Annotated in this window: 36 protein-coding genes (1 of these 36 only partly in view); 16 read left to right on the forward strand and 20 right to left on the reverse strand. The window is 71.0% G+C overall.

What is annotated here, in order from left to right:
- The 4 genes from ACFY1H_RS19040 to ACFY1H_RS19055 all read right to left on the reverse strand — a co-directional run.
- Positions 1-34, reverse strand: partial view of an amino acid permease gene (locus ACFY1H_RS19040; RefSeq protein ID WP_366587235.1) — the start only. The gene continues 1388 nt to the left of window position 1, outside the view; only the first 34 of its 1422 coding nucleotides appear in the window; it begins with the start codon at positions 32-34; the stop codon falls past the left edge of the window.
- Positions 35-184: 150 nt separating this feature from the next.
- Positions 185-1531 carry a HAMP domain-containing sensor histidine kinase gene (locus ACFY1H_RS19045; RefSeq protein WP_366587238.1) on the reverse strand — a complete coding sequence of 449 codons (1347 nt, stop codon included), beginning with the start codon at positions 1529-1531 and terminating at the stop codon, positions 185-187.
- 2 nt (positions 1532-1533) lie between these two features.
- Positions 1534-2217: a response regulator transcription factor gene (locus tag ACFY1H_RS19050; protein WP_366587240.1), complete on the reverse strand. Its 684-nt coding sequence runs from the start codon at positions 2215-2217 to the stop codon at positions 1534-1536.
- Positions 2218-2296: 79 nt separating this feature from the next.
- Entirely contained in the window at positions 2297-3334 is a 1038-nt protein-coding gene (locus tag ACFY1H_RS19055) for a LacI family DNA-binding transcriptional regulator (protein ID WP_366587242.1), read from the reverse strand.
- A 37-nt stretch (positions 3335-3371) separates the two neighbouring features.
- Between ACFY1H_RS19055 and pip the strand changes: the two genes are divergently transcribed.
- The 4 genes from pip to ACFY1H_RS19075 all read left to right on the forward strand — a co-directional run bounded on the left by pip (position 3372) and on the right by ACFY1H_RS19075 (position 9199).
- Complete coding sequence (gene pip / locus ACFY1H_RS19060) at positions 3372-4778, forward strand: prolyl aminopeptidase (protein ID WP_386947850.1); 1407 nt, start codon at positions 3372-3374, stop codon at positions 4776-4778.
- 54 nt (positions 4779-4832) lie between these two features.
- Complete coding sequence (locus ACFY1H_RS19065) at positions 4833-5627, forward strand: lysophospholipid acyltransferase family protein (RefSeq protein ID WP_386947852.1); 795 nt, start codon at positions 4833-4835, stop codon at positions 5625-5627.
- Between the two features lie 52 nt (positions 5628-5679).
- A complete protein-coding gene (gene lpdA, locus ACFY1H_RS19070) occupies positions 5680-7065 on the forward strand; it encodes a dihydrolipoyl dehydrogenase (RefSeq protein WP_386947854.1) in 1386 nt (461 codons plus the stop codon).
- A gap of 241 nt (positions 7066-7306) precedes the next feature.
- Positions 7307-9199: a S8 family serine peptidase gene (locus tag ACFY1H_RS19075; RefSeq protein WP_366587250.1), complete on the forward strand. Its 1893-nt coding sequence runs from the start codon at positions 7307-7309 to the stop codon at positions 9197-9199.
- Positions 9200-9238: 39 nt separating this feature from the next.
- On the opposite strand, the gene ACFY1H_RS19080 is transcribed toward ACFY1H_RS19075, so the two are convergent.
- Positions 9239-9871 carry a class I SAM-dependent methyltransferase gene (locus ACFY1H_RS19080; protein WP_366587252.1) on the reverse strand — a complete coding sequence of 211 codons (633 nt, stop codon included), beginning with the start codon at positions 9869-9871 and terminating at the stop codon, positions 9239-9241.
- Between the two features lie 103 nt (positions 9872-9974).
- Here ACFY1H_RS19080 and ACFY1H_RS19085 point away from each other — a divergent pair, with 103 nt between their 5' ends.
- Complete coding sequence (locus tag ACFY1H_RS19085) at positions 9975-10712, forward strand: SDR family oxidoreductase (protein ID WP_366587254.1); 738 nt, start codon at positions 9975-9977, stop codon at positions 10710-10712.
- A gap of 189 nt (positions 10713-10901) precedes the next feature.
- The gene (locus ACFY1H_RS19090; RefSeq protein ID WP_366587256.1) at positions 10902-11615 is read left to right on the forward strand and encodes an NPP1 family protein; all 714 of its coding nucleotides are present in this window, start codon (positions 10902-10904) and stop codon (positions 11613-11615) included.
- Positions 11616-11693: 78 nt separating this feature from the next.
- On the opposite strand, the gene ACFY1H_RS19095 is transcribed toward ACFY1H_RS19090, so the two are convergent.
- A complete protein-coding gene (locus ACFY1H_RS19095; protein ID WP_366587258.1) occupies positions 11694-13151 on the reverse strand; it encodes an ABC transporter substrate-binding protein in 1458 nt (485 codons plus the stop codon).
- A 133-nt stretch (positions 13152-13284) separates the two neighbouring features.
- On the opposite strand from ACFY1H_RS19095, the gene ACFY1H_RS19100 reads away from it, so the two are divergent.
- Positions 13285-14586 (forward strand): LVIVD repeat-containing protein, encoded by a 1302-nt coding sequence (locus ACFY1H_RS19100; RefSeq protein ID WP_386947950.1) that lies wholly within the window; start codon positions 13285-13287, stop codon positions 14584-14586.
- Positions 14587-14635: 49 nt separating this feature from the next.
- Entirely contained in the window at positions 14636-15208 is a 573-nt protein-coding gene (locus ACFY1H_RS19105) for a chloramphenicol phosphotransferase CPT family protein (RefSeq protein WP_386947858.1), read from the forward strand.
- Positions 15209-15277: 69 nt separating this feature from the next.
- Here the strand turns inward: ACFY1H_RS19105 and ACFY1H_RS19110 are convergent, their stop codons facing one another.
- The 8 genes from ACFY1H_RS19110 to ACFY1H_RS19145 form a co-directional block, all read right to left on the reverse strand.
- Positions 15278-15580, reverse strand: a complete 303-nt coding sequence (locus ACFY1H_RS19110; protein WP_386947860.1) for a hypothetical protein — start codon at positions 15578-15580, stop codon at positions 15278-15280.
- 36 nt (positions 15581-15616) lie between these two features.
- Positions 15617-16186, reverse strand: a complete 570-nt coding sequence (locus ACFY1H_RS19115) for a dihydrofolate reductase family protein (RefSeq protein ID WP_386947862.1) — start codon at positions 16184-16186, stop codon at positions 15617-15619.
- A gap of 296 nt (positions 16187-16482) precedes the next feature.
- Positions 16483-18072, reverse strand: coding sequence for a glycoside hydrolase family 13 protein (locus tag ACFY1H_RS19120; protein ID WP_386947864.1), 1590 nt, complete (start codon positions 18070-18072; stop codon positions 16483-16485).
- Positions 18073-18107: 35 nt separating this feature from the next.
- Entirely contained in the window at positions 18108-19025 is a 918-nt protein-coding gene (locus ACFY1H_RS19125) for a carbohydrate ABC transporter permease (protein ID WP_366587268.1), read from the reverse strand.
- Between the two features lie 9 nt (positions 19026-19034).
- Positions 19035-20003, reverse strand: a complete 969-nt coding sequence (locus tag ACFY1H_RS19130) for a sugar ABC transporter permease (protein ID WP_366587270.1) — start codon at positions 20001-20003, stop codon at positions 19035-19037.
- On the reverse strand, positions 19981-21372 hold the full coding sequence (locus ACFY1H_RS19135) for an ABC transporter substrate-binding protein (RefSeq protein WP_386947866.1): 1392 nt from the start codon (positions 21370-21372) through the stop codon (positions 19981-19983). The genes ACFY1H_RS19130 and ACFY1H_RS19135 overlap by 23 nt, the downstream gene beginning before the upstream one ends.
- Before the next feature lie 116 nt (positions 21373-21488).
- Positions 21489-22496 carry a LacI family DNA-binding transcriptional regulator gene (locus ACFY1H_RS19140; RefSeq protein WP_366587275.1) on the reverse strand — a complete coding sequence of 336 codons (1008 nt, stop codon included), beginning with the start codon at positions 22494-22496 and terminating at the stop codon, positions 21489-21491.
- A 68-nt stretch (positions 22497-22564) separates the two neighbouring features.
- Positions 22565-23299, reverse strand: coding sequence for an IclR family transcriptional regulator C-terminal domain-containing protein (locus ACFY1H_RS19145; RefSeq protein ID WP_366587311.1), 735 nt, complete (start codon positions 23297-23299; stop codon positions 22565-22567).
- A gap of 160 nt (positions 23300-23459) precedes the next feature.
- Between ACFY1H_RS19145 and ACFY1H_RS19150 the strand changes: the two genes are divergently transcribed.
- The 6 genes from ACFY1H_RS19150 to ACFY1H_RS19175 are packed head-to-tail and all read left to right on the forward strand — an operon-like array spanning position 23460 to position 29257.
- On the forward strand, positions 23460-24782 hold the full coding sequence (locus ACFY1H_RS19150; protein WP_386947868.1) for an aromatic ring-hydroxylating dioxygenase subunit alpha: 1323 nt from the start codon (positions 23460-23462) through the stop codon (positions 24780-24782).
- Positions 24782-25246, forward strand: coding sequence for an aromatic-ring-hydroxylating dioxygenase subunit beta (locus ACFY1H_RS19155; protein WP_366587279.1), 465 nt, complete (start codon positions 24782-24784; stop codon positions 25244-25246). The genes ACFY1H_RS19150 and ACFY1H_RS19155 overlap by 1 nt, the downstream gene beginning before the upstream one ends.
- The gene (locus ACFY1H_RS19160; RefSeq protein ID WP_386947870.1) at positions 25243-26205 is read left to right on the forward strand and encodes a PdxA family protein; all 963 of its coding nucleotides are present in this window, start codon (positions 25243-25245) and stop codon (positions 26203-26205) included. The genes ACFY1H_RS19155 and ACFY1H_RS19160 overlap by 4 nt, the downstream gene beginning before the upstream one ends.
- Positions 26202-27200, forward strand: coding sequence for a 2Fe-2S iron-sulfur cluster-binding protein (locus tag ACFY1H_RS19165; RefSeq protein ID WP_386947873.1), 999 nt, complete (start codon positions 26202-26204; stop codon positions 27198-27200). Before ACFY1H_RS19160 ends, ACFY1H_RS19165 begins: the two co-directional genes overlap by 4 nt.
- Positions 27201-27242: 42 nt before the next feature.
- On the forward strand, positions 27243-27923 hold the full coding sequence (locus ACFY1H_RS19170; protein ID WP_386947876.1) for an alpha/beta fold hydrolase: 681 nt from the start codon (positions 27243-27245) through the stop codon (positions 27921-27923).
- Positions 27920-29257, forward strand: coding sequence for an MFS transporter (locus tag ACFY1H_RS19175; protein WP_386947879.1), 1338 nt, complete (start codon positions 27920-27922; stop codon positions 29255-29257). Before ACFY1H_RS19170 ends, ACFY1H_RS19175 begins: the two co-directional genes overlap by 4 nt.
- A 53-nt stretch (positions 29258-29310) precedes the next feature.
- Here the strand turns inward: ACFY1H_RS19175 and ACFY1H_RS19180 are convergent, their stop codons facing one another.
- The gene (locus ACFY1H_RS19180; RefSeq protein WP_366587290.1) at positions 29311-31512 is read right to left on the reverse strand and encodes a discoidin domain-containing protein; all 2202 of its coding nucleotides are present in this window, start codon (positions 31510-31512) and stop codon (positions 29311-29313) included.
- A 32-nt stretch (positions 31513-31544) separates the two neighbouring features.
- Complete coding sequence (locus tag ACFY1H_RS19185; protein ID WP_386947881.1) at positions 31545-33872, reverse strand: discoidin domain-containing protein; 2328 nt, start codon at positions 33870-33872, stop codon at positions 31545-31547.
- A 237-nt stretch (positions 33873-34109) separates the two neighbouring features.
- On the opposite strand from ACFY1H_RS19185, the gene ACFY1H_RS19190 reads away from it, so the two are divergent.
- Positions 34110-35078, forward strand: coding sequence for an alpha/beta hydrolase (locus ACFY1H_RS19190; protein WP_386947884.1), 969 nt, complete (start codon positions 34110-34112; stop codon positions 35076-35078).
- Between the two features lie 3 nt (positions 35079-35081).
- Here ACFY1H_RS19190 and ACFY1H_RS19195 read toward each other — a convergent pair whose 3' ends face one another.
- Both ACFY1H_RS19195 and ACFY1H_RS19200 read right to left on the reverse strand, forming a co-directional pair.
- Complete coding sequence (locus ACFY1H_RS19195) at positions 35082-35609, reverse strand: DUF4232 domain-containing protein (protein WP_386947887.1); 528 nt, start codon at positions 35607-35609, stop codon at positions 35082-35084.
- Positions 35610-35840: 231 nt separating this feature from the next.
- On the reverse strand, positions 35841-38438 hold the full coding sequence (locus ACFY1H_RS19200) for a bifunctional FO biosynthesis protein CofGH (RefSeq protein ID WP_386947890.1): 2598 nt from the start codon (positions 38436-38438) through the stop codon (positions 35841-35843).
- A gap of 153 nt (positions 38439-38591) precedes the next feature.
- Between ACFY1H_RS19200 and ACFY1H_RS19205 the strand changes: the two genes are divergently transcribed.
- Positions 38592-40196 carry a transposase gene (locus ACFY1H_RS19205; RefSeq protein WP_366587303.1) on the forward strand — a complete coding sequence of 535 codons (1605 nt, stop codon included), beginning with the start codon at positions 38592-38594 and terminating at the stop codon, positions 40194-40196.
- Here the strand turns inward: ACFY1H_RS19205 and ACFY1H_RS19210 are convergent.
- A complete protein-coding gene (locus tag ACFY1H_RS19210; protein ID WP_386947894.1) occupies positions 40193-40948 on the reverse strand; it encodes an SDR family oxidoreductase in 756 nt (251 codons plus the stop codon). The two genes, ACFY1H_RS19205 and ACFY1H_RS19210, sit on opposite strands and share 4 nt — an antisense overlap.
- Before the next feature lie 8 nt (positions 40949-40956).
- Positions 40957-41787 carry an alpha/beta fold hydrolase gene (locus ACFY1H_RS19215; protein WP_386947897.1) on the reverse strand — a complete coding sequence of 277 codons (831 nt, stop codon included), beginning with the start codon at positions 41785-41787 and terminating at the stop codon, positions 40957-40959.
- Positions 41788-42224: the final 437 nt, after the last annotated feature.

Consider the following 42224-nt stretch of genomic DNA (forward strand, 5'->3'; position numbering starts at 1 on the left):
TGCCGAGCCGTACGCGGGTCGGGGTGGACGTCACCTGGCTACTCCTCGTCGTCGAGGCTGCGATGAAGATCGGGCGCGAGCCACGGTATCGAGCGAAGTGTGCCCCGAAAACTGGAAAACGTTGCGCGTTCGGATGAGATCTGGGTGTTTCATTGCACTTTCACGGTCGGAAACGGTGATCTGTTCACTCCGCGACGGCGGGCGACGCTTCGGCCGGCCGGGCCGGTTCAGCGGGCTCGACCGGGGTGGCGGGCCGCGCCGGGTCGTCACTCGCGGGCAGCAGCAGCGTGAACGTCGGCGGGTGCGGGCACGAGAGCCGCAGCCGCCCGCCGTCGGCCTCGGCCAGGCTGCGGGCCAGCCGCAGCCCGATGCCGTGTCCGGGCGGAGCGGTGCGGGCCAGGGCGAACGGATCGGTGTCGCCGAGGTCCGGGCCGTCGTCGGCCACGTCGATCGCGAGCGCGCCACCCGCGTCGCGCGCGACGACGGTGACCGGCCCGCGGCCGTGGGTAGTCGCGTTGTCCAGCAGCACGGCGAGCACCTGCCGCACGGCCGCCGCCGAAGCCCGGACGGTGGGCGGGTCCTGGACTTCGACGCGAAGCCCGCGGCCGTTGAGCAGCGGAGCGCCGGCGTCGCGCAGCTCGGCGAGTATCCCCGCGAGGTCGAGCTCCGCGCGTGGTGCGCGGCGTTCGCGGGACAACGCGAGCAGGTCGTCGATGGTGCGCTCGAGCCGGTCGGCCGAGTCGATACCGGCGCGGATCGCCTCGTACGGGTCGAGCCCGGGCGTCTCCAGCGCGGCCTCCAGCTGCAACCGCAGGCCGGCCAGCGGCGTGCGCAGCTGGTGCGACGCCTCGGCCGAGAACGCGCGTTCGCGATCGAGCGTCTCGCCGATGCGCTCCGCGGTCACGTCCAGTGCCGTGCCGACCCGGTCGATCTCGGTGATGCCGGCGCGCGGGCTGCGAGCCGTGAAGTCGCCGTCGCCGAGCCGGGCCGCGGCCGACGACAGCTCCTCCAGCGGGCTCGACAGCCGGGCCGCGATGCGCCGCGCGATGAGCCAGCTCGCGGCGACGGCCGCGACGCCGAACCCGACCATCCCGAGCCAGGTCAGGCCGACGCGGCGCAGGAGCACGTCGTGCGGCATCGCGGCGCGGACCACCCCCGCGAGCCGCGCGCCGTCCATCACCGGCACCGCCAGCACGTCCTCGCCGTCGACCGGTCCGGACGCCACGTCGACGTCCGCGGCGGACACCTGGCTCACCACCGCGTCGGCGGTGTCCGGGCCCGTGCCGGAGACGAGCCGTCCCTGCGGGTCGTAGATCCCGACGGTCGCGCTGCCCTGCACCGGCTGGCGGGGCACACGCCCGGCGGCGAGCGCGTCGGACACCTCCAAGGCCGTGCCGTCGGCGGCGCGTTCGAGCTCGGAGCCGGTGTTCTCCCGGAAGTACCACAGCGCCGCGACGGCCAGCGGCAGCCCGAACAGCACGGTGGCCACCACGGCGGCGAGCACCGTGAGCGTGACGATCCGGCGGCGCACGCTCAGGCCTCTTCCAGGCGGTAGCCGTGCCCGCGCAGGGTGGCGATCCGGGGCACGTCCGCCGGCTCGGGCGCGGCGTCGGCGAGCTTGCGCCGCAACGCGGCGATGTGGACGTCGAGCGTTTTGGTGGAGCCGTGCGTGTTCGCGTCCCAGACGTCGGCCATCAGCCGCTCCCGGCTCACCGCCACGCCGGGTTGTTCGGCGAGGCGGGCCAGCAGGTCGAACTCCCGCGCCCGGAGGTCGACCTCCTGCCCGCCGACGATCGCCCGGCGGCTCGCCGGGTCGACCACGAGCGAGCCGACGGTGACGACCGGCACGGCGGGGTTCGCGGGCGCGCCGCGGCGCAGGTGCGCGCGCACGCGGGCCAGCAGCTCGCCGAGGCGGATGGGTTTGGTGAGGTAGTCGTCGGCACCCGCGTCGAGGCCCACGACCACGTCCATCTCGTCGGCCCGCGCGGTGAGGATCACGACCACGGCGCCCGGCATGCTCGTGCGCAGGCGGCGGCACACGTCGACGCCGTCGAGGTCGGGCAGGCCCAGGTCGAGCAGCACCAGCTCGGCGCCGGCCTCGTTCAGGGCGCTGCGGCCGTCGCGGCACCAGCGCACTTCGTGACCGTGGCGCGCGAGCGACGACTCCAGGACGCCGCCGATCGTCAGGTCGTCCTCCACCACCAGCACCTTGGCCACGGGAGCAGCCTAACCAACACCCCGGCCGGACCGGGCCGGAAAACCCGCGGCGGCGCTTTTCGTCTACATAGGACGGTGCTCAGCGCCGCGGGCGCGCGGTGCTCTCGCGCAGCACGACCTCGGCGTTGACGCGGACCGTGCGGGCCCGCGTGCCCGACCCCTTGAGCGCCAGGTCCATCGCGCGTTCGCCCAGCTGTTCCAGGGGAAGCGCGACCGTGGTCAGCGCCGGAGTGAGATCCCGGACCACGGGGATGTTGTCGAAGCCGGCCACGGAGATCTCGCCCGGCACGGCGACGCCGGCCTCGCGCAACGCGGCCAGCGCACCGATCGCCATCAGGTCTGTGACCGCGAACACGCACGTCGGGCGCTTCCGCTTCGGGCGCTCCAGAAGCCGCTTCGCCGCGTCGTAGCCGCCGTCGCGGGTGAACTCGGTCTCGAGGACGTCTTCGTCGGACAGCGGCAGGCCGTGGGCGGCGAGCTCCTCGGCGAACCCGTCGAGCCGGTCGCACACCGTGGTGAGCCGCATCGGACCGGCCAGCACGGCGAAGCGCTTGTGCCCCAGCCCGACCAGCGCCTTCGCGAGGGCGGCCGCGCCGCCGCGGTTGTCGGGCTGCACGGTGTCCACTTTGAGCCCGCGGTGGCGGCTGACGGCCGCGACCTGGCCGCCGCCGCGGCGGTACGGGTCGAGCTCCGCGGCCATCGCGCGTTCCCAGGAGCGGTCCTCGAACGCCGACCCGATCAGCACGATCGCCGACGCCCGCTGCGCCCGCAGCGCCGAGACGTACGCCACTTCGCGGTCGGGGTCGCGGAAGGTGTCGGCGAGCATCACGAGCAGGCCGTTGCCGTTGGCCACCTTCATGACCCCGCCGGCGACCGCGGAGAAGTACGGATCGGACACATCGTGACAGATCACCCCGACCGTCCGATGTGTCCCTCCGGCGAGTGCCTGCGCGTGTGCGTTCGGTGCGTACGCGAGCTCAGCCGCGGCCGACATCACGCGGTCGCGCAGGTCCGTGCGGACGGACGCGGTGCCGTTGAGCACCCGCGAAGCCGTGGCGAGTGACACGTCGGCGCTTTGTGCCACGTCCGCCAGCGTCACGTGCGGCCCGGACTTCATCGCTCCTCCATGGTGGTTCCTCGGGCATAGTGGCCCCATGCTCGGTCTGTACCCGGAAATCGAACCCTACGACCACGGGATGCTGCCGGTGGGCGATGGCAACGTAATCTACTGGGAGGAGTGCGGGAACCCCGCGGGCAAGCCGGTCGCGTTCCTGCACGGCGGTCCCGGTGGCGGCGCGTCGGCGCGGCACCGGCGGCTGTTCGACCCCGAGCGGTACCGGATCCTGCTCTTCGACCAGCGCGGTTGCGGCCGCAGCACACCCCACGGCAGCACGGCCGAGGCGGACCTGTCGGTGAACACCACCTGGCACCTGGTCGCCGACATGGAGCTCCTGCGCGAGGATCGCGGCATCGACCGGTGGCAGCTGTTCGGGGGCTCTTGGGGCAGCGTGCTTGCCCTCGCGTACGCGGAGCAGTACCCGCACCGGGTCAGCGAGCTCGTGTTGCGCGGGGTGGCGACACTGCGGGTGAAAGAGATCCAGTGGCTTTTCGGCGGCGGCGCCGCGTGCTTGTTCCCCGAGGCGTGGTCGCGCTTCCTCGCGCCCGTGCCGTACGCGCGCCGCAGCGACAACCTGCTCGAGGTCTACCACGAGCTGCTGCACCACCCGGACCCCGAAGTCCACGGACCGGCGGCGGTCGCGTGGAGCCGGTGGGAGGGCGAGACGGTGAAGTTCACGCCGCAGGAGGAAGTGGTTTCGGCGTTCACCGAACCGGAGTTCGCGCTCGCCATCGCGCGCATCGAGAACCACTACTTCCGCCACGGCGGCTGGCTGGCCGAGGACCAGCTCATCCGCGAGGCCGGGAAGCTCGCGGGCATCCCGTGCGTTCTCGTCCAGGGAAGGTACGACGTGGTCACTCCCGCCACCACGGCGTGGGAGCTGGCGCAGGTACTGCCAGGTGCGGAGCTGAAGATGATCGCCGACGCCGGGCACGCCTTCGACGAACCCCGGACCCTGCACGAGCTGATCAGCACGACGGACCGGTTCGCGGCAGGCTGGGCCGAGCACGAGATCGACGAGCCGAGAGGAATCACACGGATGCTTTACGGTGACGAGCACGTCCGCCGCTACGAGGAGACCGACGGCGAGGTCGGCCACGAGTGGCAGCCCGGTGTGCCGACCCTGGTCCTGACGACCAAGGGCCGCAAATCCGGTGAGGACCGCAAGTTCGCGCTCATCTACCAGGAGGTGGACGGCAACCCCGTCATCGTCGCCTCCAAGGGCGGCGCGCCGGCGCACCCGGGCTGGTACCTCAACCTGCAGGCCAACCCGGAGGCTCGCGTCCAGGTGCTGGCCGACAAGTTCACCGCTCGCGCCCGCACGGTCTCCGGCGAGGAACGCACCCGGCTGTGGGACAAGCTCGCCTCGGTGTGGCCGGACTACAACGAATACGCGAAGAAGACCGACCGCGAGATCCCCGTGGTGGTCCTCGAGCGGGTGTGATCCGCGCCGCGTCCGGGACCCGGGGTCACCGAGCCGGGTGGTCTTCGGCTACGAATGACGCTCATGGCCCTGCGAAACCGGTCGCGCGACCGCTGGATCCCGCTCGAACACGAGGGGGAGCTGCTCACCTTCCGTCAGATGGAGGCCTACGGCCGGCGCTTCGCCCGCGCCGGCCGCGGGGCCTGGTACAGCTTCGCGATCGAGGTGGTCTGGCAGTTCCTGGTGCTGTTCAGCCGCTTCCGGGTGCGCGGCGCGCGCCACATCCCGGCTTCGGGCGGGGTGCTCGTGGCGTCGAACCACCTGTCGTTCGCCGACCCGACCACGCTCACGGCGTTCTGCCTCGCCGCCGGCCGGGTGCCGCGGTACCTGGCCAAGTCGAGCCTGTGGGACCTGCCGGTGGTCGGGTCGGTGATGCGGTCCGGGCAGCACATCCCGGTGTACCGAGGCGCGCCGACGGCCGCGGGGGCCTACCGCGACGCAGTGAAGGCGGTGGAAGCCGGCGAGTGCGTGACGATCTTCCCGGAGGCCACGTTCTCGGCCGACCCGGACGGCTGGCCGATGAAGGGCAAGACGGGCGTCGCGCGGATCGCGCTGGAGACCGGCGTGCCGGTGGTGCCTGTCGCGAACTGGGGCACGCACCACCTGCTGCCCGCCGGAGCCTGGTTCCCGCACGGGATCCCGCGCAAGACCGTCGAGCTCGTGGCGGGCCCGCCGGTGGACCTTTCGGATCTTCGGAACGGCGAGCCGACCCGTGAGGTGCTCGAAGAGGCGACCGCCCGGATCATGCGCGCGGTGACGGATCTGCTGGCCGGGATCCGCGGTGAAGAGCCGCCCGGCGACGGTGCGTGAGGCGAGCACCGTCACCCCGCCCCGCCAGCCGGTTCGGGGTAATTTGGACGGTATGAGTGCACACTATGACGTCGTGGTCCTGGGGGCCGGGGTCGGCGGCTACGTGGCCGCCATTCGCGCCACACAGCTCGGTCTGAGCGCGGCGGTCGTCGAAGAGAAGTACTGGGGCGGGGTGTGCCTCAACGTCGGCTGCATCCCGTCGAAGGCGCTGCTGCGCAACGCCGAGCTGGCGCACACGGTGAAGGAAGAAGCCGCCACCTACGGCATCTCCTCCGACGGCGAGATCCGCTTCGACTACTCGGCCGCCTACGAGCGCAGCCGCAAGGTCGCGGACGGCCGCGTCAAGGGCGTGCACTTCCTGATGAAGAAGAACAAGATCACGGAGTACGACGGCCACGGCACGTTCGTCGACGACCACACCCTCGAGGTCAACGGCGAGCGGATCACGTTCGACAACTGCATCATCGCGACCGGCGCCACGGCGCGCCTGCTGCCCGGTACCTCCCGCAGCGACCGCGTGGTCACCTACGAACAGCAGATCCTCGAGAGCGAGGTGCCCGAGAGCATCGTGATCGCGGGTGCCGGCGCGATCGGTGTGGAGTTCGCGTACGTGCTGCGCAACTACGGCGTGGACGTGACCATCGTCGAGTTCCTCGACCGGATGGTGCCGCTGGAGGACGCCGAGGTGTCGGCGGAGCTGGCCAAGCGCTACCGCAAGCTCGGCATCAAGGTGCTCACCGGCACGAAGGTCGAAGCCATCGACGATTCGGGCGCGAAGGTTCGCGTCACGGTGTCGAAGGACGGCAAGCAGGACGTGCTGGAGGCCGACAAGGTCCTGCAGGCCATCGGCTTCGCGCCCAACGTGAAGGGCTACGGCCTGGAGAACACCGGCGTCGAGCTGACCGAGCGCGGCGCCATCGCGGTGGACGGCCGCGGCCGCACCAACGTGCCGCACCTGTTCGCCATCGGCGACGTGACGGCGAAGCTGATGCTGGCGCACGCGTCGGAGTCCATGGGCATCGTGGCGGCCGAGACGATCGCCGGCGCGGAGACCATGGAGCTCGACTTCGTCATGATCCCGCGCGCGACCTACTGCCAGCCGCAGATCGCCAGCTTCGGCTGGACCGAGGCCCAGGCCCGCGAAAAGGGCTACGACGTGCAGGTCGCCAAGTTCCCCTTCACGGCCAACGGCAAGGCCCAGGGCCTCGGCGACGCCGGCGGCTTCGTCAAGATCCTCAGCGACGCCAAGTACGGCGAGCTGCTCGGCGCGCACCTCATCGGCCCGGACGTGACCGAGCTGCTGCCCGAGCTCACGCTGGCCCAGCAGTGGGACCTGACCGTGCACGAGGTCGCCCGCAACGTCCACGCCCACCCGACCCTGGGCGAGGCCGTGAAGGAAGCCATCCACGGGCTGGCCGGGCACATGATCAACTTCTGAGTTCTTCCCGCCACGGCGCCGGATCGTCCACTGCGGACGGTCCGGCGCCGTCGTCCGTGGGTTCATCACCCGTTCGCCCGGAGTCGGTCCACGAGCGGGGGACAGGCCGCTACGCTGACCGCCGGGTCCACGGAGTGGACACACCGGACGTTTCAAACTTTTGTCGGTGTACTGTGCGGTGGTGACTCCCTAGATTCGTCTGACTACCGCCGGTGGAGCGGGCGAGGCAGGGAGAGAGTCGATGCGGGGATTCAGCCGGGCCGCCACTCGGTCGGTGCCGTTGGCGGTGGGGGTGGTGCTGCTGGGCGCCGGTGTGGCGAGCGCGCAGCCGTCCGCGGCCGACGTGGTCGCGCAGCGCACCGAGGCCGGCATCAGCGCGTTGCAGGGCATCAAGAAGTCGCTGACGCCCGCGGAGCGCAAGCAGGACAGCCGGCTGGTGATCGAGAAGCGCCTGCGGGCCGACCACGCGCTCGCGGCGCTGCTGCCCGACTACCGCACGGGCTTGCCCGTGGCGAACAGCGGCGCGGTCTCCGTCGACATCACCGGCGCCGCCGGGACCGCCGTGGCCCAGGCCGTGCGCGCGGCCGGGGGAACCGTCCGCTACGCCTCGCCGGACGGCGCGGTGCGCGCGGACCTGCCGCTCGCCGCCGTGGACAAGATCGCAGCGCGCGGGGACGTGGCCGCCGTCGCGCCGGCCGCGCAGGCGATGACGTGGCGTGAGCAGGACCCGCGCCGGGAGCTCGTGGCGCGAGCCGTGACGCAGGTGTCCGAAGGGGACAAGGCCCACGGCGCCGACACCGCCCGCGCCCAGTACGGCGTGACCGGCTCCGGCATCAAGGTCTGCGTGCTGTCCGACGGTGTCAACTCGCTGTCGAAGTCGCAGGCCGCGGGCGAGCTGCCGGCCGTCGACGTGCTGGCGGGCCAGGCCGGCAGCGGCGACGAGGGCACGGCGATGCTGGAGATCGTCCACGACCTCGCGCCCGGCGCCACGCTCGGTTTCGCCACGGCGTTCACCAGCGAAGCGAGCTTCGCCGCCAACATCCGCGCCCTGCGCACCACCGGCCACTGCACGGTGATCGTCGACGACGTCGCCTACTTCGACGAGTCGCCGTTCCAGGACACGCAGGTCGCGCAGGCGGTCAACGACGTCACCGCCGCGGGCGCGCTGTACTTCTCGTCCGCAGGCAACTCCGGCAACCTCACCGACGGCACCAGCGGCTACTACGAGGGCGACTTCCGCGCCTCGGCCACCACGCTGCCGGGCATCAGCGGCACACCGCACGACTTCGACCCGGGCTCCGCGGTGCAGACCTCCGACCCGCTGTCGGCGGGTTCGCTCGGCAAGCCCGTCACGCTGTTCTGGTCGGACCCGTGGGGCCGGTCGGGCAATGACTACGACCTGTTCATCCTCAACGCGTCCGGCAGCGTCGTGGCTTCCAGCGACAATCCGCAGACCGGCTCGCAGAACCCGTACGAGATCGCCTCGGTGCCGACCACGGGCTCGGGCTACCGCGTGGCCGTGGTCAAGTACAGCGGCGCCGACCGGTTCCTCGCGCTCAACGTGATCCGTGGCCGGTTCGTGGGCTCCGGTTCGCTCAAGGCGTTCAGCACGGCGGGCGTCACCTCGGGCCACTCGGCCGCGGCCGCGGCGTTCAGCGTGGCGGCGGCCCCGGCGGCGACGGCGTTCGGCCGTCCACTCGAGACCGGTGACCCGGCGAACCCGGCCGGCCCGTACCCGGGCCGGTTCACCGCGGCGAGCAAGTGGGAACGCTTCACCTCCGACGGGCAGCGCCACCTGTTCTTCAACCCCGACGGCACCGAGCTCACCCCGGGCAACGTCTCCTCGACGGGCGGCGCCACGCGGGCCAAGCCGGACATCACCGCGGCCGACGGCGTCGCCACCTCCGTGGCCGGCTTCCAGCCGTTCTACGGCACGTCCGCGGCCGCCCCGCACGCGGCGGCGATCGCGGCGCTGCTGCTGTCGGGCAAGCCCACCGCGACGCCCGCGGAGATCCGCTCGGCCCTGGTGGCGAGCGCGATCGACCTGGGCGCGCCCGGGTACGACCCGGTGACGGGCGCCGGCGTGATCATGGCGGGCCCGGCGCTGGCGGCGCTGGGCGTGCCGCAGAGCTAGTGCGGTTGCGGCGGCCCCGGGCAGCTCGGGGCCGCCGCCTCACCTGCTCGTGACCAGCAGGTGGAAGGCGCGGGTGCCCTCGCCGACGCGTTCGTGGCGGTCGAGGTTCAGCCCCGCCTCGCCCAGCGCCGTCTCGACGTCGGCCACCGGGCGCAGCCGGAAGCCGTGTTCGGTGAACGGCATGGCTTTCATGGCCTCGGGATCGCCGATGCCGAGCACGAAGCGGCCACCCGGCGTGAGCACGCGGGCGACCTCGGCGAACGCCAGGTCGAGGTCGTCGACGAAGTACACCGTGTCGAGCGTGATCGCGGCGTCCATCGACGCGTCTTCCAGCGGCAGCGCGGTTATCGTGCCGCGGTGCAGGCGCAACCGGCCGGCGGCGATGTTGGCGGGGAACGCGGCGCGGGCCTTGGCGATCATCGTGTCGGAGATGTCGACGCCGTGCACCGTCCCGCCCGCCGCGGCGCGCAGCAGCAGGTCGAGGCCCAGGCCACCGCCGAAGCCGATGTCGAGCGCCGTCTCCCCGGGCTTCAGGTCGAGTGCTTCGACGGCCGCCGTCATGTTGCCGCGATTGGTGCGGTTCAGCAGCCGCCCGACGGCCCGGCCGGGCAGCCCGCTGGGGTGGCCGAGCTGCCGCGCCAGCCCGGCGAGCAGAGTGTCTCGTGGTCCCATTTCCGCAAGTCTGCCCTCGTGACGGCCGCGAGTCCACGACGTGGATTGTGGTGGCCCGGATGGTGTGGCAGCGTGCTGGGCTGCGAGGACGAGGAGGGGTGCGATGGCGGACAGGACCGCGGTGGTCACCGGAGCGGGTTCGGGCATCGGCCGACGGGTCGCGCGTGCGTTGCTGGGCGCCGGTTATCAGGTCGCGCTGGCCGGGCGCCGGGCCGAGGCGCTTTCGGAGACGGCGGACGGCGCTCCGGGTGCGCTGGTCGTGCCCACGGACGTCGCTTCGCCCGAGTCCGTGGCGGCCTTGTTCGAGGCGGTGCGCGAGCGGTGGGGCCGGCTCGACCTGCTGGTGAACAACGCCGGGGTGTCGGCGGGCGGAACCGTCGCGGACCTGTCGGTGGAGCGCTGGCGCCGGGTCGTCGACACGAACCTGACGGGGATGTTCCTGTGCGCGCAGCAGGCCGTGCTCCTGATGAAGGACCAGGAACCCCTGGGCGGGCGGATCATCAACAACGGCTCGATCTCCGCGCACGCGCCGCGGCCCGCGAGCGTCGCCTACACCGCCACGAAGCACGCCATCACGGGGCTGACCAAGTCGATCTCCCTCGACGGTCGCGCCTGGAACGTCGCGTGTGGACAGATCGACATCGGCAACGCCGCCACGGAGATGACCGAGCGCATGTCCGCCGGCATCCCGCAGGCCGACGGCCGCGTGCTCGCCGAGCCCACCTTCGACGCCGGCCACGTGGCCGACGCGGTGCTGTACATGGCGGGGCTGCCGCTGGACGCGAATGTCCAGTTCCTGACCATCACGGCCACGACCATGCCGTTCATCGGGAGGGGCTGACCCGTCCGTACCGCCGGATTTACCCGTTCGGGCAAAGATCTTCGAGTGGTCTGATCCACGCTGCGGTGCCCGGGTCCCGGGACCACGCTGGGCGTGCGATCACGAGAAGGGACCCGCTCGATGAAGCACCGCACGTTGCGTAGGTCGGCCGTCGTACCGCCGGCGATCGCGACGGTCACATTCGGTTCGGTGGCTTTCGGTTCGGCGACCGCGTGGGCCGATCCGCCGGCGGCGCTGCCGGCCGGCGCGCCCGCCGCCGACGCCAAGTGGCAGCCGGCGCTCGACTTCGACAAGGACGGCTGTTACAACACCCCCGCCATCGGCCCCGACGGCACCCTCAACCCGGGCCTCGACCTCGGTGGCGCGGTGAACGGCAACTGCCACGACAAGTCCGATCTGGCCAACACCAACGTCTACTCCCGGTCGAAGTGCAACAACGGCTGGTGCGCCTACCTCTACGGCTACTACTTCGAGAAGGACCAGGTCTCCGACGGCCCCGTTTCGGCCGGCCACAAGCACGACTGGGAGCACATCGTCGTGTGGGTGCAGGACGACCAGGCGAAGTACATTTCCGTTTCCCAGCACCAGGGTTACGAGACGAAGCCCGCGTCGGCGGTCCCGTTCCAGGACACCCACCCGAAGGCCGTGTACCACAAGGACGGCGTCTCGACCCACGACTTCCGCTTCCCCAAGGACGGCAACGGCGACGAACCACCCGAGAACGACGAGGGCGTGTGGCAGGTCAAGGGCCTCGTGGGCTGGGACAACTACCCCGCAGGCATCCGCGACAAACTCACCTCCGCCGACTTCGGCGACGCCACCTTCAAACTGACCGACGACCGCTTCAACGGCACGCTGGCCACGGCGAAGCCCGCGGAGGTCGGTCTGGACCCGAACGCGTGAGCAGGAGATGACCTTGTCGCGGCGGAAGTCGTCGAACAGCCGGTAGAACATCCGCTCGCGCGGTACGCGAAGCCGTGATCAGACGGAAAGCGCCGCCAGGTCGATACCCGAGAACGCCGCCGCAACCACCCCGTGCAGGCGGGGCGACCACACAGCGTGCCCGTGCCCCGTCCACAGGGGCGCCACCGGGAGGTCGCGCAGGAGCTGGTTCTCGGCGACCCGGTACAGCTGCCCGGCTTCCGCCGTGGTGGCCGCGGATTCCGCCGCCGTGAGGTCCTGGGCGAAGCCGGGGTCCGAGTAGCCCGAGGCGGAGGCCAGGGTCGTCAGCAGGTCCGCGGGGCTGGCGGAGGCGAGGTTCAAGCCCACAGTAGACGGACCGTCCACGCGACCGTTCGGGCGCTGGGCCGCGGTCACCGGAACCCCCAGTGCCGTGGCCACGCCGGTGGCGAGGGGGCGCGTCCACTGGCCCGCGCCGGGGTCGAAGTAGACCGTGGTGGGGCCGGTGAAGCCGGACTGGGCCAGCAGTGACTTGGCGGCGGCGGCGTCGAACGAGCAGGGGCGGCAGGTGCCGGTGCGTTCGCCGGGGGCGTCGGCGGGGGGCAGGAGGGCGTGGGCCGGGTCGACCTGGTGGGCGAGGGGGCCGGCTTCCAGTGCCGAGCGGTCGACGGCGAGGGCGAAGGCGTGGCGGACGGCCGCGTCGGCGAAGCGGGGGTCGGCCGTGGGGAAGACGAGGTAGCCGGCCTCGGGCAGGGGCCAGGTGGTGTGTCGGTCGGCGAAGTCGGTGTGCATGGCTTCGTGGCGTTCGCCCGGGACGGAGGTGACGAGGTCGAGCGAGCCGTCGCGCACGGCGTCGTACTGCTCCACCGGGTCGCCTACGCGCAGGTCGACCTCGGTGGCCTTGCCCTCGGCCGGGGTGACGCGCAGGAGCGTGCCGCCGGTGCCGGGGGCCCAGCCGTCGGCGAGGCGGAAGGGGCCGTCGCCGACGGGGTGGCGGGCGAAGCCGTTCCAGTCGTGCGAAGCGAGCACGGACGCGGGCATCGGCACGAGCCCCGGCGCCGAGAGCCACGCCGGCACCTGGCTGCTCGGGCGGTCGAGCACGAGCCGGATCGTCGTGGCGTCGGGAGCGGTGATCTGCTTGGCCCGCAACGACTTCGTCAGCACCGGCGTGACCGCCCAGTTCTCGCCGGCGATCGCGTGCCAAGTGTCTACATAGGATTGAGCGGTCACCGGGGTGCCGTCGTGGAACCTCAGGTCCGGGCGCAGCTTCACGGTCCACGTCACGTGGTCGGTGCTCGTGATCGACGTGGCGGCGCGCGGGGTGAGCTGGCCCGTGGCCGGGTCGTAGTCGGCGAGCGGCGTCCACAGCGCGCCCGTGACGAAGCGCCCGGCCTGGTCGTCGACGTCGGCGGGCAGCAGCGTGCCCGGCTCCTGCAGCCCGACCGTGACGACGCCCGGGCGGGCCGGCTCGTCGGACGAACAGCCGGCGAGCGCGGACAACGCCACCACCGCGGCGGCGAGCAGGGCAGGCAGGCGCATGCTGTCTTAATACCAGTTGGAAAGGGACGAAAGGCGGTTGTGTCCGGTTGGTCACCGTCTTAGAGTGCAACGGTCACGCTGGGCGTTCTGGGAGGTTCGTGTGCGCCGCTGGTGGGTTCGATCTTGCTTGGCCCTGACCACTGTCGCCGCGACGCTCATCGCGACCGAGCTGCCCGCCGCCGCGTGCGGCGAGGACGACAAACCCGCGGTGCAGGCCAAACACACCGCCGGCGACCCAGGTGCGATCAAGGGCGTGCGCGCCGTCGGCAACGTGCCCGACGCGGCGGGCGCGATCTCCGCCAACTTCCTCCAGTACGGCCACCGCGACGTGATGGTGGTGTCCGGCGAGTTCGGCCTCAAGGTCTACGACCTCACGCGCGACCCCGCCGCACCGAAGGGGATCGGGCAGCTCAGCCTGCCCGGCCTGTGGGAGACCGAGGACACCGAGGTCGACGCGCAGCGCAAGCTGGTGTTCCTCTCGCGCGATCCGCGTGCGTTCGAGGGCAACACGCACACCGGCGAGTCCGGCATCTACGTCGTCGACGTCTCACGCCCGGAGAAGCCCGCGATCCTGAGCTACGTGCGCGTGCCCGCCGGCCACACCACCAGCTGCGTCGACGGCTGCCGCTACCTGTGGACCGGCGGCCCCGCGAAGGCCGACGACCAGCCGGCCGACTGGGGCGGGCGCCCGATCTGGGTCACCGACGTGCGCAACCCGCGCCACCCGGTCGTCCACCCCGACCCGATCGAGCTCGCCCGCAACGACGGCCAGACCGACTACGTGCACGACGTCCAGGTCGACTCCGCGGGCGTCGCGTGGGTCTCGGGCCGCGGCGGCGTCCGCGGCTATTGGACCAGCGGCCTGCACCGCGACCCCGTGCGCGGCGGCGTGCACCGCGCCACCGCGCTGGAGCCGATCCCGTACGCCGGCGGCGGCGTCGACGAGACCGCCGCGCCGTCGAAGTTCCTGCACAACAGCTTCCACCCGGTCGGCCCTCGCGACGCCGGCGCCTGGCGCGGCCACGACCTCGTGTACGCCACCGAGGAGAACTTCCTCGACGGTTGCGCGGGCGACGGCGTGCTCACCATCTCGTCCCTGGCCGGTTCGTACCACGGCGAAGGCTGGCGCTCGACCCCCGCGGATCCCTTCCGCCTGCAGAGCATCGGCACCTGGAGCGTCGCGGGCCAGGAAGGCAGCGACCCCGCCTCCGACGACTGCTCCGCCCACTACTTCGACCTGCGCGACCACGTGCTCGTCCAGTCCTTCTACTCCCAGGGCACGCGCTTCCTCGACGTCAGCGACCCCACCAACCCCCGCCAGATCGCCTACTTCCGCCCCGCGGACGCCAGCTCGTGGGCGCCGTACTGGCACGACGGCTATGTGTACGTGGCGGACAACGTGCGTGGGGTGGACGTCCTGAAGCTGACTGCCTGAGGCCCGATCGGCCGGGATATCGATCGGCGCCGGCGGTTACAGTCCGATCATGGAGCCAGTGGCGCGCGGCCGGGTCATTCTCCTCAACGGCCCTTCGAGCTCGGGGAAGTCGAGCATCGGGCAGGCGCTGCTGGCGATCCTGCCCGAGCCCTGGTTCCACGTCCCCGTCGACGGGATCAACGCGATGCGGTCGACGCGCTACACCCGTGAGCTCGACGAAGCCGGAGTCCAGGAGATGCTGCGACGGACCCGGCGCGGCTACCACCGCGCCGTCGCGGCCCTCACCTCTACGGGGAACGACGTGGTGATGGACTACCTGCTCAGCGAGCCGTGGCGTCTCGACGACCTCCTCGTCGTCCTCGACGGCTACGACGTCACCCTGGTGGACGTCCACTGCGCGCCGGAGGAGCTCGCCCGGCGGGAGCGCTCGCGCGGCGACCGGCCGCACGGTCTCGCCGCCTCGCAGACGCTGATCTACTCCCACGGCGACCACGATTTCGTCGTGGACACCACCCACCGCACCGCGGCCGACTGCGCCCGCGAGATCGCCGACCGCCGCGATGCGGTCGGGCGGCCGAAGGCGTTCGAGCGCCTCCGCGCCGCCCGCGCACGACCAAGCTGACCGCCTGAGGCCCGGCCCCGGGGCCGCCCGAACGCTTTCGAGCGGCCCCGCACCCGCGCGGTCCGAGGTTCAGCGCACCTGGTCCGCCGGCACCGTGAACCGCCCCCGGCCGTCGTTGTCCTCGACCGTGTAGCTCAGCTCGACGACCGCCACCTCGCGACCGTCGGGATCCCGTTCGCGCCGCAGCACTTCGCAGTCGAGGTCGAACGGCGTGGGCAGCGGAGTGCTCGCATCCCAGTTCTCCGCGGTCAGGATGGGCACCTTCTCCGTGATCAGGACGACGGTGCCGTCCGCCTCGGCGAACCGCAGCTCCACGAAGCCGGGGAACTCTTCGTCCACCCAGCGGGTCACCGTTGCCTTGAGCTTTGCCACGAGACGGAGTCTGCCAGCAACGCGGAAACAGCCGGATCAGTGCCGCGTCGGGCGGTAGATCAGTTCCTGAGTGTGCCCGTCCAGGGTGCGGCTTTCGAGGAGCTCCAGGTCGAAGTCCTCGGCGCCCTCGAAGATGCGGGCGGCGCCGGTGGCGCCGGTGAGGGCGGGGAAGATCGTCAGCTGCACGCGGTCGACCAGGCCGGCGGCCATGAGGGCGCGGTTCATCGCCAGGCTGCCGTGCGAGCGCAGCGGTGTGTCGGACTCCTTCTTCAGGCGGGCGACGACGTCGACGGCGTCGCCGCTGAGGACGGTCGCGTCGGGCCAGTCGAAGGGGCCGCGCAGGGTGGAGGACACGACAGTGGTCGGCAGGTTGCGCAGCAGGGTGACCCAGGGGTCGAGGTTCTCCACGCCGAACTCGGCGAACATCTCCACGTTGTCCTTGAACGTGGTCCCCCCGAACACCATCCGCTGCTCCGCGCTGTACAGCTCGACGCGGCGCGCCAGCAGCTCCGGGCCCTGCTTGCCCCAGTAGCCGCCCCAGTCGCCGGTGTGGGAGCCGTAGCCGTCGAGGCTGGAGAAGACGTCGAAGGTGTAGGTGGCGGTCATGGTGAGCTCCTCGGGTAGACGTTCGGGCCGGGCGGCCCCTCACCCTGCCTACGAACCCGCTCGACGCCGATCGACACCGTCCCGGAAAAAACTTCCGGCGTTCTGAAACCACGACCACAAAGGGCCCCGTGGATCAGCGGCCATGACGCCTCCACCCCAGTCTGGCCGCGGGCTGGGCGGTGCTGAACCGCGTGGAGCTCGGGCCCGAGACGGTGTGGCGAGCGGGCCCGTCGTCCGGGCTGGATGTCGCCCTGGGGCAAGGGGCACCTCGAGCGAACCCAAGGTGCCCCTCCACGTCAGGACCGCAGCCACACCGCGGTGTCCGTCGGGATCTCCGTTGTGACGGGACCGCTCGCCAGCAGGATCTCCCCGGCCGGCAGCGGGACCGGGGAAGCCGAGAAATTCAGCACGAACGTGAACCCCGGCTCCCGCCTGAACGCCAGCACCCCGTCGCCGAGCGAAAGCCACTCCAGGGCCCCCGCGCCGAGCGCCGGCTGCTCCGCCCGGATGCGCAGGCCGTCGCGGTACAGCGACAGCATCGACGCCGGGTCCGCGGCCTCGGCGGAAGCCGTGTAGTCGGCCCACGAAGCGGGCTGCGGCAGCCACGGCGTCCCCGTCCCGAAGCCGAACGGTGCGGCAGGACCCGACCACGGCAGCGGCACCCGGCACCCGTCCCGGCCCGGGTCCGCGCCGTCGGTCCGCGCCCACACCGGGTCCTGCCGCAGCTCCGAAGGAAGGTCCTCGACCTCCCACAACCCCAGCTCTTCGCCCTGGTACACGTACACCCCGCCCGGCAGCGCCAGCGTCAGCAGCGCCGCCGCGCGGGCCCGGCGGGTGCCCAGGGAGAGCGAAACCGGCGAGCCGTGCAGCCGGTCCGCGAAGGAGAAACCCGTGTCACCGGACCGGCCGTAGCGCGTGACGTGCCGCGTCACGTCGTGGTTGGACAGCACCCACGCCGCGGGCGCGCCGACCTCGTCGTGGGCCCGCAGCGTGCGCGAGATGACGTCGCGGAAGCGCGAGACGTCCCACGGGCACACCAGGAAGTCGAAGTTGAACGCCGAGTGCAGCTCGTCGCGGCGCAGGTAGCGCGCGGCGCGGGACATGTCGGGCAGCCACATCTCGCCCACGAGCACGCGCTCGCCCGCATACGAGTCGGCGATCTTTCGCCACGACCGGTAGATCTCGTGCAGCCCCTCCTGGTCGGAGAACGGCGTCTCGTCCCCGCCCGCGACGTCGGGCAGCGCGGGGTCCTTCACGAGCCCGTCGGCGACGTCGATGCGGAAGCCGTCGACGCCGCGGTCGAACCAGAACCGCAGCACGTCCTCGAACTCCGCGCGGATGTCGGCGTTGTCCCAGTTGAAGTCGGGCTGGCGCGAGCTGTACAGGTGCAGGTACCACTCGCCGTCCTCGACGCGGGTCCACGCGGGCCCGCCGAAGCGCGACTTCCAGTTGTTCGGCGGCTCCGAACCGTCGACGCCGCGGCCCGGGCGGAACCAGAACCGCTGACGCTCGGCGGATCCCGGCCCGGCCGCGAGCGCCGCGGTGAACCAGCGGTGCTCGTCGGAGCAGTGGTTCGGCACGATGTCGATGATCACGCGGATGCCGCGCTCGTGCGCTTCGGTGATGAGCTCCTCGGCCTCGGCGAGAGTGCCGAAAAGCGGTTCGATGTCACGGAAGTCGGCCACGTCGTAGCCGCCGTCGTCCATGGGCGACGGGTACCAGGGCGTGAACCAGATGGCGTCCACGCCCAGCTCGGCCAGATGGTCCAGTTTGGACCGCACGCCGGCGAGATCCCCGATGCCGTCGCCGTTTCCGTCGGCGAAGCTGCGGATGTACACCTGGTAGATCGCCGCGCTGCGCCACCAAGCCGAAGACAGTTCGGTCACTGCGTAGTCCTCCCAGTAGTCTTTGCGGACCGTGCTCAGCCCTTGATCGAGCCGGCGGTGAGCCCGGCGAGGATCTGGCGCTGGAACACGAGGAACAGCACGATCATCGGCACGCTCGCCAGCACCATGCCCGCCACGAGCAGGTTGAGCGGCATGTCGATCGCCACCCGCTGCAGCATCACGCTCAGCGTCTGCTTGCCGGTGTCCGGGAACACCAGCAGCGGCCAGATGAAGTCCTTCCACGCGGCCACGATCGTGAGGATCGAGACCACGGCGAGGATCGGGCGTGAGATCGGCAGGATGATCTTCCACAACGTGCGGACCGGGCCGGCGCCGTCGAGGCGCGCGGCCTCGACGAGCTCGTCGGGGATCTGGTCGAAGAACCGTTTGAGCAGGTAGATGTTGAACGCGTTGGCCGCCGCGGGCAGCCAGATCGCGGCGGGGGAGTTGATCAGGTTCAGGTGCAGCAGCGGCAGGTCGGTCACCGTCACGTACGTCGGCACCAGCAGCGCCGCGGCCGGCAGCATGAGCGTGACGAGCATGAGCCCGAGCACCACGTTGCCGAACTTCGGCCGCAGCTTCGACAGCGCGAACGCCGCCGGCACGTCCACCGCCAGCTGCACCAGCCACGCGCCGCCCGCCACGATCACCGTGTTGAGGAAGTACTTCCCGAGGTCCATCTGGTCCCACGCCTCGGTGAACGACTGCGGGTGCCACTCGCGCGGCACGATCGTCGCCGGGGTCGCCGCCAGCTCCGCCGGCGACTTCATGGCGCCCGTCACGGCCCAGTACAACGGGAACAGGAACGCCAGCGTGAACAGCACGAACGTGCACACGAACACGATCACGTACACGGTCTTCCCGCCGCCGGTGCGCAGCTGCGACGGTGAGATCAGCGTCCGTCCTGACGGGACAGCGGCACGTTTCCCCTTGCGCGGCAAGGCGGTTGTCATGGGAACCTCCTAGTCGTCCGCGCGCCGGGTCAGCCGCACGTACATCGCCGAGAACACGCCCAGTGCCACGAACAGCAGCAGGCTCATCGCGCTGGCCGAGCCGAAGTCGTTGTAGACGAAGGCGTAGCGGTACAGCAGCAGGAGCACGGTCACCGTCGAGTCGTCCGGGCCGCCGCCGGTCATCACGTACGGCTCGGTGAACACCTGCATGGTCGCCACGATCTGCAGCAGCAGGAGCACCAGCAGCACGAACCGCGTCTGCGGGAACGTCACGTGCCGCAGCCGCCGCCACATCCCGGCGCCGTCGAGCTCCGCGGCCTCGTACAGGTCACCCGGGATGGTCTGCAGCGCCGCCAGGTAGATCAGCGTCGTGCTGCCCATGTTGGCCCAGGTGGACACGAACACCAGCGACAGCATGGCGGTGGTCGAGGAGTCGAGCCACTGCAGACCGGGCAGGCCGACGGCGTTGAGCGCCGAGTTGAACAGGCCGGGGCCCGGGTCGTAGAACCACTTCCACATGAGCGCCGTGACCACGGGCGGCAGCATCACCGGCAGGTACACCGCGAGCCGGAAGTATGCCCGCGCGTGCCGCAGCTCGTTGAGCAGCACCGCCGCCAGGAAGGGCACGAGGAACCCGAACACCAGCGCGAAACCGGTGAACAGCAACGTGTTGCGCCACGCCACCCCGAACAGCGGGTCGGCGAACAGGCGCACGAAGTTGTCGAACCCGACCCACGTCGGCGGGTTCACGAAGTCGACCTGCTGGAAGCTCAGCAGCACCCCGCGCACGATGGGGTACCAGGAGAACATCGCGAACACCACGAGCGCGGCGCACAACAGCGTGTACGCGGTGAGGTTCTCGCGCAGGCGCCGCTTGAGCCGGGCGCGCCGGCGTTCGGCGGGCGAGGCGGCCGGCCGACCGGCCCGCGGGGTGACCGCGGGCCAGTCGAGCACGTTACCTGACCTGGGCGAGGACACTGTTGACCTTCGACTGCGCCGAGGAGAGCAGCTGGTCGATGTTCGCGTTGCGGTCGGTCAGCACGGCCTGCATCACGCTGTCGAGCGCCGCGTAGATCTGCTGCGCGTTCGGCGGTTCGATGCTGCCCTTGATCTTGTCCGCGGTGTCCACGTAGGACTGGTAGTTCTCCGCGGGCACGTTGGCGTACTTCTTCTTCACGGCCAGCTGCTGGTCGCGCACCGCGCCCTGCCAGATGTCCGGCGTCGGCTCGGTCGGCAGGCCCACGGGCTGCTTGCCGTCGGCGTACTGTTTCACGTGCTTGTCGAAGCGGTCGGGGTTGAGGTACTTCCACTGGATCCACTCGAGCCCGGCCTTGATCTTCGCGGCCGACGCCTTCGGGTTGATCATGTAACCCTCGCCGCCGAGCAGGGTGCCCTGCGCGCCGGGCATGCCGGCGATGCCGTAGTCCTCGTACTTGCCGTTGAACTGCTTCACCAGCACGGGCACGTTGTCCGGCGCGGCCATGTACATGCCGAGCTGGCCGGCGCCCATCATGCGCTGCACGTCGACGTCCTGCAGCAGCTGCTTGCTGCCCATGGACTTGTCGTCCCAGCGCATCGCGTGCAGGTAGTCCAGCGCGGCGCGGCCCTTGTCGTTGTCGAAGTCGGCGACCCACTTGTCGCCGTCCTTGCGGGCGATGTCGCCGCCCATCGAGTACAGCCAGCCGGTCATGTGCCAGCCGCCCTGGTTGTTCTTGCTGTAGTCGGCGTACCCGACGATCCCGTTGCCCAGCGCGGAGATCTTCTTCGCGTCGGCGCGCACCTCGTCCCAGGTGGCGGGCGGCTTGTCCGGGTCGAGCCCGGCCTGCTGGAAGAGCTTGCGGTTGTAGACGAGCCCCATGGTGTAGTTCGCCGTCGGGAGGCCGTAGAGCTTGCCGCTCGCGTCCCGGAAGTTGTCGAGGAGTTGCGGCTGGATGTCGTTGACGTGCGGCACGCTCTTCGCCGCTTCCGTGATGTCGGCGGCCTGGTGGCGGGTGATGATCTGCGCCGGGTCGGTGAAGTACACGTAGTACACGTCTTCGAGCTGGCCGCCGGCGAGCTTCGCCGAGAACGTCTTGGGGTCCATGAACCCCTCGTGGGGCACGATGTCGATGTCCGGGTGGGAAGCCTCGAACTCGGCGACGTCGGCGTCGAACACCTTGCGCTCGAACGGCTGCGTGGTCGGCGGCTGCCCCGTGACGGTGATCTGGACCTTTCCGCCGGCGTCTCCGCCCTCGGAGCCGGAGCCGCAGGCGGCGAGGCTCACGGCCAGGCCACCCGCGGTGAGCAGGGCGATCACGGTTCTGGGGGTGCGGCTGGACCTCGCTGCTCGGGACCAGGGACTGCTCATCTCAAGCCTCTTCTCGCGGTCGCGACGGCTGTGTCGTGATGGCCGTCACTCTAAAGTGTGAGACCAGAACGCCGCAATAACCCGACGAGGATTTGCAAGTTACGAACAGGACGTGATCACGCCCGGTGCCGCGCGGTCGACCCCCTCACCACGAGCTCGGGGGCGAACAGCAGCTCCTCGGCCGCGACCTCGCCGCCGTTGATCCGCTTCACGAGCAGCTCCACCACCGCGCGGCCCATCGCCTCGATCGGCTGGCGCGTGGTCGTGAGCGGCGGGTCGGTGCAGTTCATGAGTGCCGAGTCGTCGTAGCCGACGACCGAGATGTCGCCGGGCACGTCGAGTCCCTGGCGGCGCGCGGCCCGGATCGCGCCCAGCGCCAGCAGGTCGCTCGCGCACAGCACGGCGGTGGCGCCGCGCGGATACAGGCGCGCCGCAGCGGCGTGGCCACCCTCGATGGAGAACATGCCGTGCTCCACCAGCTCGTCCAGCACGGGCAGGCCGAGTTTCGCCGCGTACGAGCGGAAAGCCGCGAGCTTGCGCTGCGACGGCACGTGGTCGGCCGGGCCCAGGACCAGGCCGATCTTCTCGTGGCCGAGCGAGCTCAGGTGCCCCACGACCTGCTCCACGGCCACCGCGTCGTCGCACGAGACCTGCGGCAGCCCGAGGTGGTCGACGGCGGCGTTGATCAGCACTGTCGGCAGCTTGCGTTCCACGAGGTGGTGGTAGTGCGTGTGCACGGCGTCGGCCTGCGCGAACAGCCCGCCGGCGAACACCACCCCGGACACCTGCTGCTGCAGGAGCAGCTCCACGTATTCGGCTTCGGACACCCCGCCGGCGGTGCGCGTGCACAGCACGGGCGTGAACCCCTGCTGGGCCAGCGCGTTGCCCATGATCTCGGCCAGTGCGGGGAAGATCGGGTTCTGCAGCTCGGGCAGCACGAGCCCCACCAGGCGGGCCCGTTCCCCGCGCAACTGGGTGGGGCGCTCGTAGCCCATCACGTCCAGCGCGGTGAGAACGGCGGCCCGGGTGCTCGCGGAAACCCCGGGCCGGCCGTTGAGCACCCGGCTGACCGTGGCTTCGCTGACCCCCACCTGTCGGGCCACTTCGGCAAGTCGACGCGTCATGGCTGAAACTTTACTGCAATAGCTCGCAAAATCTCGACTTCACGGTGCGAAGGTGCTGACACGCTGAGCTACAGCTTGCGGCCCAGCTGCTCCGCCTGCTCGCGCAGCACCGGCAGGAACTCGTCGCGCAGCTGGTCCATCGAGATGCGGCCCGCGTTGGCGCTCACCGACATCGCGGCGACGGTGCGGCCGCGCGAGTCGAGCACGGGCACGGCGAGCGAGCGCAGGCCGTACTCCAGCTCCTCGTCGGTGAACGCCACGCCTTCCTGGTGCACGAGGTCCACGCGCCGGCGGATCTCGTCGGGCGTCACCGGCGTTTTCGGGGTCCTGGGGTGGAACTCGGACCGCTCGAGGTAGGCCGCCAAGTCCTCAGTGGACAGTGCGGAAAGGAGCACGTGTCCCGTCGCCGACGTGTAGGCCGGCACGCTCGCGCCGATGCGCACGCCCGTGTTGACGATCCGCTTCACCTCGCTGCGCGCGATGAACAGCGCGTCGTCGTTCTGCAGCACCGCGAGTGAGGCCGACTCCTGCACGTGCTCGCGCACCGCCGCCAGGTGCGGCTGCGCGAGCTGCGGCAGCGCCGTCGACTCGACGTACGCGTCGCCCAGGCGCAGCAGGCGCGGGGTGGGCAGGAAGTGCTTGCCGTCGTGGGTGAGGTACCCGAGGTCGACGAGCGTGAGCAGGCAGCGGCGGGCGACGGCGCGGTTGAGGCCGGTCAGGCGCGCGGCGTCGCTGATCGCGAGCTTCGGCGACGCCTCTCCGAACAGCTCCAGGATCGCCAATCCCTTGGCCAAACCGGCCATTCCTTCGGCTGCGGGCACGGCTCTCCCCGGAGTTGGGTCTTGACGGCAGGCTCTCGCCTGCCTTCAATGTGTTCGGCAAGTGAAACTGAGTTCGTTATTCGAACACTATCAGGGGTGCCGCGAGCTGTCGAGCGGCGCCCCGGGCGAGGAGGAACCGACGATGGATCGCCTCACGGGGACCACTGCGCGCCGCGCACCCGACCGCAGCTGGCCGCGGTCGCTGACCCGGGTGCCGTACTGGGTCTTCCAGGACGAGGCGGTGTACCGCGCCGAGCAGGACCGGATCTTCCACGGCCCGCACTGGAGCTACCTGTGCCTCGAGGCCGAGCTGGCCGAGCCCGGCGACTTCTGCGCGACCTTCATCGGCGAACAGCCGGTGCTGGTGACGCGCGACGTCGACGGCGAGGTGTACGCGTTCGAAAACCGCTGCGCCCACCGCGGCGCGCTGATCGCGATGGCCGACCACGGCAAGGCCCGCGACTTCACCTGCGTCTACCACGCCTGGACCTACAACCTGCAGGGCGACCTCACGGCCGTCGCGTTCGCCGAGGGCGTGGGCGGCAAGGGCGGGATGCCGCCGAACTTCTGCCTGTCGGACCACGGACCGCGCAAGCTGCGCATCGCCGTGGTCCACGGGCTGGTGTTCGGCACGCTGTCCAACGACCTGCCCGACATCGAGGAGTACCTCGGCCAGGAGATCCTCGACCGCATCGACCGCGTGCTCGGCGGCCGCAAGCCCGTGGTGCTGGGCCGGTTCGCGCAGCGCCTGCCGAACAACTGGAAGCTGTACGCGGAGAACGTCCGCGACTCCTACCACGCCAGCATCCTGCACTTGTTCTTCACGACGTTCGGCATCAACCGGCTTTCGCAGCGGGGCGCGATCATCGTCGACGAGTCCGGCGGCCACCACGTGAGCTACTCGGCCATCGACCGCAGCGTCACGGAGTCCACCGAGTACCGCGACCAGAACATCCGGTCCGACAGCGAATACAGCCTCGCCGATCCCTCGCTGCTGGAGGGCTTCAGTGAGGTCGGCGACGACGTGACGCTGCAGATCCTCTCGGTCTACCCCGGCTTCGTGCTGCAGCAGATCCAGAACTCCGTGGCCGTGCGCCAGATTCTCCCGCGCGGCACCGACGACACGCTGCTCAACTGGACCTACCTCGGCTTCGAGTCCGACACCGAGGAGCAGCGTCTGGTCCGGATGAAACAGTCCAACCTGGTCGGTCCCGCCGGCTACGTGTCCATGGAGGACGGTGGCATCGGCGGCTTCGTGCAGCGTGGGATCGCCGGCGCGTCCGACGAGTACGCGACGCTGCAGATGGGCGGCGACACGGCGGAGTCGAGCGAAAGCCGCGTCACGGAGGCGTCGGTCCGCGGGTTCTGGCTGGCCTACCGCGAGTCGATGGGTTTCGTGCCCGACGACGACGCGCCCCTGCCCGAGATCGGCCAGCACGAGCGCACCCGGGTGGTGCGTGCCTGATGGACAACCAGGTCGCCATCGCCCGTGCCCAGGCGCACTACGCCCGCTGCATCGACGACGGGCCGCTCGAAGACTGGCCCACGTTCTTCACCGAAGACTGCCACTACCGCGTGACCACGGCCGACAACTACGCCCGCGGCCTGCCCGCCGGCCTGATCTGGGCCGACACCCGCGGCATGCTGAAGGACCGCGTGTCGGCGCTCAAGGAAGCCAACATCTACGAGCCGCACGTGTACCGCCACATGCTCGGCCAGCCCGCGATCCTCACCGAGTCGGGTGGCGACGTCGAGAGCGAGACGCCGTTCTTCGTGCTGCGCGTGACCGGCGGCGGGCCGACCGACCTGTTCGCCAGCGGTCGTTATGTCGACCGCTACCGCGTCGAGGGCGACCAGGCTCTGCTGCGCGAGCGCGTGGTCGTGTGCGACAGCAAGGAGATCGACACCCTGCTGGCGCTGCCGCTGTGAGCCGCGTACTGCTGGTCATCGGTGACCCCAACGGCATCGGACCGGAGATCGCCGTCGCGGCCGCCGCCCGGGCCGAGGACCCGCCGGTGCTCGTCGGAGACCACCACGTGCTCGCGGATCTGGCCGCTCACAAGGGGTTCCGGCTGCGGGAGCACACACCCGGCCTCCCGCCCGAGGACGGCGTGCTCGACCTCGTGGACGTCGGGCACCTGCCGCCGGACGAGTTCCGGCCGGGTGTGCTCAGCGCGGAGGCGGGCGCGGCGGCCGTCCGCTACGTCACCGAAGCCGTCACGCTCGCCCTCGGCGGCGGGTACCGCGGCGTGGTCGCCTGCCCCCACTCGGAGACGGCCGTGCACGCCGCGGGCATCCCGTTCCGCGGCTACCCGCCGCTGATCGCGCAGCTCACCGGCGTGCCCGAGGACCGCGTGTTCCTGCTGCTCTCGGGCGGTGGCCTGAACATCGTGCACGCGACCCTGCACGAACGCCTCGCCGACGCCCTCGCCCGGCTCACCCCGGAGCTGGTCACCGCGGCCGGGAAAGCGTTGGGGGAGGCACTGCGGAGTTTCGGCGTCGCTGCCCCGCGCATCGGCGTCTTCGGCATCAACCCGCACGCGGGCGAGGGCGGCCTGTTCGGCAGCGACGACGAGCGCATCACCGCACCGGCCGTGGCTTCGCTTGTCGCGCAAGGCATCGACGCGGTCGGCCCCACCGGCGCCGACGTCGCGCTCACCACCCCGGGCCACGACGGGTTCGTCGCGCTGTACCACGACCAGGGCCACATCCCGGTCAAGCTGCTGGCCGGCCGCACCTCGACCGCGTTGACCGTGGGCGCCGGCGTGCCGTTCTGCAGCGTCGGCCACGGCACGGCGTTCGACATCGCCGGCCGGGGCGTCGCCGACCCCACGGCCGTGGTTCGCGCGCTCGGCCTGTTCGGACGAACGAAGGAGACCACCGCATGATCACCGTGGCGGACACGGACGTCGAGATCCCGTGCGACGACGGGCAAACCGTCCTCGAAGCCGCCGAGAACGCGGGCTGGGCCATCCCGTACTCGTGCCGCAAGGGCGTCTGCACGTCGTGCACCGGTTCGCTCGTCGCGGGTTCGGTGGTCGTGCGCGGCCGCGGTGAGCTGACAGGACCGGCCGACGGGGTGCTGCTCTGCCGCGCCGAACCCCAGGGCCCGGTCGTGGTCCGGCCGCGCCGCATCGAACGCAGCGAGCCGCCGCGGCGCAAGAAGCTCACCACGGTGGTGCACCGCATCCGCCGGCCCGCGCCCCGCGTCACCCTGCTCGACCTGCGGTTCCCGATCGGGCGGCGCGCGCCGTTCCGGGCCGGGCAGTTCCTGGAGGTGCAGCTGCCGGACGACGAACCGCGCCCGTATTCGCTGGCCAACCCGCCGCACCACAACGACGCGGTGCAGCTGCACGTCCGCACCGAACCGGGCGGACGGTTCTCCGAGCACGCGGTGGGGGCGCTGCAGCCCGGCGACACGCTCGAGGTCGAGACACCGTTCGGCGAATTCGTCCTCGACGACGGCGACGGGCCGATTCTCCTGCTCGCCACGGGCACCGGGTTCGCGCCGATCCAGTCGATCGTGCTCGACCTCATCGCCCGCCGCAGCACCCGCCCCGTCCACCTGTACTGGGGCGCGCGCACGGAGGAGGACCTCTACCTGGCCGAGCTCCCGCGGCGCTGGGCGGCCCGGCACAGCTGGTTCGCCTACACGCCAGTGCTTTCCCGCCCCGGCAAGACCTGGTCGGGTGCCACCGGCCACGTCCAGCACGCCGCGCTGGCCGACCACCCGGAGCTGGCCGGGCATCGCACATACGCCTGCGGCAGCGAAGCGATGACCACCGACGCCCACGACCTGCTCACCGGCCGCGGCGGCCTGCCGGCCGAGAGCTTCCTGGCCGACTCGTTCGTGGCCGCCGCCGAGCCCCGCATTCCCGCCTGACCGCTTTTTGTTCGATCCCACCACGATTCAAAGGAGAATCCCATGGACTTCGTGCTCGTCCACGGCGCTTGGTACGCCGGCTGGAGCTGGCGGGAAGTGGCCGACGCGCTGCGCGAGCAGGGCCACCAGGCGCACGTCGTGGAGCAGCTGCCCAGCGGGGGACTGGACCCGGCCACGTTCGGCGACGTGGTCGCGGACGTCGCCCACGTGCGGGACCTCATCGACGGCCTCGATCGTGACGTCGTATTGGTCGGGCATTCCTACGGCGGCATCGTCGTCGGCGAGCTGGCCGACCACCCGCGCGTGCGCCACACCGTGTTCCTCGCGGCGTTCCGGCCGCGCCGCGGCGAAAACCTGCTCGACATCCGCTCGCCGCACCCGGAGGAGTGGATCGTCCCCCGCGAAGACGGCACGCTGCACGTCACCGGCGACCACGCGCTGGCCCGCAAGGTCCTCGCCCCGGACCTCGACGAAGCCGTGTTCGCCGGCGTGCACGAACAGCGCCACGCGCACGCGGCCCTCACGTTCACCGAGCCCGCCACCGGACCCGAGCGCACGCACCCGGTCACCTATGTCGTCTGCGAGCGCGACGAGGCCATCTTCCCCGTGGACCAGGAGAAGATGGCCGCGGGTGCCGACCACGTCGTGCGCCTCGACGCCCCGCACCTGGCGCCGCTGACGCACCCGCGTGAGGTGGCCGACCTGCTGGCCGGCACCCGGTGACGGCCGGGGTCCGGCTGACCGGGTTCGTCGACGGCAAGCGCGTGAGCCCGTTCCAGTACGGCACGGTGGTGCTGTGCGGGCTCGTGATGTTCTTCGACGGCTTCGACACGCAAGCCATCAACTACCTCGCCCCGCACATCGCGAAGGACTGGGGGCTGAAGGTCGCGGTGCTCGGCCCGATCTTCTCCTCGGCGCTGGTCGGCCTGATGATCGGCTACCTCGTGCTTTCGCCGCTTTCCGACCGGTTCGGCCACCGGCGGCTCGTGATCGCGGGCACGGCGTTGTTCGCGCTGGCGAGCCTCGTGTCCGTGTGGGTCGGCGGCGTGGCCGAGCTCGTCGTGCTGCGGCTGATCACGGGCATCGGCCTCGGTGCGGCGGCGCCCAGCGCGGTCGCGCTCACCGCCGAGTACACGCCGAAACGCCTGCGGGCGAGCTTCGTGCTGGCGATCTACTGCGGGTTCTCGCTCGGGTTCGTCGTGGCCGGGGTCGTGTCGGGCTGGCTCGTGCCGACGGCCGGCTGGCGCTCGGTGTTCCTCGTGGGTGCGCTGGCGCCGCTGGTGATCATCCCGCTGATGCTGAAGTTCCTGCCGGAGTCGCTCGTGTTCCTGGTGGGCCGCGGCGCGAACTCCGAACGCGCCTACCGCCTGTGCCGCCGCATCGACCCGGCGCTGCCGGCGGAGACGCAGCCGGTGACCGTCGACGCGGCCGAATCCGGTGGCCGCGTGAAGCTGAAGGCGCTGCTGGCCAACGGCGGGGTGCTGAGCACGGTGCTGCTGTGGGTCGTGTTCGCCGTCAACCTCGGCGATTTCTACGCGTTGCAGAGCTGGCTGCCGACGATGCTCACGGACCTCGGCTTCGCCAACGGCACGGTGGTCACGGCCACGAGCCTCACCACGGTCGGCGGCATCGTCGTCGCGCTCGTGGTGGGTCCGGCGATGGACCGTCTGGGCGCGTTCGGTTCGCTGGGCGCGGTGTTCCTCGCGGTGACCGGGCCGGCGTTCCACGCGCCGGTGTGGCTCCTGCTGGCGGCAATGTTCCTCGTCGGCTGCGGGGTCAGCGGTGGCCAGAAGGCGCTGATCGCGCTGGCCGCCGTGGTGTACCCGGTCAACATCCGCTCGACGGGCGTCGGCTGGGCGCTGGGCATCGGCCGGCTCGGCGGGATCCTCGGCCCGCTGGTCGTCGGCGCGGCGGTGGCCGCTGCCTGGTCCCCGGCGGCGATCTTCCTGGCGTTGTCCGGACCGATGTTGGTGTGCGCGGTGCTGATCCTCTACCTGGGACGGCGGGCTCGGCGGACGGCCGAGGTCGCCGAGCGGGAAGCGGTGCCTGCGGTGTGAAGGAGGGCTCCCCGGTCGAGACCGTGGCCGGGGAGCCCCTCCCGCTTGCCCTACTACGCCGCGGCCACCTCCAGTTCCGAGACCTGCCCGGCCGGCCAGCCGGTGTTGCCGGTGATGGTCACGCGCACGAAGCGCTGGGTCGTCGTGCCGAAGCTCGCCGAAGCGGTGTTGCCCGACGACGGGCTGAAGTTCCAGCCGCGCGAGGCGACCAGCGTCGTCCACGAACCGCCGTCGGTGCTGCCCTGCACGGTGAGCGTCTGGGTGCGGGCGCCCCAGTCGTTGGACGGCGGCAGCTTGAGCGTCACCTTGTTGATCGCCGCCGCGTCACCGAGGTCGACGGTCAGCGTCTGCGGGAACGCGTTGTTCGTGCTCTCCCAGTACGTGCTCGCGTTGCCGTCCACGGCGTTGCCCGCCGGGAAGCCACCCTGCGAACCGCTGGCCGTGATGGCCTTGCCCCGCGCGATGTTCGCGCCCGACTGGGGCGGCTGCGGCGGGCCGGAGTTCGGCGCGGGCCAGCTGGAGCAGTCGCTCCAGGTGCCGGTCCAGCCGCTGTTGCCCGAGCCGTTGAAGGTCATCTTCGGGATCGAGCTCGGGTAGGGGCAGTTGTACGTGCCGACGACGCCGACACCCGACGCCGTGAGGTTGCTGATCGACACCGTGCCCTGCGTCTGCGACTGCGCGACGAACGTGCCCGTGCCGCGCACGGTGACGCCGTCGATGGTGATGCCGCTGACCTGCTTGCCCGCGCCGTTGCCGTCGATGAACTGGATCGCCTCGTACGGGCTGTCGATGGCCGTGAAGCCGTTGACGCGGATGTTCACGCCGGAAATGGCCTGGTCACGAGCGTCGAACCACAGCGCGCCGACGCCGAACTGCCAGTTGGGGTCGAGCGCCCCGGCCCGCAGCGCGGTGTTGTTCGTCAGCGTGACCGTGCCCGAGAGCGGCACCGAGTTGAACCGGTTGGCCACGAGGTAGCCGCCGCCGAGCGCGTTGGTGTCCTGGATGAGGTTGCCGCTGACGGTGTTGTTCGAGCCACCGTAGAGGGCGATGCCGTTGGCCAGGTTCGGCTGCACCACGGTGTTGTTCGCGATGGTGATGCCGGAGTCGGCCTGGCCGTTGGACCACAGCGCGAGCGCGTCGTCACCGTTGTTGCGCAGGTAGTTGTTGCGGATCGCCGAATTCGTGACGGCGCCGTCGAAGTTCACGCCGTCAGCCTGCGTGTCGAGGATGCGGTTGTTCTCGATCGCGAGGTTCGAGGACGCGCCGTTCATCAGCCACAGGCCGCACTTGGTGTCCTGGATCCACAGCCCTGAGACGACCGAGCCGTTGCCGAGCACGCCGTGGAAGGCGTTGTCCGGGCTGGAGTCGTTGCGCTCGGAGACCGAGCCGAACACGGCGAAGTCGTAGAGCTTGATGTTCCCGGACGCGCTGCCGTTGTTGAAGATGTTGTTGCCGTGCAGCACCGTGTACCACTGCCCGGCGCCACGCACGGTGGTCTGGTCGATCTGCAGGGCCGAGCCGATCTCGAAGCGGCCGCTCGGCACCCAGACTTCCTTGCCCTGCTGCCGGGCGGCTTGCAACGCGTTGCGGAAAGCTTGCGTGTCGTCGCCGGAGTCGTTGGCGGTGGCGCCGTAGTCGGTGACCGACAGCGAGCCGGCCGGTTGCGCGCCGGCGCCGCCGACCTGTTCGAAGTCGGCGAGGTCGATCGTGGCCTGACCGACGTCACCGGAGTCCAGCTGCACCTTGACCTTCGCGCCGGCGGCGGCGTTCTGGCCGAACAGCAGGCGTGCGTCGTCGAAGAAGTGGTGGGTCTTCGCGCCCGGGATGCCGGGGGTGTCGGTGTAGGTGTACTGCGACGTCACGGAAAGCCCGCTGCCGAGCTTGGTCCCGTTGACGTACACCGACATCCGGCCGGAGCTGCCGTCGGGCAGGTTGTAGTGGACGTTGACCGAGTTGGCCGCGGCCGGCAGCGTGAACTCCACGTACTGGCCCTGCCCGAGCCGCACGGCCTGGCGGCCGGACGCTTCGGAGGCCACCGTGGCCTGCGTGTAATCGGGGCCGACGGCGGAACCGTTGGTGGCGCTGCATTCGGCCTCGACCGTCCGGAACGGAACGCTCGCACCGCCGGACGCCGTGGCCGGGCAGGTCGCCGCCGCGGCGGGGGTGCCCGAGCCGACCGCGAACACGGTCAGCCCGGAGGACACCAGCGCCGCGGCCAGCAAGGCCGCCCTGGGTCGTGCTGAGGTGGGGGACATCTTTGTCCTTTCTGGGGATTTTCCGGAGCGGGTCAGGACGCGTAGGCCTCGAGCTCGGACAGCTGCCCGGCCGGCCAGCCGGTGTTGCCGGCGAAGGTCAGGCGCAGGTAGCGGGTGCTGGTGGAGCTGAAGGAGACGGTGGCGGTGTTGCCGCCGGCCGGGTCGAAGCGGTAGCCGGCCTCGGATTTGAGCGTGGTGAACGAGGATCCGTTGGTGCTGCCCTGCACGGTGAGCGTCTGCGTGCGCGCGCCCCAGTCGTTCGAGGGCGGCAGCTTGAGCACGAGCCGGCCGACGTTCAGGGCGCTGCCGAGGTCGACGGTCAGCGTCTGCGGGAACGCGTTGTTGCTGCTTTCCCAGTAGCTGCTCGCGTTGCCGTCCACGGCGTTGCCCGGCGGGAAGCCGCCCTGGGAGCCGCTGGCCGTGGTGGTCTTGTGCAGGGCCAGGTTTCCGGTCGGGGGCTGGGTGGGCGTGGTCGGCGTGGTCGGCGGAGTCGTGCCGCCGTTGTTGCCGTTGTAGACCGGCGCCGGCCACGAACCGCAGAACGTGGTGGTCCAGCCCGAGTTGCCGCCCTGGTCGGCCAGGCCCGTGAGCGCGTCCGGGCCCATGCAGTTGTAGACGCCCGCGCGGCCGATGTTCGTCGCGACGACGTTCTTGACCGTACCGCTCGGTTTGGACTGCAGCTGCCACGCGAACGTGCCCGCGCCGGTGATCCGCAGGCCGTCGAAGTGCACGTCGGTGGTGGCGCCGTCGATGAACTGCACGCCCTCGTAGTTGTTGTCGAGCAGGTCGTTGTCCACCACGTCGATGCGGCCGGTGATGGCAGAGTCGCGCCCGTCGAACCACAGCGCGCCGACGCCGAACTGCCAGTTGGAGTCGAGCACGCCGGTGCGGATCGCGGTGTTGCGCGTGACGGTCGTGGTGCCCGACAGCGGCACGGCGCTGAACCGGTTGGCCACGTGGATGCCGCCGCCCTGGTCCTGGTTGTCGGCCACCACGTTGTCGGACACGGTGTTGTCGTGGCCGCCGTAGATCGCGATGTTGTTCGCGAGGATCGGCAGCAGCACCGTGTTGAACGAGAACGTGTTGTGGTGGTCGGCGTCGTGCTCGGCCCACATGGCCAGGCCGTCGTCGCCGGTGTTGCGCAGGAAGTTGTTCGTCACCAGCGTGTTGCTGATGCCCTGGTGCAGGTTGAGCCCGTCGGCCGTCTGGTCGAGGATGCGGTTGCCGCGCACGGTGAGCCCGTCGAAGGGCCCGTCGAGCCAGAGCCCGACCTTCGTGTGCTGCAGCCACAGGTTCTGGACGACCGAACCACCGCCGAGCGCACCGCCGATGGCGTTGGCCTGGTCGCAGTCGACGCGGGCCTGGACGTCGCCGATGATCGCGAAGTCGTAGAGTCCCACGTTCGTGCTGCTGCCGGGCACCGCCGCGTTGCCGGGGTACGTCGGGGTGGAGCAGCTGGCCGGCTCGCCCTTGCCGAAGATGCCCGCGCGGGCGCCGTGCAGCTCGGAGTACCACGGCCCGGCGCCGCGGATCGTCACCTGGTCGACGGTGATGTGGTGGTTGAGCGTGAACGAGCCGGCCGGGATCCAGACCTGCTTGCCCTGGCTCTTCGCGGCGGCCACGGCGGCGTCGAACGCGCCCGCGTCGTCGCTGCTGTCGCCGGCGGTGGCGCCGAAGTCGGTGACGCTCACGGTGTTGGCCGGTTGGCCGGCGGGTGCGGCGACCTGCTCGAAGTCGGCGAGGTCGACGGTCGCGGGAGTCACGTCGCCGGAGTCGATCTGCAGTTTGATCTTGGTGCCGGCGGGGTAGCTGGTGCCGAACAGGGTGCGCACCTCGTCGTAGAAGTGGTGCGCCTTGCCCTGACCGGGGTCGTTGCTGAAGGGGTAGCCGCCGTAGTACCAGCCGTACCGGGAGGTCAGGGTGAGGTCGCGGTTGTGGGTGCCGTTGACGTAGACCGAGATCGTGCCGTTGATCCCGGTGCCCTGGGCGTTGTCGGGGAGGCTGTAGCGGAAGTCGAGCGAGTTCGACGGGGCGGTGAGGGTGAACTCGACGTACTTGCCCTGGCCGGACAAGGTCACCGCCTTGCGGCCGGACGCCTCACCGGCCAGCGTGCCGGCGCTGCGGTCGGGGCCGATCACGGTGCCGTTGGTGGCGGCGTTCTCGGCTTCCTGCTCGATGAACGGGACGGTCGCGCCGCGGCCGGCGACGGCGGCGTTCGGGGTGGCTGTCGCCGGGTTTGCCGGAGCCGCGATCACGGTCAGGGCGGTGAGGCCGGCGGCCGCGAGCACGGCGCTGCCGAACGCGGCGATCCTTCTCGAGGTGGGTTTTTCGGGCGCGCTGAAGACACCTAGGGGAGACACGGGGCAGCACTCGCCTTTCGTCGGGGTCGGGTGCACTGGTGGGGACAGTGTGTGAGCTGGATCATACGAATTCCCGACAGGAAATCGCAATAGTCGGACGGACTTACGCAAATTTTCGACATCTGCCGTCATGGCTGGCTCGGCGCCCGGATTTCCCGCCACCTGGCGGAGGTGGCGCGGGGCCCGGCCGGGCCAGGATGATCAGGCGAGAGCCACGACGTCCTGGGAGGTACCGAGATGACCGCGACCCGTCCGCAGGTGGGGCCGCCGCTGCCGTTCGACCCCGAGCTCGAGGTGGTGCTGGAGCAGATGCGGGCCGATCGGCCGGCGCTCGACTCGGCCGCCGCGATCCCGGCCCTGCGCGAGGAGCGTGCCACGCGTGAGCTCTCGCTGGAGGAGGTCGCGGCCGACGGCACGGTCGAGCTGTCCGAAGTGGACGCTTCCGGGGTGCCGCTCGTCGTCGGCCGCCCGACGGGCCTCACCGGTCCCGCTCCGGTGCTCTACTGGATGCACGGCGGCGGCATGATCCTCGGCGGCCACCGCGGCCGTGACCTGCTGGTGCTCAAGGAGTACGCGGTTTCGCTCGGCCTCGCGTTCGCCTCGGTCGACTACCGCGTCGCCCCGGAGCACCCGCATCCCGCACCGGTCGAGGACTGCTACACGGGTCTGAAGTGGACAGTCGAGCACGCCGCTTCCCTGGGCGTCGACCCGTCACGCGTGATCGTCGGCGGCGCCAGCGCGGGCGGCGGCTTGGCGGCCGCCGTGGCCCTGCTGTCCCGCGACCGCGGCGGCCCGGCGCTGCTCGGCCAGCTGCTGCTGTACCCGATGCTCGACGACCGCAACGACACCCCGTCGTCGTTCCAGATGGCCGGCCTCGGCGTTTGGGATCGCACCGCCAACGACATCGGCTGGACCGCCCTGCTCGGTTCCGCCCGCGGCGGCCCCGACGTCTCGCCCTACGCCGCCCCGGCCCGCGCGGCGGACCTCTCGGGCCTTCCCCCGGCCTTCCTGGACGTCGGCACCGCCGAAACCTTCCGCGACGAAGTCCTCACCTACGCGACCCGCCTGCTGCAAGCCGGCGTCCAAACCGAACTCCACGTCTGGCCCGGCGCCTACCACGGCTTCGACGGCTCGGCCCCGGACGCGGCGCTTTCGGTGCAGGCCCGGGCAGCGCGCGCTCCGTGGCTGCGGCGGATCCTCGGCTGAGCCTTACTTCGGGAGGTCTTTCATCCAGGCGGTCACGGTGATCTCCCCGGTCGTCCCCAGGTCGGTCTTCAGCGGGACGGTCTGCTCGGCCTCCCCGGGCGCCGCGACCACGCCCACCGCGGCGCCGGTCGTCGTGTCCCCCGAGGTCACCGTGGCCGACCACGACACCACGCTCATCAGCTTTTCGTGCGGGCCCAGCGTGAACGCCTTCGGCCCGGGATCCGGCGAGAAGTACGAGACGCCGTGGTGCACCTGAACGTCCAGCGGCTTGCCGCTGCCGTCGAGGACGCGCACGGTGGGGTAGCCGTTCAGCGTGCGCGCTTGGGCGTCGTTGTTGGTCAGCGTCAACACCGACGCCCGATGCCCGAGCCCGGCCTCGACGATCCCCGCGGACACCGCCAACGCAGGCGGCGACGCGACTCGCGACGAGCTCACCGGCGCCTGGGTGACCGGCGCCGGCGGCTCCCCTGAACCGCACCCGACGGCCACGAGGGCCACGACAACGACCGGCAAAGCCTTGGAGATCCCCATGGCGAGGAAACCTAGCTCTCGCCCACCCGGGACTGTGCCCGGCCCCGGGAATCGCCGGACAGACCCCGCCCTCCCGAGGGGGCGTCCCACGTTCAGTCTATCGGCGACCACCGACAATTCCCGGCGCGCAGGCCCCTCGAGGCCAGTTGTCCACACCCGATCGACTGGAGACAGTGCGCATGAATGCGCCCCGGACCGAACTCGGCCCGGGGCGCAGCACCTCAACCCAAGTCAGGAAGTCAACAGCGGCAACAACGGCTTCCGAACCGCCGTAGCAACGCCATCCGACGCCTCCGCCGCCGCGACCCGCTCCGCCGAAGGAACCCCGTACCCGGTAGTCCGCTGCCGCAACGGCCGACCCAGCGGCTCAACCATCGCACGCATGTCACTGATCGTCTTGTACGAGCCGTTCGACGCCCCCGCCATCCGGGAGATGGTCTCCTCCATCAGCGTCCCGCCGATGTCGTTGACGCCGCCCTGCAGGACGGCCCGGCTGCCTTCCTCGCCGAGCTTCACCCAGGAGCTCTGGATGTTGTCGATGGTCCCGTGCAGCAACAGCCGCGCCAGGGCGTGGACGGCGCGGTTCTCGCGCAGGGAGGTGCCCGGGCGGGCCAGGCCGGCGAGGTAGATCGGTGCGCTCTGGTGGATGAAGGGCAGCAGCACGAACTCCGTGAACCCGCGGCGGCCGTTGCGCTCCATGCCCTCGCGCTGCAGGCGCGCCAGCAGCTTCAGGTGCGCGACCCAGTGGCTGGGGTTGTCGACGTGGCCGTACATCATCGTCGACGTCGTCGGGAGGCCCACCGAGTGCGCGGTGGTCACGACCTCGATCCAGGCCGACGTCGGCAGCTTGCCCTTGGTGAGCACCCACCGCACGTCGTCGTCGAGGATTTCGGCGGCGGTGCCCGGCAGGGAGTCCACACCGGACTCCTTGGCGCGGATCAGCCAGTCGCGCAACGACAGGTTCGTGCGCGACGCGCCGTTCACGACCTCCATCGGGCTGTAGGAGTGGAGGTGGATGTCGGGCTGGCGGCGCTTGACCTCGGCGGCGAGGTCGAAGTACGCGGTGCCCGGCAGGTCGGGATGGATACCGCCCTGCATGCAGATCTCGGTCGCGCCCGCGGCCCACGCCTCGTCGACGCGGTCGCCGACCTGCTCCAGCGAGAGCGTGTACGCGTCGGCGTCGGTGCGACGCTGGGCGAAGGCGCAGAAGCGGCAACCCGTGTAGCAGACGTTGGTGAAGTTGATGTTGCGTGTGACGACGAACGTGATGTCGTCGCCCACCGTCTCGCGCCGCAGGTCGTCGGCGATGCGCGCCAGCGCGTCGAGCTCGGGCCCGTCGGCGTGCAGCAGGGCCAGCGCGGCGTCGTCCGACAGGCCGGCGGGGTCCTTTTCCGCGCTGCGCAGGGCTTCCAGGATGTCCGTGTCGAACTTCTGCGGCCCCGTCTTGATCTTGCGGCCGATTTCCTTCCAGTCGCCGTAGACGGAGTCGAAGTCGCCGCGGCGGTCCTCGGTGCGGCCGGTGGTGTCGATCTCGGTGTGCAGATCGGTGCGGCCCGACTGCTGCCAGCCGCCGTCCGGCTCCTGCCACGGGATCCCCACGGGCATCGCGTCCTCGCGCGCCAGCCCCGTCGCGGGGTCGACGAGCGCGGCCACGTGCCGGGTCACGCGCGGGTCGAGCCACGGCTCGCCCATGGTCACGTATTCGGGGTAGATGGTCAGCCGCTCGCGCAGCGTGTAGCCGGCCTTCTCCGTCTGCCGGGCCAGCTGGTCGATCTGCGGCCACGCGCGCTCGGGGTTCACGTGGTCCGGCGTCAGGGGCGACACGCCGCCCCAGTCGTCGATGCCGGCGCGGATCATCAGGTCGTACTGGTTGCCGATGAGGTTCGGCGGCGCCTGGATGCGCATCTTCGGCCCGAGCACGAGCCGCGCCACGGCGATGTTCGCCGCGAGTTCCTCGAGGTCGGCGTCCGGCGTCGCGCGCATCTTCGTGTCCGGCTTCGCGCGGAAGTTCTGGATGATGACTTCCTGGATGCCGCCGTACTCGCGCGCGGTCTTGCGGATCGCGAACATCGCGTCCGCGCGCTCCTCGTGCGTCTCGCCGATGCCGATCAGCACGCCGGTCGTGAACGGCACGGAGCTGCGCCCGGCGTCCTCCAGCACGCGCAGGCGGACGGCGGGATCCTTGTCCGGCGAGCCGTAGTGCGGGCCGCCCTTCTCGCTCCACAGCCGCGTCGCCGTCGTCTCGAGCATCATGCCCATCGACGGCGCCACCGGCTTGAGCCGCTGGAAGTCCTGCCAGCTCAGCACGCCGGGGTTCAGGTGCGGCAGCAGGCCGGTCTCCTCCAGCACGCGGATGGCCATCGCGCGGACGTAGGAGAGCGTGTCGTCGTAGCCGTGGGCGTCGAGCCAGTCGCGCGCGGCCTTCCAGCGGTCCTCGGGCCGGTCGCCGAGCGTGAACAGGGCTTCCTTGCAGCCCATCTCGGCGCCCTTGCGGGCGATCTCGAGGACCTCGTCCGGCGAGAGGAACGGCGATTCGAGCCGCCCGGGCACGGTCACGAAGGTGCAGTAGCCGCAGCGGTCGCGGCACAGCCGCGTCAACGGGATGAACACCTTGCGGCTGTAGGTGATGACGCCCGCGCGCCCGGCGGCTTCGAGGCCGGCGTCGCGGATGCGGGAGGCGTGCTCGGACAGCGTCTTGAGGTCGTCACCGCGCGCGTGCAGCAGCACGGTGGCCTCGGCGAGGTCGAGCGTCTTCCCGTCCCTGGCCCGCGCGAGCGCGCGGCGCATCGCCGACGGGGTGGGGGCGGTCAACTCGGGTTCGGGTGCCATTCCCGTCACGCTAGGACCAGCTCGCGCAAGCAGGCCAGTGCGTTGTCCGCCACGTGCTCACCCGTTCGGAAGTGACGATCATCCGCGCAGGTCAGAGGCCCGGAAAGGTTGTCGATCACCCGGGAGGAGTGTATTACCTAAAGTGTGGCATCGGTGATCGGGAAGCGCATCGGCGGCCGGACGTACTACTACCTGGCCGAGTCCGCGCGGGTCGACGGCGCGCCGCGGGTGGTGACGCAGCGGTACCTCGGCACGGCCGAGGACATCGCCGGCGCGCTGCCCGGCGGCGCGCAACCGGGCGGCGCGCGGCACCGCACGTTCGGGGACGTCGCCGCCGTGTGGGGCACGATCCAGCGCCTCGATCTCGTCCGGCGGGTCGACGCCGTGGCGGGCCCGCAGCGAGCCAAGACCACGCTCGGGTTCCACGTCGCGCTCGCCGTGCTGCACCGCGCGACCGGCGCGGGCGCGAGCTTCGAGGACTGGTGGGCCGGCTGCGCGGCGCAAGACCTCGTCCGCCCGCGTCCGCCGAAGGCCGCCGTCACCACGGCGGCCCACTGGCGGGCGTTGCAGCGCCTGACGCCGGAGCGCATCACGGGCGTCGAAACGGCGGTCGCCGAAGCCGTGCTCGACCTGCTCGGCGACGACGGCACCTCGGCGCTCGCGGTGGACGTTCCCCAGTTTGCGGCCTTCACCGCCGCCGACTGCACGGTGCCCTCGGCCTGCCAGGACGCGCTCGCCGGCCTCGGCCTCGTGGTCACGCGCGACGGCGCGATCCCGCTCGCGTCGCGCGTCTACCGCAGGGAAAGCGGCGCGGCGCCGACGTTCGGCGCGCTGGCGGGGGAGCTGGGCGAGCGGTACCCGGCCACGGACGTCACGCTCGTCTTCCACGCTGGGCAGGCCGCCCAGCTCGACCTCGGCGCGCGGCGCGGGTTCGTCGGCTCGCTCCCGCCGGCCGACCACCCGGAGCTGCTCACGCAGCCGGCGTCGGCCCGCCGGCGGGTGGACCCGGAACGCTTCGCCGGCCTGACGGCGATCGACACCCGCGCGACCGTCGACGGCGTGCGGCGCCGGGTCATCCTCACGCACTCGGCCACGCTGTACGCGGCTCAGTACCGCGCGTTCACCGACGAGCTGAGCACCGCGATCCGCGAGCTCGACGGCCTGGCCGCGGCCCTGGAAGCCGGCACCCACCGCGGTGACCGCACGCAGGTCCACTCGGAGATCTCGCGGGTGACCCGCGGCCGTCGCATCGGCCGGGTCCTGGAGGCGACGCTCAGCGGCACCCGGCCGGGCGAGATCCGGCTGACGCGCCGGGTCGACGAGGCGGCCGTCGCCCGGCTGGTGGACGAGTACTTCGGCAAGCAGATCCTCGTGACCGACCGCGACTGGCCGGTGGCCGAGATCGTCACGGCCTATCGCGCGCGGACCTACCTCGAGTCCACGTTCCGCTGGCTCACCGGTCCCGCCGCGCTCGGCCCGACGCCGCGGTGGGAGTGGACCCCGCACCGCGTCGCCGTGCACGCGCTGGTCTCGGTGCTCGCGGCCACCGTCACCCACCTCATGCGCCGCGAGGCCGACCGCGCCGGGATGAACCTGTCGGTGGGCGAGCTGCTCGACCAGCTGTGCGGCATCGGCGAGACGGTGCTGCGCTACCCGTCCACGGGCGGGCGGCCGCGCAGCCGCCGCATCCTCACCGACCGCGACCCGGCCCAGCAGGCGTTGTTCGACCTGTTCGGGCTGGAGCGGTTCGCGCCCTAGCCCTGGCTGTCCCGCTGGATGGTCAGGGCCGAGAAGCTCTGCACGACCGGCATGATCTCGATGACGTTCACGTTCACGTGCGGCGGCTGCGCGGCGGCCCAGAACACGGACTCGGCGATGTCGTCGGCCGTGAGCGGGGTGGTGCCGGCGTACACGTTGGCGGCCTTCTCGTCGTCGCCGAAGCGGACGTTGGAGAACTCGGTGCCGCCGACCATGCCGGGCTCGATGTTGGTCACGCGCACGCCGGTGCCGCGCAGGTCGCTGCGCAGGTTGAGGCTGAACTGGTGCACGAACGCCTTGGTCGCGCCGTAGACGTTGCCGCCGGGGTAGGGGTAGGTGCCGGCGATGGAGCCGATGTTGATCACGTGGCCGCTGCCGCGTTCGACCATGCCGGGCAGCACCGCGCGGGTGAGGTGCACGAGACCGGTCACGTTGGTCTCGATCATCTGGTCCCAGTCGTCGAGCTTCGCCTCCTGCGCCGGCTCGAGGCCCTTGGCCAGGCCCGCGTTGTTCACGAGCACGTCGATCCGGCCCCAGTCGCCGGGCAACGCGCCGACGGCCGAGGCGATCGCGTCGCGGTCGCGCACGTCGAGCACCACGGGCAGCACGGACTCGCCGAGCTCCGAGGTCAGCGCGGCGAGCCGGTCGGCGCTGCGGGCCGCGGCGACGACCCGCGAGCCCTCGGCCACGAACCGGCGCGTGATCGCGGCACCGAACCCGGCACTCGCGCCGGTCACGAATACGGTCTTCATGGGGTGGGTCACCGTTCTTCCGCCTGGTGGTCCGGCCGGGGCCGGAGTGCGTTCAGGAACCGGCCGAACACGTCGTTGAACCCGGCCGCGGACTCCAGGTTAGGCAGGTGGCCCGCGCCTTCCAGCACCGCCAGTGTGGAACCGGCCACGAGCCCGTGCACGAGCTGTGCGTCGGAGACCGGGGTGAACTCGTCTTCGCTGCCGACGGTCACCAGAGTGGGGACCGCGACCTGTTCGAGGGTCACCCGGTAGTCGGGGCGCAGCGCCCGGGCCCGGAGTGCCGCGGCGGCGCCGGCGGGCGGGGCCGTGCGCATCATCGTGAGCACGTGCTCGGCGACTTCGGGGTTCTTCGCGCGGGTTCGCGGGGAGACCATCTTCGGGAGGAGCTCGGTCGCGTAGTCGCGCATGCCTTCCTGCTCGATCCGGTCGGCGGCCGCTCGTCTGTTCCGGCGGCCTTCGGGGGTCTCGGCGGTGGGGAAGGTGTCGGCGAGCAGCAGTGCCCGGACGCGCTCGGGGTGGTCGGCGACGGTCTGCATGGCGATCTGGCCGCCCATGGAGAGGCCGCCGAGCACGAAGGTGGCAAGGCCGAGGTGGTCGGCCAGCGCGATGAGGTCGTGGGTGAAGTCATTCAGGCCGGCCACGGCAGGACCCGTGCTCGCGCCGTAGCCGCGGAGGTCGGGGACGACGACGCGGAAGCCGCGTTCCGCGAAGTGCTCGGTCTGGGGGCGCCACATGGAGCGGTCGAAGGGGTGGCCGTGGACGAGGAGCAACGCCGGGTCGCCGGTGCCGTGGTCGTCGTAGGTGAGGACGGGGCCGTGGCCGGTGTGGAGGGTGGGCATGAAGCCGACGGTAGGCAGAGCTTTGGCTCGGTGCAATGCGTTGCAATGTAGTCGGAGCAATGTTTTTCGCCGGCCGACGACGCGGCTGGACGGGGTGTCCGGCGCCCCGGTGCGCCGTTTCCGGGGATAACACGGGGTTTGACCTGGGAAGATCGCGTTAAGGGACCCCCCTGTTTTGGGGCGTTTCCGGCCATGTAAAGTTCTCCAAGTCGCCAGGGAAACCGGGCGGCCACCGGGACACGAACCAAGCTCTCGCCTCAGGCGATTGAGTGGGTGGCCCAAACAACAAAGGCTTGAAACAACGCCGATGGTTGGTGCGCACTGGGTGCGGATTGACTTGAAGTGTGTTGCTTGAGAACTCAACAGTGTGCTAGTGAACTAAGCCAGTAGAGCTTATATGAAACCCCCTCGTCGGGGTTTCCTTTGAGAAAACTAGA

Origin of the sequence: Amycolatopsis sp. NPDC001319, assembly GCF_042896185.1 — a bacterium.
In the GTDB taxonomy this organism is placed as follows: Bacteria; Actinomycetota; Actinomycetes; order Mycobacteriales; family Pseudonocardiaceae; genus Amycolatopsis.

Coding starts and splice junctions, on each gene's coding strand:
- ACFY1H_RS19095 (WP_366587258.1), bottom strand. CDS start 13,151: ATGCGCCTGCCTGCCCTGCTCGCCGCCGCGGTGGTGGCGTTGTCCGCG.
- ACFY1H_RS19180 (WP_366587290.1), bottom strand. CDS start 31,512: ATGTCCCCCACCTCAGCACGACCCAGGGCGGCCTTGCTGGCCGCGGCG.
- ACFY1H_RS19085 (WP_366587254.1), top strand. CDS start 9,975: ATGGCGGACAGGACCGCGGTGGTCACCGGAGCGGGTTCGGGCATCGGC.
- ACFY1H_RS19125 (WP_366587268.1), bottom strand. CDS start 19,025: ATGACAACCGCCTTGCCGCGCAAGGGGAAACGTGCCGCTGTCCCGTCA.
- ACFY1H_RS19150 (WP_386947868.1), top strand. CDS start 23,460: ATGGATCGCCTCACGGGGACCACTGCGCGCCGCGCACCCGACCGCAGC.
- ACFY1H_RS19170 (WP_386947876.1), top strand. CDS start 27,243: ATGGACTTCGTGCTCGTCCACGGCGCTTGGTACGCCGGCTGGAGCTGG.
- ACFY1H_RS19065 (WP_386947852.1), top strand. CDS start 4,833: ATGACGCTCATGGCCCTGCGAAACCGGTCGCGCGACCGCTGGATCCCG.
- ACFY1H_RS19190 (WP_386947884.1), top strand. CDS start 34,110: ATGACCGCGACCCGTCCGCAGGTGGGGCCGCCGCTGCCGTTCGACCCC.
- lpdA (WP_386947854.1), top strand. CDS start 5,680: ATGAGTGCACACTATGACGTCGTGGTCCTGGGGGCCGGGGTCGGCGGC.
- ACFY1H_RS19165 (WP_386947873.1), top strand. CDS start 26,202: ATGATCACCGTGGCGGACACGGACGTCGAGATCCCGTGCGACGACGGG.
- ACFY1H_RS19215 (WP_386947897.1), bottom strand. CDS start 41,787: ATGCCCACCCTCCACACCGGCCACGGCCCCGTCCTCACCTACGACGAC.
- ACFY1H_RS19200 (WP_386947890.1), bottom strand. CDS start 38,438: ATGGCACCCGAACCCGAGTTGACCGCCCCCACCCCGTCGGCGATGCGC.
- ACFY1H_RS19080 (WP_366587252.1), bottom strand. CDS start 9,871: ATGGGACCACGAGACACTCTGCTCGCCGGGCTGGCGCGGCAGCTCGGC.
- ACFY1H_RS19210 (WP_386947894.1), bottom strand. CDS start 40,948: ATGAAGACCGTATTCGTGACCGGCGCGAGTGCCGGGTTCGGTGCCGCG.
- ACFY1H_RS19135 (WP_386947866.1), bottom strand. CDS start 21,372: ATGAGCAGTCCCTGGTCCCGAGCAGCGAGGTCCAGCCGCACCCCCAGA.
- ACFY1H_RS19055 (WP_366587242.1), bottom strand. CDS start 3,334: ATGAAGTCCGGGCCGCACGTGACGCTGGCGGACGTGGCACAAAGCGCC.
- ACFY1H_RS19145 (WP_366587311.1), bottom strand. CDS start 23,299: ATGGCCGGTTTGGCCAAGGGATTGGCGATCCTGGAGCTGTTCGGAGAG.
- ACFY1H_RS19140 (WP_366587275.1), bottom strand. CDS start 22,496: ATGACGCGTCGACTTGCCGAAGTGGCCCGACAGGTGGGGGTCAGCGAA.
- ACFY1H_RS19195 (WP_386947887.1), bottom strand. CDS start 35,609: ATGGGGATCTCCAAGGCTTTGCCGGTCGTTGTCGTGGCCCTCGTGGCC.
- ACFY1H_RS19075 (WP_366587250.1), top strand. CDS start 7,307: ATGCGGGGATTCAGCCGGGCCGCCACTCGGTCGGTGCCGTTGGCGGTG.
- ACFY1H_RS19155 (WP_366587279.1), top strand. CDS start 24,782: ATGGACAACCAGGTCGCCATCGCCCGTGCCCAGGCGCACTACGCCCGC.
- pip (WP_386947850.1), top strand. CDS start 3,372: ATGCTCGGTCTGTACCCGGAAATCGAACCCTACGACCACGGGATGCTG.
- ACFY1H_RS19105 (WP_386947858.1), top strand. CDS start 14,636: ATGGAGCCAGTGGCGCGCGGCCGGGTCATTCTCCTCAACGGCCCTTCG.
- ACFY1H_RS19115 (WP_386947862.1), bottom strand. CDS start 16,186: ATGACCGCCACCTACACCTTCGACGTCTTCTCCAGCCTCGACGGCTAC.